59 protein-coding genes, 7 pseudogenes and 1 riboswitch (2 of these 67 only partly in view) are annotated in these 56,661 nt (G+C 47.3%); of the genes and pseudogenes, 21 read left to right on the forward strand and 45 right to left on the reverse strand.

Annotation, left to right across the window (positions count from 1 at the left end):
* The 4 genes in view from AD710_RS03735 to uraH are tightly spaced (at most 12 nt apart) and all read left to right on the forward strand, a layout consistent with a single transcriptional unit that may run on beyond the window.
* On the forward strand, positions 1-914 hold the 3' portion of the coding sequence (locus tag AD710_RS03735) for a nucleobase:cation symporter-2 family protein (protein WP_049627301.1). It extends 436 nt beyond the left edge of the window; 914 of the gene's 1,350 nt are visible here — the last part of the coding sequence; its start codon lies beyond the left edge, outside the window; its stop codon occupies positions 912-914.
* 5 nt (positions 915-919) lie between these two features.
* Positions 920-2,212 (forward strand): nucleobase:cation symporter-2 family protein, encoded by a 1,293-nt coding sequence (locus AD710_RS03740; RefSeq protein WP_049627302.1) that lies wholly within the window; start codon positions 920-922, stop codon positions 2,210-2,212.
* Positions 2,213-2,224: 12 nt separating this feature from the next.
* Positions 2,225-3,709 (forward strand): factor-independent urate hydroxylase, encoded by a 1,485-nt coding sequence (gene pucL, locus AD710_RS03745; protein WP_049627303.1) that lies wholly within the window; start codon positions 2,225-2,227, stop codon positions 3,707-3,709.
* Positions 3,709-4,056 carry a hydroxyisourate hydrolase gene (gene uraH / locus AD710_RS03750; RefSeq protein ID WP_047477698.1) on the forward strand — a complete coding sequence of 116 codons (348 nt, stop codon included), beginning with the start codon at positions 3,709-3,711 and terminating at the stop codon, positions 4,054-4,056. Before pucL ends, uraH begins: the two co-directional genes overlap by 1 nt.
* Before the next feature lie 74 nt (positions 4,057-4,130).
* Here uraH and AD710_RS03755 read toward each other — a convergent pair whose 3' ends face one another.
* From AD710_RS03755 to allC, 8 genes and pseudogenes are all read right to left on the reverse strand, one after another.
* Positions 4,131-4,823 (reverse strand): aspartate/glutamate racemase family protein, encoded by a 693-nt coding sequence (locus AD710_RS03755; RefSeq protein ID WP_016938049.1) that lies wholly within the window; start codon positions 4,821-4,823, stop codon positions 4,131-4,133.
* Between the two features lie 136 nt (positions 4,824-4,959).
* The gene (pucE, locus tag AD710_RS03760; protein WP_049627304.1) at positions 4,960-5,481 is read right to left on the reverse strand and encodes a xanthine dehydrogenase subunit E; all 522 of its coding nucleotides are present in this window, start codon (positions 5,479-5,481) and stop codon (positions 4,960-4,962) included.
* Positions 5,472-7,709 (reverse strand): xanthine dehydrogenase subunit D, encoded by a 2,238-nt coding sequence (gene pucD, locus AD710_RS03765; protein WP_049627305.1) that lies wholly within the window; start codon positions 7,707-7,709, stop codon positions 5,472-5,474. The genes pucE and pucD overlap by 10 nt, the downstream gene beginning before the upstream one ends.
* A gap of 4 nt (positions 7,710-7,713) precedes the next feature.
* Positions 7,714-8,544 (reverse strand): annotated as a pseudogene (gene pucC, locus AD710_RS03770) (xanthine dehydrogenase subunit C); the annotation flags it as partial.
* A complete protein-coding gene (gene pucB, locus AD710_RS03775) occupies positions 8,541-9,158 on the reverse strand; it encodes a xanthine dehydrogenase accessory protein PucB (RefSeq protein ID WP_049627306.1) in 618 nt (205 codons plus the stop codon). The gene pucB and the pseudogene pucC, both read right to left, overlap by 4 nt.
* Positions 9,155-10,147: an XdhC family protein gene (locus AD710_RS03780; protein ID WP_049627307.1), complete on the reverse strand. Its 993-nt coding sequence runs from the start codon at positions 10,145-10,147 to the stop codon at positions 9,155-9,157. The genes pucB and AD710_RS03780 overlap by 4 nt, the downstream gene beginning before the upstream one ends.
* Before the next feature lie 229 nt (positions 10,148-10,376).
* Positions 10,377-11,627: a (S)-ureidoglycine--glyoxylate transaminase gene (gene pucG / locus AD710_RS03785; RefSeq protein WP_156187152.1), complete on the reverse strand. Its 1,251-nt coding sequence runs from the start codon at positions 11,625-11,627 to the stop codon at positions 10,377-10,379.
* Between the two features lie 15 nt (positions 11,628-11,642).
* Positions 11,643-12,881: an allantoate deiminase gene (gene allC, locus AD710_RS03790; protein ID WP_049627309.1), complete on the reverse strand. Its 1,239-nt coding sequence runs from the start codon at positions 12,879-12,881 to the stop codon at positions 11,643-11,645.
* Between the two features lie 415 nt (positions 12,882-13,296).
* Between allC and AD710_RS03795 the strand changes: the two genes are divergently transcribed.
* Positions 13,297-14,163, forward strand: coding sequence for an endonuclease I family protein (locus AD710_RS03795; RefSeq protein WP_049627310.1), 867 nt, complete (start codon positions 13,297-13,299; stop codon positions 14,161-14,163).
* A gap of 41 nt (positions 14,164-14,204) precedes the next feature.
* Positions 14,205-14,348 (forward strand): annotated as a pseudogene (locus AD710_RS19760) (two-component sensor histidine kinase); the annotation flags it as partial.
* A 93-nt stretch (positions 14,349-14,441) separates the two neighbouring features.
* Here AD710_RS19760 and AD710_RS03800 read toward each other — a convergent pair.
* Positions 14,442-14,837, reverse strand: a pseudogene (locus AD710_RS03800) (ATP-binding cassette domain-containing protein); the annotation flags it as partial.
* Positions 14,838-14,984: 147 nt separating this feature from the next.
* Positions 14,985-15,425, reverse strand: a complete 441-nt coding sequence (locus tag AD710_RS03805) for a hypothetical protein (RefSeq protein ID WP_082197857.1) — start codon at positions 15,423-15,425, stop codon at positions 14,985-14,987.
* 668 nt (positions 15,426-16,093) lie between these two features.
* On the opposite strand from AD710_RS03805, the pseudogene AD710_RS18915 reads away from it, so the two are divergent.
* Positions 16,094-16,252: pseudogene (locus AD710_RS18915) on the forward strand (endonuclease); the annotation flags it as partial.
* 46 nt (positions 16,253-16,298) lie between these two features.
* Here the strand turns inward: AD710_RS18915 and AD710_RS03810 are convergent.
* Positions 16,299-17,405: an ABC transporter ATP-binding protein gene (locus tag AD710_RS03810; protein ID WP_049627311.1), complete on the reverse strand. Its 1,107-nt coding sequence runs from the start codon at positions 17,403-17,405 to the stop codon at positions 16,299-16,301.
* Between the two features lie 154 nt (positions 17,406-17,559).
* Here AD710_RS03810 and AD710_RS03815 point away from each other — a divergent pair, with 154 nt between their 5' ends.
* Positions 17,560-18,288: a transcriptional regulator FrlR gene (locus AD710_RS03815; protein ID WP_049627312.1), complete on the forward strand. Its 729-nt coding sequence runs from the start codon at positions 17,560-17,562 to the stop codon at positions 18,286-18,288.
* Positions 18,289-18,312: 24 nt separating this feature from the next.
* Here the strand turns inward: AD710_RS03815 and AD710_RS03820 are convergent, their stop codons facing one another.
* From AD710_RS03820 to frlB, 5 genes are all read right to left on the reverse strand, one after another.
* Positions 18,313-19,167, reverse strand: coding sequence for a PfkB family carbohydrate kinase (locus tag AD710_RS03820; protein WP_049627313.1), 855 nt, complete (start codon positions 19,165-19,167; stop codon positions 18,313-18,315).
* Positions 19,168-19,180: 13 nt separating this feature from the next.
* Positions 19,181-20,065, reverse strand: coding sequence for a carbohydrate ABC transporter permease (locus AD710_RS03825; RefSeq protein WP_049627314.1), 885 nt, complete (start codon positions 20,063-20,065; stop codon positions 19,181-19,183).
* Between the two features lie 3 nt (positions 20,066-20,068).
* Positions 20,069-20,959 (reverse strand): carbohydrate ABC transporter permease, encoded by an 891-nt coding sequence (locus AD710_RS03830; protein ID WP_438263508.1) that lies wholly within the window; start codon positions 20,957-20,959, stop codon positions 20,069-20,071.
* 22 nt (positions 20,960-20,981) lie between these two features.
* Positions 20,982-22,247, reverse strand: coding sequence for an ABC transporter substrate-binding protein (locus AD710_RS03835; protein ID WP_049627316.1), 1,266 nt, complete (start codon positions 22,245-22,247; stop codon positions 20,982-20,984).
* A gap of 73 nt (positions 22,248-22,320) precedes the next feature.
* Positions 22,321-23,307 (reverse strand): fructosamine deglycase FrlB, encoded by a 987-nt coding sequence (gene frlB / locus AD710_RS03840; protein ID WP_016938024.1) that lies wholly within the window; start codon positions 23,305-23,307, stop codon positions 22,321-22,323.
* A 193-nt stretch (positions 23,308-23,500) separates the two neighbouring features.
* Between frlB and AD710_RS03845 the strand changes: the two genes are divergently transcribed.
* Positions 23,501-24,427: a MerR family transcriptional regulator gene (locus AD710_RS03845; RefSeq protein WP_016938023.1), complete on the forward strand. Its 927-nt coding sequence runs from the start codon at positions 23,501-23,503 to the stop codon at positions 24,425-24,427.
* Between the two features lie 32 nt (positions 24,428-24,459).
* On the opposite strand, the gene AD710_RS03850 is transcribed toward AD710_RS03845, so the two are convergent.
* The 3 genes and pseudogenes from AD710_RS03850 to AD710_RS03860 all read right to left on the reverse strand — a co-directional run bounded on the left by AD710_RS03850 (position 24,460) and on the right by AD710_RS03860 (position 26,514).
* Positions 24,460-25,050, reverse strand: a complete 591-nt coding sequence (locus AD710_RS03850; RefSeq protein WP_049627317.1) for a sporulation delaying protein family toxin — start codon at positions 25,048-25,050, stop codon at positions 24,460-24,462.
* A gap of 84 nt (positions 25,051-25,134) precedes the next feature.
* A pseudogene (locus AD710_RS03855) lies at positions 25,135-25,951 on the reverse strand (sporulation-delaying protein SdpB family protein); the annotation flags it as partial.
* Positions 25,952-25,983: 32 nt separating this feature from the next.
* Complete coding sequence (locus tag AD710_RS03860; RefSeq protein ID WP_049627319.1) at positions 25,984-26,514, reverse strand: SdpA family antimicrobial peptide system protein; 531 nt, start codon at positions 26,512-26,514, stop codon at positions 25,984-25,986.
* Positions 26,515-26,638: 124 nt separating this feature from the next.
* Between AD710_RS03860 and AD710_RS03865 the strand changes: the two genes are divergently transcribed.
* Positions 26,639-26,911, forward strand: coding sequence for a DUF1648 domain-containing protein (locus AD710_RS03865; protein ID WP_049627320.1), 273 nt, complete (start codon positions 26,639-26,641; stop codon positions 26,909-26,911).
* A 39-nt stretch (positions 26,912-26,950) separates the two neighbouring features.
* Here the strand turns inward: AD710_RS03865 and AD710_RS03870 are convergent, their stop codons facing one another.
* The 3 genes and pseudogenes from AD710_RS03870 to AD710_RS18920 all read right to left on the reverse strand — a co-directional run.
* Positions 26,951-27,325 carry a nucleotide excision repair endonuclease gene (locus tag AD710_RS03870; RefSeq protein ID WP_016938018.1) on the reverse strand — a complete coding sequence of 125 codons (375 nt, stop codon included), beginning with the start codon at positions 27,323-27,325 and terminating at the stop codon, positions 26,951-26,953.
* A gap of 66 nt (positions 27,326-27,391) precedes the next feature.
* Complete coding sequence (locus AD710_RS03875) at positions 27,392-28,507, reverse strand: NAD(P)/FAD-dependent oxidoreductase (protein WP_049627321.1); 1,116 nt, start codon at positions 28,505-28,507, stop codon at positions 27,392-27,394.
* 37 nt (positions 28,508-28,544) lie between these two features.
* Positions 28,545-28,797, reverse strand: a pseudogene (locus AD710_RS18920) (class I SAM-dependent methyltransferase); the annotation flags it as partial.
* Positions 28,798-28,936: 139 nt separating this feature from the next.
* Here AD710_RS18920 and AD710_RS03880 point away from each other — a divergent pair.
* A complete protein-coding gene (locus AD710_RS03880; RefSeq protein ID WP_049627322.1) occupies positions 28,937-29,398 on the forward strand; it encodes a DUF2691 family protein in 462 nt (153 codons plus the stop codon).
* Between the two features lie 136 nt (positions 29,399-29,534).
* The gene (gene csn / locus AD710_RS03885) at positions 29,535-30,371 is read left to right on the forward strand and encodes a chitosanase (RefSeq protein WP_003151879.1); all 837 of its coding nucleotides are present in this window, start codon (positions 29,535-29,537) and stop codon (positions 30,369-30,371) included.
* A 36-nt stretch (positions 30,372-30,407) separates the two neighbouring features.
* Here csn and sufB read toward each other — a convergent pair whose 3' ends face one another.
* From sufB to AD710_RS03975, 19 genes are all read right to left on the reverse strand, one after another.
* The gene (sufB, locus tag AD710_RS03890) at positions 30,408-31,805 is read right to left on the reverse strand and encodes a Fe-S cluster assembly protein SufB (RefSeq protein ID WP_003151878.1); all 1,398 of its coding nucleotides are present in this window, start codon (positions 31,803-31,805) and stop codon (positions 30,408-30,410) included.
* 19 nt (positions 31,806-31,824) lie between these two features.
* Entirely contained in the window at positions 31,825-32,268 is a 444-nt protein-coding gene (gene sufU / locus AD710_RS03895) for a Fe-S cluster assembly sulfur transfer protein SufU (RefSeq protein WP_003151877.1), read from the reverse strand.
* The gene (gene sufS, locus AD710_RS03900) at positions 32,258-33,478 is read right to left on the reverse strand and encodes a cysteine desulfurase SufS (protein WP_045926011.1); all 1,221 of its coding nucleotides are present in this window, start codon (positions 33,476-33,478) and stop codon (positions 32,258-32,260) included. Before sufS ends, sufU begins: the two co-directional genes overlap by 11 nt.
* Positions 33,478-34,791 (reverse strand): Fe-S cluster assembly protein SufD, encoded by a 1,314-nt coding sequence (gene sufD / locus AD710_RS03905; RefSeq protein ID WP_049627323.1) that lies wholly within the window; start codon positions 34,789-34,791, stop codon positions 33,478-33,480. Before sufD ends, sufS begins: the two co-directional genes overlap by 1 nt.
* Before the next feature lie 17 nt (positions 34,792-34,808).
* Entirely contained in the window at positions 34,809-35,594 is a 786-nt protein-coding gene (gene sufC, locus AD710_RS03910) for a Fe-S cluster assembly ATPase SufC (RefSeq protein ID WP_003151872.1), read from the reverse strand.
* Between the two features lie 177 nt (positions 35,595-35,771).
* A complete protein-coding gene (locus AD710_RS19480; protein ID WP_016938011.1) occupies positions 35,772-35,924 on the reverse strand; it encodes a YuzK family famiily protein in 153 nt (50 codons plus the stop codon).
* A gap of 192 nt (positions 35,925-36,116) precedes the next feature.
* Positions 36,117-36,494 (reverse strand): carboxymuconolactone decarboxylase family protein, encoded by a 378-nt coding sequence (locus AD710_RS03915; protein WP_031306536.1) that lies wholly within the window; start codon positions 36,492-36,494, stop codon positions 36,117-36,119.
* A gap of 92 nt (positions 36,495-36,586) precedes the next feature.
* On the reverse strand, positions 36,587-37,402 hold the full coding sequence (gene metQ, locus AD710_RS03920; RefSeq protein ID WP_016938010.1) for a methionine ABC transporter substrate-binding lipoprotein MetQ: 816 nt from the start codon (positions 37,400-37,402) through the stop codon (positions 36,587-36,589).
* A 13-nt stretch (positions 37,403-37,415) separates the two neighbouring features.
* The gene (locus tag AD710_RS03925) at positions 37,416-38,084 is read right to left on the reverse strand and encodes a methionine ABC transporter permease (protein WP_016938009.1); all 669 of its coding nucleotides are present in this window, start codon (positions 38,082-38,084) and stop codon (positions 37,416-37,418) included.
* Positions 38,077-39,102, reverse strand: a complete 1,026-nt coding sequence (metN, locus tag AD710_RS03930; RefSeq protein WP_016938008.1) for a methionine ABC transporter ATP-binding protein MetN — start codon at positions 39,100-39,102, stop codon at positions 38,077-38,079. Before metN ends, AD710_RS03925 begins: the two co-directional genes overlap by 8 nt.
* 105 nt (positions 39,103-39,207) lie before the next feature.
* Positions 39,208-39,314: riboswitch (SAM riboswitch) on the reverse strand.
* Between the two features lie 111 nt (positions 39,315-39,425).
* Positions 39,426-39,776, reverse strand: coding sequence for an SCP2 sterol-binding domain-containing protein (locus tag AD710_RS03935; protein WP_049627324.1), 351 nt, complete (start codon positions 39,774-39,776; stop codon positions 39,426-39,428).
* Between the two features lie 96 nt (positions 39,777-39,872).
* Positions 39,873-40,193, reverse strand: a complete 321-nt coding sequence (locus AD710_RS03940) for a thioredoxin family protein (protein ID WP_016938005.1) — start codon at positions 40,191-40,193, stop codon at positions 39,873-39,875.
* Positions 40,194-40,200: 7 nt separating this feature from the next.
* A complete protein-coding gene (locus AD710_RS03945) occupies positions 40,201-40,563 on the reverse strand; it encodes a toprim domain-containing protein (RefSeq protein WP_080752458.1) in 363 nt (120 codons plus the stop codon).
* Between the two features lie 69 nt (positions 40,564-40,632).
* Entirely contained in the window at positions 40,633-40,869 is a 237-nt protein-coding gene (locus AD710_RS03950; RefSeq protein WP_016938003.1) for a YusG family protein, read from the reverse strand.
* Between the two features lie 54 nt (positions 40,870-40,923).
* On the reverse strand, positions 40,924-41,307 hold the full coding sequence (gene gcvH / locus AD710_RS03955; protein WP_003151844.1) for a glycine cleavage system protein GcvH: 384 nt from the start codon (positions 41,305-41,307) through the stop codon (positions 40,924-40,926).
* 59 nt (positions 41,308-41,366) lie between these two features.
* A complete protein-coding gene (locus AD710_RS03960; RefSeq protein WP_049627325.1) occupies positions 41,367-41,723 on the reverse strand; it encodes an arsenate reductase family protein in 357 nt (118 codons plus the stop codon).
* Positions 41,724-41,836: 113 nt separating this feature from the next.
* On the reverse strand, positions 41,837-43,621 hold the full coding sequence (locus AD710_RS03965; protein ID WP_049627326.1) for an acyl-CoA dehydrogenase family protein: 1,785 nt from the start codon (positions 43,619-43,621) through the stop codon (positions 41,837-41,839).
* 19 nt (positions 43,622-43,640) lie between these two features.
* Positions 43,641-44,816 (reverse strand): acetyl-CoA C-acetyltransferase, encoded by a 1,176-nt coding sequence (locus AD710_RS03970; protein ID WP_049627327.1) that lies wholly within the window; start codon positions 44,814-44,816, stop codon positions 43,641-43,643.
* A gap of 10 nt (positions 44,817-44,826) precedes the next feature.
* Positions 44,827-47,196 carry a 3-hydroxyacyl-CoA dehydrogenase/enoyl-CoA hydratase family protein gene (locus tag AD710_RS03975; RefSeq protein ID WP_049627328.1) on the reverse strand — a complete coding sequence of 790 codons (2,370 nt, stop codon included), beginning with the start codon at positions 47,194-47,196 and terminating at the stop codon, positions 44,827-44,829.
* Between the two features lie 190 nt (positions 47,197-47,386).
* On the opposite strand from AD710_RS03975, the gene AD710_RS18925 reads away from it, so the two are divergent.
* Positions 47,387-47,527, forward strand: a complete 141-nt coding sequence (locus AD710_RS18925) for a YuzL family protein (RefSeq protein WP_076982541.1) — start codon at positions 47,387-47,389, stop codon at positions 47,525-47,527.
* Positions 47,528-47,557: 30 nt separating this feature from the next.
* Here the strand turns inward: AD710_RS18925 and AD710_RS03985 are convergent, their stop codons facing one another.
* Positions 47,558-48,466, reverse strand: a complete 909-nt coding sequence (locus AD710_RS03985) for a proline dehydrogenase family protein (RefSeq protein ID WP_049627329.1) — start codon at positions 48,464-48,466, stop codon at positions 47,558-47,560.
* An 89-nt stretch (positions 48,467-48,555) separates the two neighbouring features.
* Here AD710_RS03985 and AD710_RS03990 point away from each other — a divergent pair, with 89 nt between their 5' ends.
* From AD710_RS03990 to AD710_RS04005, 4 genes are all read left to right on the forward strand, one after another.
* Positions 48,556-48,813 carry a hypothetical protein gene (locus tag AD710_RS03990; protein ID WP_016937996.1) on the forward strand — a complete coding sequence of 86 codons (258 nt, stop codon included), beginning with the start codon at positions 48,556-48,558 and terminating at the stop codon, positions 48,811-48,813.
* An 11-nt stretch (positions 48,814-48,824) separates the two neighbouring features.
* The gene (locus AD710_RS03995) at positions 48,825-49,157 is read left to right on the forward strand and encodes a spore coat protein (RefSeq protein WP_047477613.1); all 333 of its coding nucleotides are present in this window, start codon (positions 48,825-48,827) and stop codon (positions 49,155-49,157) included.
* A gap of 138 nt (positions 49,158-49,295) precedes the next feature.
* Positions 49,296-49,757, forward strand: a complete 462-nt coding sequence (locus tag AD710_RS04000; RefSeq protein ID WP_045926003.1) for a MarR family winged helix-turn-helix transcriptional regulator — start codon at positions 49,296-49,298, stop codon at positions 49,755-49,757.
* 20 nt (positions 49,758-49,777) lie between these two features.
* Positions 49,778-51,373, forward strand: coding sequence for an MDR family MFS transporter (locus tag AD710_RS04005; protein ID WP_045926002.1), 1,596 nt, complete (start codon positions 49,778-49,780; stop codon positions 51,371-51,373).
* A gap of 33 nt (positions 51,374-51,406) precedes the next feature.
* On the opposite strand, the gene AD710_RS04010 is transcribed toward AD710_RS04005, so the two are convergent.
* Both AD710_RS04010 and AD710_RS04015 read right to left on the reverse strand, forming a co-directional pair.
* Complete coding sequence (locus AD710_RS04010) at positions 51,407-51,787, reverse strand: tautomerase family protein (RefSeq protein ID WP_049627330.1); 381 nt, start codon at positions 51,785-51,787, stop codon at positions 51,407-51,409.
* 18 nt (positions 51,788-51,805) lie between these two features.
* Positions 51,806-52,546, reverse strand: coding sequence for an SDR family NAD(P)-dependent oxidoreductase (locus tag AD710_RS04015; RefSeq protein WP_049627331.1), 741 nt, complete (start codon positions 52,544-52,546; stop codon positions 51,806-51,808).
* 132 nt (positions 52,547-52,678) lie between these two features.
* Between AD710_RS04015 and AD710_RS04020 the strand changes: the two genes are divergently transcribed.
* On the forward strand, positions 52,679-53,554 hold the full coding sequence (locus tag AD710_RS04020; protein ID WP_049627332.1) for a LysR family transcriptional regulator: 876 nt from the start codon (positions 52,679-52,681) through the stop codon (positions 53,552-53,554).
* A 90-nt stretch (positions 53,555-53,644) separates the two neighbouring features.
* Positions 53,645-53,841: pseudogene (locus AD710_RS19945) on the forward strand (hypothetical protein); the annotation flags it as partial.
* A gap of 47 nt (positions 53,842-53,888) precedes the next feature.
* On the opposite strand, the gene AD710_RS04025 reads toward AD710_RS19945, so the two are convergent.
* Positions 53,889-54,776: a LysR family transcriptional regulator gene (locus AD710_RS04025; RefSeq protein ID WP_049627333.1), complete on the reverse strand. Its 888-nt coding sequence runs from the start codon at positions 54,774-54,776 to the stop codon at positions 53,889-53,891.
* 139 nt (positions 54,777-54,915) lie between these two features.
* Here AD710_RS04025 and AD710_RS04030 point away from each other — a divergent pair, with 139 nt between their 5' ends.
* Positions 54,916-55,662: an acetoacetate decarboxylase gene (locus AD710_RS04030; protein WP_049627334.1), complete on the forward strand. Its 747-nt coding sequence runs from the start codon at positions 54,916-54,918 to the stop codon at positions 55,660-55,662.
* A 13-nt stretch (positions 55,663-55,675) separates the two neighbouring features.
* A protein-coding gene (locus AD710_RS04035; protein WP_049627335.1) for a ketopantoate reductase family protein crosses the window boundary here: on the forward strand, positions 55,676-56,661 show its 5' portion. Its footprint extends 55 nt past the window's final position; only the first 986 of its 1,041 coding nucleotides appear in the window; its start codon is at positions 55,676-55,678; its stop codon lies beyond the right edge, outside the window.

A 56,661-nucleotide genomic window follows, 5' to 3' on the forward strand; every position in this document is an offset into this window, starting at 1 on the left:
CTGGCGGCGAAAAAATAAACGGCAGCGCCAACCCCGAATACGGTTCGCTCGAAAATCTTCTTCTCTCTGTCGGCGTTCTTGTTCTGATCTTAGTCCTCAACCGCTTTCTCAAAGGGTTTGCCCGAACGCTGTCTGTTCTGATCGGAATCGCCGCCGGAACAACGGCAGCAGCACTCATGGGCAAAGTCAGCTTTTCTGCTGCTGCTGAAGCCCCGTTCTTCCAAATCCCGAAACCGTTTTATTTCGGAGCCCCTTCATTTGAAATCGGACCAATCTTAACGATGCTGATCGTCGGAATGGTCATTATCGTCGAATCAACCGGCGTTTTCTACGCAATCGGCAAGATATGCGGCAGATCTTTAACCGAAAAAGATCTTGTCAAAGGCTACCGGGCGGAGGGAATCGCCATTCTCCTTGGCGGATTGTTCAACGCCTTTCCTTATAACACCTTCGCGCAAAACGCCGGCTTATTGCAGCTGACGAAAGTCAAAACAAGAAACATCGTCGTTACCGCAGGCTGTATCCTTGTCTGTCTCGGGCTGATACCGAAGATTGCAGCCCTTGCTTCCGCCGTTCCTGCTGCTGTACTTGGCGGCGCAACCGTTGTCATGTTCGGCATGGTGATTGCCTCAGGCGTTAAAATGCTCAGCACAGCGGATCTCAAAAACCAATACCACCTCTTGACCATCGCATGCTCAATCGCACTCGGCATCGGCGCCAGCACGGTCCCCGGGATTTTTGCTGAATTCCCCGCTCCTATCAGAATTCTGGTCAGTGACGGCACCATCACCGGCAGCCTGACCGCCATCTTTTTGAATTTATTTTTCAGCCTGCGCGGCAAAAAAGAAAAAACAACACAGAAAACTGAACTTCCGGCATTAGATCATACACTCGCATTAGAAAAAGAGGTGTGAAAAAGATGAAGAAACATCAAAATGCCTTTCAGCTGGCGATACTCGGACTTCAGCATATGCTTGCCATGTATGCGGGAGCCATTCTCGTTCCGCTCATTGTCGGAGCGGCGATCGGGCTGAATGCGGGGCAGCTGACATATTTAATCGCGATCGATTTGTTCATGTGCGGGGCGGCGACTCTTTTGCAGCTGTGGAAAAACCGGCTTTTCGGCATCGGCCTCCCCGTTGTGCTCGGATGTACGTTTACCGCGGTCGGCCCGATGATTTCCATCGGCAGCACATACGGTGTCTCAGCCATATACGGCGCCATTATCGCCGCAGGGCTGATTGTCGTCATTGCCGCGGGCTTCTTCGGAAAGCTTGTCCGTTTTTTTCCGCCTGTCGTAACCGGCTCAGTCGTCATGATCATCGGTCTCAGCCTGATCCCAACGGCAATGAATAATCTGGCCGGAGGTGAAGGAAGCAAAGACTTCGGCTCACTGGACAATGTGCTCCTCGGGTTTGGCGTCACGGCTTTTATCTTATTGCTGTTTTATTTCTTTACAGGCTTTATCCGCTCCATTTCGGTTTTGCTCGGCCTTATCGCAGGTACAGCGGCCGCATTCTTCATGGGAAAGGCCGATTTTTCTAATGTCATGGAGGCGTCCTGGCTTCATATTCCGTCTCTGTTTTATTTCGGACCGCCTACCTTCGAGCTGCCGGCTGTTGTGACGATGCTGCTCGTTGCGATTGTCAGTCTGGTCGAATCGACAGGTGTATACTTTGCGCTTGCCGATATCACAAACCGCAGGCTGTCCGAGAAGGATCTGGAAAAAGGCTACCGGGCGGAGGGCTTTGCAATTATGCTTGGCGGCTTATTTAACGCGTTTCCCTATACCGCTTTCTCGCAAAATGTCGGTATTGTCCAGCTGTCAAAAATGAAAAGTGTCAACGTCATCGCCGTCGCGGGAATGATGCTGATGGCAATCGGACTGGTTCCAAAAGCAGCTGCACTGACAACAGTGATTCCAACCCCCGTTCTCGGCGGCGCGATGATCGTCATGTTCGGCATGGTCATTTCTTACGGGATCAAAATGCTTTCCAGCGTTGATCTCGACTCCCAAGGCAATCTGCTGATTATTGCCGCTTCCGTCAGCTTAGGGCTTGGCGCAACGACAGTTCCCGCGTTGTTTTCATCACTTCCGGGAGCGGCTTCAGTCTTGGCAGGAAGCGGAATTGTGATCGGCAGTTTGACGGCCATTGCATTGCACGCTTTTTTTCATACCAAACAGCCGGATCACGCTGAAATAAAAACGTAAAGGAAGATGCCAATGTTCACTATCGATGACCTGAATCAAATGGAAAGACACACACTGACAGACACGCTGGGATCTATTTTCGAACACTCTTCATGGATTGCGGAGGAAGCTGCGGAATTACGCCCGTTTTCTTCCCTTTCTGACCTTCACCGCAAAATGGCCGGCATTGTAAAAGCCGCGGACCGCCAGACGCAGCTTGATTTAATCAACAAGCATCCCAGGCTCGGAACAAAGAACATAATGAGTGATGCCTCAGTAAGCGAACAGCGAAACGCAGGGCTCAGCAAACTTGAACAAGAGGAATACGAGGAGTTTCTCAAGCTGAATGAACACTATTATGAACGCTTCGGCTTTCCTTTTATTTTAGCGGTAAAGGGAAAAACGAAACAGGACATTCACCGGGCCCTAGTGAAAAGGTTCGAGAACGAACAGGAAACCGAGTTCCAGCAAGCCCTTATCGAAATTTACCGAATCGCCCGCTTTCGGCTGGCTGACATCATCACTGAAAAAGGAGAGACGCAAATGAAAAGAACCATGTCTTACGGCAAAGGAAATGTATTTGCCTACCGAACGTTTTTAAAGCCGCTCACAGGAATCAAACAAATCCCAGAGTCATCTTTTTCAGGGAGAGACAATACCGTTGTCGGCGTTGATGTGACATGTGAAATTGGCGGTGATGCCTTCCTGCCGTCATTTATAGACGGGGATAACACTCTCGTTGTGGCTACAGACTCAATGAAAAACTTTATTCAGCGCCATTTCGCTTCCTATGAAGGGACAACAATTGAGGGGTTCTTACACGATGTGGCTCACCGATTTTTAAATACGTATTCTCATATGGACACGATTACTCTGACAGGCGAAGAGATTCCATTTGAAGCAATGCCCGCATACGAGGCGCAAGAGCTCCGCACAAGCCGGCTCGTTTTCAGAAGATCGCGCAATGAACGGGCCCGGTCTGTGCTGAAAGCGGAACGAACAGGAGAGACGATAACGATTACAGAGCAGTACAGCGAAATGATGGATCTTCAGCTCGTCAAGGTGAGCGGCAACTCCTTCGTCGGCTTTATTCGCGACGAATATACGACTCTCCCCGAAGACGGCAACCGCCCGCTGTTTGTCCATCTAAACATCGGCTGGCATTATGAAAACACAAATGATGCATACGCTTCTGTTCCCGCCCGCTACGTCGCCGCTGAACAAGTCCGCGACTTGGCGAGCGCCGTATTTCACGAACTTGAAACTCCTTCAATCCAAAATTTAATCTATCATATCGGCTGCAGAATTTTAACGAGATTCCCGCAGCTCACTGAAGTCAGCTTCCAATCTCAAAATCACACATGGGACACAGTCGTGGAAGAAATTCCGGGGTCCAAAGGAAAAGTCTACACTGAACCGCGCCCGCCATTCGGTTTCCAGCGCTTTACCGTGACAAGAGAAGACGCCGAGAAAGAAAAACAGAAAGCCGATGAAGCCTTAGGGAGCCTGAAGGCCTGATGGGAAAGCTGACGACCCATATCTTAGATTTAACCTGCGGCAAACCCGCGGCGAACGTAAAAATTGAATTGAAGCGGCTGGGCGGCGGAGGCTTTAGGAAAGAGGCATACACCAACGCTGACGGCCGAGTCGATGCGCCGCTTCTCGCAGGTGAAGAGCTGGTGTCCGGAGAGTATGTGATGGAGTTTCATGCAGGGGACTATTTCGCGAGTAGAAACGTGAACACAGCCGCTCAGCCGTTTTTAACCATCGTCACCGTCCGGTTTCACATTGCAGATTCAGATGCGCATTATCATATCCCGCTTTTGCTGTCGCCGTTTGGTTATCAGGTGTATAGGGGAAGTTAATTAAAAGGAAGCCCGCCAGTGAGGCGGGCTTCTCCATGTATGTCTTACACTCTTTTCACTTGGCACATTCACAGCTACAAGGAAAGAGATGTATTCACTGCTGTTTGTGCATGAATGAAAGCCGTATCAAATAATGGCACTTCAGAATCCTCGGCTTTTACTAATAATCCAATTTCAGTACATCCGAGAATAATCCCTTCCGCACCTCGATCCACCAAATGATTGATAATCTTCTTATACATGGTTTTAGACGACTGTTTGATTTCGCCTAAACACAGCTCCTGATAAATAATATGATTGATTACTTCTCTTTCCTCATCAGCAGGCACAATGACATTGATATTGTGAGACTCAATACGTGATTTATAAAAATCTTGTTCCATCGTATACTTCGTTCCAAGTAAACCTACTGAACGAATACCTTGTCTTGTGATTTGATCGGCAGTTGCATCTGCAATATGTAAAATAGGGATGGTGATCATTTTCTGGATATAGCCAATCACTTTATGCATGGTATTTGTACATATGACGATAAAATCTGCACCGGCTTTTTCTAATGATCTCGCAGCCTCCCCCAAAGCTGCACCCGCCTTATCCCAAGCCCCTTCAGACTGATAGTGTTCAATCTCTTTAAAATCAACACTGTACAAAACGCATTTTGCAGAATGCAGCCCTCCTAGTTTCTTTTTTATCTCCTCATTGATTATTCGATAATATTCAGCCGAAGATTCCCAGCTCATTCCGCCAATAAGGCCGATCGTTTTCATATCACCACTCCTGAATTTTTTTCAGAATATAATCAATTATTCTAAAGTATTGATTAGTCTTATACAATTATTGATTTTCAGAAAATGGCCTGCGGGGAAAATATCCCGAAGTTTTTTAGATACTAAAAGTCCGCTTTTAACAGCCGAACTCCCTTTTCCCTCTGTTCAGCTCTCTTCTAATCCTCCAAGCCGATCGCATAATCCCGCCATACCCGGTACACCGGCACAAATTCCCTGCCAGCCCTTCTTCTATGTCTTCATCTGTGGGATGCGGGTTTTCTTCGAACAATGCGTTAAGCGCAATGATCATTCCCGGCGTACAGTAGCCGCATTGGAAGCCGCCTTCTTCCAGGAAAGCGGTTTGGCACATGTCCAGCTCTTCTTTTTGAAGCCCCTCGATGGTTGTGATGGAATGGCCGTCTGCTTGATAGGCCATCGTCATGCACGCATTGGCCAGCTTCCCGTCGATCAGGATGGAGCACGCTCCGCAGCGGCCGATTCCGCAGGACACCTTTGTCCCGGTCAGCCGAAATTCCTTTCTAAGCAGATCACTCAGACGTGCCGTGGGAATGGCTGAAACCTCACGCTCCTGCCCATTTACGGTCATTTGGTACTGTCCCTTTTTTACAGGAAGTGATCCAGCTTCTTTTACGTCCATTGCTTCAGCCCCTTTCTGTCTATCGCTTCAAGCAGCTCTTCTCTTGAAATCGGCAGCTTGTTTATCCAGCAGCCGACCGCATCATGTACAGCCTTTACAATAGCGGGAGTGATAGCGATCGTTCCGATTTCGCCAACTCCCCTCGGGCCATATGCGTCTCCCTTCATCAGTTCTTCTATTGCGATCACCTTCATGCAAGGAACATCTTTGACGACAGGGATCAAATAGTGATCGAGATTTTCCGCGGCATAACGGCCGTCCGTCATTTTCGCTTCCTCCATCAGCGTATAGCCGAGCGCCATGGCGGCGCCGCCTTCAATTTGGCCCCGATACCCCTGAGGACTGACAACCGCCCCTGCCGCAATGGCGTGCTCACAATCTATCACTTTGACATCACCCGTTAACAGATCCACTTCCACCTCAACAGCCGCCGCTCCAAATGAGTAAAGGAAATGGCCGCCGTCCACGGGATCAGGCGTTGTCGGAAAGTCAAATGCCGTTTCCTCTGCCAAAGGGCCTTTTTCAGCCAGCTCCTTATACGTCACCATGAGTGCCTCTGTGTGTTTGTCACGCAAGCCTTTAGCGCCGGGAATAAGGTTTTCCGCTGAACAGCCGCTCCATTCTGCCGCCCGTTTTTTCAAGCGGGATAGAAACGGCTTCTTCAAACGCTGAATTGCGTGCCATACCATGCTTGTGCCGCGGGATGCCGTGGAGGAGCCTGACTTCGGCACTTTTGCGGTATCCCCAATGACAATGGTAATATCCTCTGCGGCACAGCCAAGCTCCTCTGTGACGATATGTTCAATCGCTGCCAGAATGCCCTGTCCGCATTCTTCAAATCCGAACGAAGCTGTGATTTTGCCGTCACCTGAAAGGGACAAACGGCCTCCCGCCGCATCCATTCGGCCATAGCCCAGCCCGCCGCCGTGCATCGTTATTGCCGCTCCCGTGCCGCTCCATATATACCCGGAGCACCGGCTTTTTCTTGTGAGAATGGGAGATTCAGAAATGGCATTTAACACCTGTGCCGCTCCGTCAGTCGGTGCAATCCGATGCTCCAGCGGCCCTAAGTCATACGGCTTTCTGATATTTTTTCTTCTCAGCTCCAGCGGGTCGATACCGAGCCTATCACTGAGGCGGTCGAGATGGGTTTCAAGGGCAAATGTGATTTGATTGCCGCCAAAGCCCCGGAATTCTCCCGCCACCCCGTTGTTCGTAAACACAGATATCCCTTCCGTCCGGATATTCGGAATACGGTACGGCCCCGCGGCATGCTCGACAGAAAAATCGAGAACAGCGGGCCCAAGTGTGGCGTAAGCACCTGTGTCCGCCACAATTTTCACGTCATGAGCCAAAAGCTTTCCTGTTTGATCAGCTCCCGTTTTTATTGTCACCTTCATCGGATGGCGCTTAATGCCAGAATGTACAGATTCCTTTCTCGTCTGATGGATTTTGACAGGGCGTCCGCTTTTCAGGGCCAAAAGCGCGGCATACGGCTGGATATTCAGCTCATCCTTTCCTCCGAACGAGCCGCCCATCGGACTCGACACCACCCTGATCTTCTCTTCAGGAATGTCAAAAATACGAGCAAGCTGGAAACGGTCTTTATAGCCGTGCTGTGTTCCTGCATACATCGTAAAGCCCCCATCATCCTCCGGAACGGCTGTGCCTCCTTCCGTTTCCATATACGTATGCATCTGCCGGGGCAGCTCATAGGTTTCTTCAAGGACTGTGTCACACACCCGAAACCCTTCTTCCGCATCTCCGTGTGCAAAACATGCACGGTGCAGAATGTTGCCGTCCTCGTGCAGTCTAAGCGCGTCCGGAAGAAGCGCTTTTTCCGGTGAATCAATGACCTCCAGTTCTTTATATTCAACGTGAATCAGCTCCAGCGCCGCCTCCGCGATTTCCTCCGTTTCCGCAGCCACGGCGGCAATCGCATCCCCGACATACCGTACTCTGTCCTCGCATAAAACCGGCTGATCAGGGATGACTATGCCAAATCGGTTTAATCCGGGAACGTCTTTATGAGTGACGACAGCCCGCACACCTTCCATTTCTTCAGCTTTCATGGTGCAAATCGACACAATCTCCGCATGAGGATAGGCGCTTCTTAACACCTTGCCATACAGCATTCCGCGAAAGCTGAGATCGGTCATATATTTCAGTTCCCCTGTGACCTTTTCTCTTCCATCCGGCCTGACTCTTGACGGTTTGTTGATGGTCATTTAATTCCCCTCCCTCAGCCATCAGCTCTGACATAATGACGTTGGCAGCCGCTTTTTTTCTGTATGCCGCTGACATAAAAGCATCTGCGGAAAATGGCAGCTCATGGATAAGCGTTTCGTACAGCTCGTGCGGATCACACCCTGACGCCATCCGCTTCGCTTCACTTTCCAATAATCTTTCAGGTGTAATATCGGCATGGCCGGCAGCGAGACGAATGCCGCCGTCTTTCAAAAAACGTCCGGCCACAACAGCAGCCGCTCCTGTAAAAGCCTGGCGCCTCCCAAGCTTGCGGTAAAACACACGCTCTCCCTCCGCACGCGGGATGATGACACGCGTGACGATAGCAGCTCCATCGTTTTCATCTGCGAGCCAATCGCCAAGCGGCAGTCTGATCAGCTCGTTTTGATACACGACAAGCTCCGCATCAAGCACGAGCAAGAGCGGAAGCAAATCGCCGATTTTACTCGCGATGTTTCCGCCAATTGTGGCCCGGCTGCGGACACCCGGTGCGGCGACGGCGGAAGCAGCGTCGCTGAAACAGCCAAGCGCACTCTTGATGAATGGATGCTTTCTGCATTCATTCAGTGTTGTGAGCGCTCCGATCGACACGTGGGTGTCACTGACGCTGATCCCCCTCATCTCTTCAATTCCTTCCAGACTGACAAGATGCTGTTTCGGAAGAATTCCCTTATCCCACTGAAGCTGAAGCAGTGTGCTGCCCGATGCGGCACACACATCCGGGGCAAACTGCTCTAGAAGCGAATAGGCTTCATCGAGCGCTGCCGGTTTCCATAATTGAATATTCATCCTCGCTTTTGGCACTTGCCCGTTCATACCATCGCCCTCCTCACCATCTCATATTCCTCCGGTGTATCAATATCGTTCAGCTCCGCGCTTTCCTTTGCCTCCAAAACGGCTCCTCTTCCAAGCTGCCCGTTTTTCAGAAGTCTGCGGGCCCCTTCATCTCCCTTTAGCTTCTTTATATAAGGAAAACACGCTGCTGAGAAATAGATTGGCGGGGCAGGAGCGCCTAAAGATGAAGACACGGCAAACGACTCAGGTGCCATTGCCACAAGGGCATTGAGATGATCAACGGAAAGCTGCGGCTGGTCGGCTAACAAAATGACAACGCCGTCCGCTCCCATGCTTTCCGCTTTTCTCACCCCGCTGCTGACTGAATGCCCTTGACCTTTTTCTGCGTCTCGACAAACGTGCAGACTCCAGCGTTTTCGAAAAGGCGGAGCGTGATAGGGCGCTCCCATCCACTCAAGGGAAGCATGTTTTGTCCGCTCGACGATCAGCACGTGATCAAGGCCGGACAGAAGAGCCGTTTTCAAGGAAAGCGATCCGATGGTTTCTCCTTTTAGCGGCAAAGCCAGCTTGTTTCGGCCCATCCTTTCGCTTTTGCCGGCAGCGAGAAACACACCGATCAGATAGGGGCTTCTCATACAGCCGCCAGCCGTTTTCTTGTTTGAATGATTTCGGCAACAACGCTGACGGCGATTTCCTCGGGGCCTTCCGCACCGATTGAAAGCCCGACCGGACTGTAAAAGTGAGCCGGCGGCTGTTTACCGTTCAGCAGCCGCTTCGTGCGGTTTGCCGAACCCAACAAACCGATATAATGAAGGTGTTGAGAAAATAAAAAGTCGATGATCGCTTGATCGTGCTGAAAATGGTGGGTTGCCACAACGGCTGCATCCTGCGGTAAAAACTGAAATTCATTAAGCATTTGTTCCGGAAAAGCGGTGATCAGCCGATCCGCTTTTGGGAATAGAGAGGATGTGCAATAAGCGGGACGCCAATCTGTCACGATCACAGAAAATCCTGTATCAGCCGCCAAATTGGCAAGCGGCACAATATCCGGTCCCGCTCCGAACAGAATGAGGCGCGGCTTCGGTTCAATCCGCTGCATAAACAGGTTGGCAGATGGATCAAAATGCGGTAAATGAAGCGCAGAAACGGTACGTTGTATGTCTTCCAGAGGCGCGCCCGGCCAATTCCCGAAATGCCCGTTTTCCGTCAGAAATAAAGAACGGGAGGAGTCAATCTGCGTAATGGCTGTTACTGCTTTGCCAGCATGAAGGCAGTCTCTCACTCTTTTATAGTGCCGTCTTTTTTCCTGAGTGATTGCTTCCGCATGAATATGAATCATGCCGTTGCACCCTGCTCCCATGCCCCAGGAAAGATCGTCCTCCGCCCGCATATCATAAGAAATCAGCGCTGACGTCAGCTGATCACCCAGCTCACTGATTCTGTGGAATAAATCTTCTTCCACACATCCGCCGCTCAGCAGGCCGACCCTTTCCCCATTTTTCTTAAAGAGCATAGAGGCGCCTGCTTTTCGATATGCGGAGCCTTCTACTTGAACAATGGTCGCCAGCACAGCCTCTTCCTGATCTTCCAGGAGCGCATCTACCATCATGTGCAAATTTGCCAATGCTGTATCCCCCTCTCTTACATTGCTGTGAGAATCAACAAGTTCAGCGTGATTTTATAGGTAACTTGTATAAAGAATAGATGATGGAAGAAAAAATGACTCATGCTTCGTCAGAAAATACAACACGGAGAAAGAAGATTTGTAAAAAGAGTCAAACGGAGAAAAACGGATTGGAGAAATAGCACATCATATGACTAAAAAAGCTTGCGGAGATTCCGCAAGCTTTTCTTTATACCGCCGCCTGATGGCCGGCGTTTTCATACACGTCAAGCGCCGCTTGGAGTGCCTTTCCCGCTTCGATCGCTGCACCATGCCTGAGCAGCACAGCCTCCAGCCCGGCAAGCACGAACAGCACATTTTCTTTTCTGCAGCTGTAGCCCATCGTGCCGATTCTCCAGATCTTTCCTGCCAGCGGACCGAATGAGCTGGCAATTTCGATGCCGAATTGTGCCAGCAGCATGCGGCGGACAGACTCGCCGTCAATGCCGTCCGGAATTTCTACACAGGTGACAACAGGCATTTTGCAGCTGTCATCTCCAAACGGATTCAGCCCCATGGCCTGAATCCCTGCCGCTAATGCGTTCTCATGGCAGCGATGACGTTCAAAGCGAGCTTCCAGACCTTCTTCAAGCACCAGCCTGACACCCTCTCGCAAGGCATAGAGCATCGTCGTCGCTTCTGTATGATGATTAAGCCGTCTTTCGCTCCAATAATCCTCAAGCTGGCTCAAATCAAAATAATTGCTTGTGATCGGCCGGTTTCCCGAAAGTGCTGCCCTGTCCGCTTGTGTCGCAATCCCACGCTCCACCTTTTTACGAGCCGCAATCACATCCGCCACCCGCTCATTATATGTAATCGGCGCCATCCCCGACGGAACAGACAAGCATTTTTGCGTGCCGCCGATGGCCGCGTCAATCTTCCATTCATCCACCTTTACCTCGCAGCCGCCGATCGTCGCGACTGCATCAACAATAAACAATGCATTGTTTGCGCGGCAGGCTTCGCCGATTGCTTTCAGCGGGTGGATCCTCCCTGTCGATGTTTCGCCGTGCACCATCGCCACGATTTTCGGCTTCACTTTTGTCATTTCCCGTATGATGTCCTCCGGGTCAAAAACCGTTCCCCATCGGCACTCAAGCGTATGGACATTCGCCCCGTACCGCTCGGCGATTTCAGTCAGCAAATAACCAAAGCGCCCGTAAATGGGGATGAGCACATCATCTTCAGGTTCAATGATACTCGCCAGCACCGCTTCGATTCCCGCCCGAGAAGTGCCGTCAATCGGGTATGCCCAGCGGTTTTTTGTTTGAAACAGCTCCCGAAGCATTTCCATCGTTTCATTCATGATATCCGTAAACGCCGGATCAAATTGTCCGACAACAGGGGTGCTCATCACTCTTAATACACGCGGATCAACCTCAACAGGGCCCGGCGTCATAATCGTTCTTAACGGCGTGCATAATTCTTTTCTGCCTGACACAGCCATTCCTCCTTATCAGTAAGCCAGTTTGTATAATAAATCAGTCAGTGCGCGGACGCCGATCTCAAGCTGTCTGGCTGAGGTATATTCCTTCGGTGAGTGGCTGATGCCGCTTCGGCTAGGCACAAACAGCATACAAGCCGGATGGCGCCGTCCGATCATTTGCGCGTCATGCCCTGCTCCGCTCACCATTTCCTCACAGCTGATGCCGTTTTCTGCCGCCGTTTCAAAAGCCGCATCCTTCAGCCTTTTATCCATCGGCACAGGTTCTATCCGCATATATTCATCAATCACGGTGTGAATTCCTTTTTGACGGCAAATTCGGTTGATCAAAACAGCCATGTCTTCATGAAATTGCTTCAGCACCTGCTGATTTTGATGGCGTATATCGATTGAAAACTGCACGCGCCCCGGGATGACATTGGCTACATTGGGTTCGGCCGTTATTTTGCCGCATGTCAGACGGAGCTCGTCCGGCTGCTCTTCTGCGCGCAGAAGCAGTTCATGAATGATGCGGCTGCCGGCTGCGAGCGGGTCCTTGCGCCATTTCATGGAGGTGGTTCCTGCGTGATTGCATTCTCCTTCGAGCGTGACGAGATATCGTCTCTGCCCCGCAATACTTGTCACGATGCCGAGATCCCGGCCTGACATTTCCAACGTCTGCCCCTGTTCAATATGCAGCTCAACAAATGCGCTGATATCTGTCCTATATGCTGACTGAAACACACCTTTGCCAAAACCGCTCTCATGCATCGCTGTTTGGAGGGAGACTCCCGACTCGTCTCTTGGCTCTTTTGCATCTTGTTCTGAAAAAACACCCGTCATATTCCCCGACCCCCAATAGGTCATTGGAAAACGGCTGCCTTCCTCCTCACATAAGGAGACTGCTTCGAGCGTTTTTTTCGGCGCTCCGTATGTTTCCTTGAGCTGCTTGATCGCGAGCATTGCCGCCAGAACGCCATAAGCGCCGTCATACTTTCCCCCATTGATGACAGTATCAATGTGCGAACCGGTTACAATCACTTCATCCGGAGACTGGGTGCCCGAAAGCCTGCCGAAAACATTGCCGACGTCATCGAATCTTGTTTCAAGCCCGAATGAAGACATTTCCGTCTTCACTGCAAGCTGTGCGTCCATCCACTCTTTTGTGTACAAAAGCCTCGTTACACCGCCGTCCGCAGATGCGCCGTATTGGGCGAGCCATTCAATATAATCTGTGATGCTGTTTTTGACTGAAAGCTTCTGCTTCTCCATGTACTCCCCCCTCTGGCCGTTATGGTGACTTCATTATAGAAGGAGGAACACGACAGTTCATTGACAGATTAACCAAAAAAACGTTTATTTTTTGGTCACAGTATCTCATGTAAAGCCCAAAGAAAACACAGTAATCAGCCGCAATGAATGAAAGAACCAGCGAGAGGAAAAAAGGAGGACAAAAAACCTTTCATATGAACATGCCAAGCTTACAGGAGAAGCGCTGCGGAGATCGCGGGACGGATGAAAACAGAAATGCAGGCAGCTTGCCTCCCAACTGAAGCAAAAACCGGGTCTCAGGATATCCCCCAAAGGAACCAATTTACAATTTTAATGAAAAATATACAAAATGACACTTCTATCCTTTATATCAATTTTAGATAATAGATATGAGTTGATAAAAGGAGGGCAAGCGATGACAAAAAAAGCATGGTTTCTGCCGTTCGTCTGTGTATTACTGATTTCCGGATGGTTTGCGCCGGCAGCTTCAGCAAGCGCGCAAACCGCATTAAGCCTGAATGACCGATTGGCGTCTTCCATCTCAGGGACAGGGGGCCTTCTCACATTAGCCGCTCCCGCTGCACCTTATACTGACATTGACACCTATTATGAAGGGGCTGACGGAAAAACAGGGAAATCGCTAAAAAGCGCCCTGCACCGCATCATCAGCGGACACACGATGCTGTCCTACAGCGAAGTGTGGAACGCACTGAAAGAAACCGATGAAGATCCGGCAAATCCGAATAACGTCATCCTGCTCTATACGAATGAATCACGGTCCAAAAACTTGAACGGCGGCAATGTCGGCGATTGGAACCGCGAGCACGTCTGGGCGAAATCCCATGGCAATTTTGGTACGGGCAAGGGACCCGGAACTGATATTCACCATTTGCGACCGGCTGATGTCCAAGTTAACAGCGCCAGAGGAAATATGGATTTTGACAATGGCGGCACTGAATATAAGAAAGCACCCGGAAATTATTATGATGGCGATTCATGGGAACCCCGTGATGATGTAAAAGGCGATATTGCCCGCATGCTGTTTTACATGGCTGTCCGTTACGAAGGTGATGACGGCTATCCTGACCTTGAGCTTAATAATAAGACAGGCAACGGCTCGGCTCCTTATATCGGCAAACAATCTGTCCTGCTCGACTGGAATAAACAGGACCCCGTTGACGACCGTGAGCGAAAAAGAAATGAAATCATTTATGAGAAATACCAGCACAACCGCAATCCATTTATCGACCACCCTGAATGGGCCGGCGACATCTGGCCGTAAGAAAAAGGTGCTCCTGAAAAGGAGCACCTCAGATTGGGTAACTGATCAAGTCGATAAATTTGTTAATTGAAAGAATAACATACCGCAAACTGGAACTCAAACAGCAAAAGGAACTCCTGAATAAAGTAAAGCGTGATATTAATACACCTTTAACTGCTGTCAGACTGCACTTATTTTGCTTAGATGAGTTTGCGAATTCATATATTGTAAAGGCAGAAAAAAGCTGACAAGTGATTCCGTCAGCTTTCTCTTGAATGTCAGGCTGCATCATCCCTTTGTCATGTCCGCTGAAGAATTCGATGCAAGATCTCATGTTCAATCTGAATGAGTGTGCTGTCGGACAAGGAGCGGGGGCGTTTGGCGCGGATCGGGATGTCGAAACTGATTTCTCCGTCTTCGATCATGATGACGCGGTCAGAAAGGCGGACCGCTTCCTGCACATCGTGTGTGACGAGCACAGCTGTAAATCCATTTTGTTTCCATAGCTTTTCTATCAATTGCTGCATGTCGAGACGGGTGAGGGCATCCAATGCGCTGAGCAGTTCATCCAGCAGCAGAAGGGATGGCTTTCTGATGAAAGCACGGGCAAGGGCAACCCTTTGCTGCTGTCCGCTAGACAGCTTATACATCCAAGCGTGGCGGCAATTCCACAATCCGACTGCTTTAAGCACTTCCTCTGCTTTTTCTGTAAGTTAGGGTTTTATACTCAAAGAAAAGGATGCAGGGATCCCCTGCATCCTAAGTACATTCAGAAAATTTTCAGCCTCTAAACATTAATTAATTTAGAAGAATTATTATTACTAATCAGTCGAAAACAAATATTAGCGTGTCCATTTACTTGAATTTACAGTTTGAAGTAGTTCCGAGTGTTTCCAGTTATTATAAAGTTTCACTTTTACACGAGTTGAAGCAGATTTTTTAGCGATATTTGTAAAAGTAACATTCAGTTTTTTGCCGTATGAAGCGTTACCGGAAGCAGTATCAATAGTCTTCCATGAACCGCTTGTATACCGCTGAAGGTACAATTTACAATAGGCTGCTGTCTCCCATGTACCTGATCTTCCTAATTCAATTGTGGCGTTAACATTTTTGTAGTTATCCGATGTATGTATATATGATTTTGCAGAAACAACTCCAGTATTGTAAGTAAAGCTCGTTGTTTTGCTTACTGCTTGCGCTGATTGACTGAATCCTATAATCAGGCCAAAAGTCATAATACCTGCTAACAATACTGCTAAAATATTCTTAGTTTTACTCCTCACATTAAATCCCTCCATTAATAATCATACTTGTAAATAACAAGTCTATTATACATTATAACCTATATTTTCCGATTTTTAAAGACTAAATTCTTTTTGGTTGCATATATATATATCATTATTGAATTTCTAAAAAATCCCTAATTTTATAAGTCAATTTTCCGGTTATTAAACTTTGATATTTTTAATGCCTCATTTTCGGTAATTTTCTATATAAGCACAAGTAACAAGAGTCTATTTCATGACAGAGTTTATAATTAACTCAAAACAACGAATGGTTGTGAGGATTTGCAACAAAAAGTTTATACTGGAAATTCACTAAACATTCAATTATTGCAACTGAAAAATTGTCTGATATGTTTAAAGGATGCCCCTTTGTGCCGTATGCTGCATTGAGAGCAGCATTTCCTTCAGCAGTCTACTATATTTCGACCGCAGCTCCGGAAAGTTTATCCGACTGTTTGAATCAAGATCGCAATTAAAATTGGTCGGCATACGAGCAAATAACCGGCTTCCTAGCCGCAGGATTCAGTGATAGAGCAGACTTATTAAATCCAGTTGCCAGTTGACCTGATTATATCGAGACGTTATTGACATAAACATTCGCTAAATTACTCTGCACGGAACAGAAAACAAGGCAAGGCAACTTCTGATAGGGACACTAGCATCCACCTCACATGGGAAAACAGTCCATTTTGCTCAAATGGAATCAACAGGATCCAGTCGACAGTGAGGAAAAACGGCGGAACGAGATCATTTACGATGACTATCAGCATAACCGCAACCCGTTTATTGAACACCCGGAATGGGCGGGCGAAATCTGGAAATAGCGTCATCAGACATGAAAAGGGAGCCCCGATCATCAGGCTCCCTTTTTTAATATACGGCGTTTTCAGTTTCGCCATCAAAAAAGACGGCCCTGTCCATATTAACCGCAAGCTGAATGGCATCACCGGGTTTCACCTGTGAAGCGCCGTCAAGTCGGATCGTCAGACGTTCATTCCCGCTTGCCGCATGAACATACATCTCTGCGCCTAAGTTTTCACATACTTCCGCTACAGCGCCGCACACCGCCTCATCCAAGTGCTCCGACCGCCCGGCAAGCGTCAAATGCTCCGGGCGCAGCCCCGCTGTCATCTCTTTGCCGCTGTATCCTTTTTGTACAAGAACAGCCGCTTTTTCTTTCGGAATGGGTAAACGAACGGATGAACCGGTAAAATACCACTGCCTGTCACATTCCTCAATGACTCCTTTTAAAAAATTCATACTCGGAGAACCGATAAAACCCGCTACAAACATATTGGCCGGATAATGATAAATCTCATGAGGGCTTGCGGCCTGCTGAATATCCCCTTCATTCATCACGACAATCCGGTCGCCCATTGTCATTGCTTCCGTCTGATCATGCGTCACATAAACAATGGTCGCTTTTAGGCGCTGATGAAGCTTGCAGATTTCGGCGCGCATCGTCACACGCAGCTTCGCGTCCAAGTTGGAAAGCGGCTCGTCCATCAGAAACACCTTCGGCTCCCGCACGATCGACCGGCCAAGCGCAACCCGTTGCCGCTGTCCGCCTGAGAGTGCCTTCGGTTTTCGCTTAAGCAGATGCCCAATTTCCAAAATATCAGCCGCAGCCTGGACACGTTCTGCAATTTCTTTTTTCGGCAGCTTTCTGAGCTTCAAACCGAACGCCATATTCTCAAACACCGTCATATGCGGGTACAGCGCGTAATTCTGAAAAACCATTGCGATATCGCGCTCCTTCGGGGGCAGATCATTCACCGCTTCTCCATCGATATAAAGCTTCCCCTCAGAAATACTCTCAAGTCCGGCAATCATTCGGAGTGTCGTAGATTTGCCGCAGCCCGAGGGACCGACCAGCACCAGTAGTTCCTCATCTTTTACATCCAAATGAAAATCCTTCACCGCCGTCGATTGAGTGCCGTATGTTTTTTTGATATGGTCAAATGTTAATGATGCCATTAGAAACCTCCTCCAATACTGGAAACCGCCCTATCTTTCTGTTATGTTAAAAATGTTCGGGGTTTCTGACAGATTCATAATAAAAAGCAAATTTGTATTATAACGTCATAATACATATAATAATACTAAGACGCGACAAAGGAGGTCTGTCCCATTGTTAAATAACGGGAGCTCAAAACCTTTATATATTCAGCTGAAACAAATTATTGCGGACGATATCAAGAAGGGCGTTTATTCGCCGGCTGTGAAACTGCCGACTGAAAATGAGCTTTGCGAAACGTACAATGTCAGCCGCATAACGGTCAGAAAGGCCATTCTCGATCTTGTGGAAGAAGGCTGGCTCGTCCGGCAGCAGGGAAAGGGAACGTTCGTTAAAAGTCCTAAACTTAAGCGTGAGCTCATCGCGGTCAACGGCTACTCTGAGTTTATGGAATCAACAGGAAAAAAACCGAAACACCAGGTTCTTTCCCATGAAACCATTGGAGCGCCTAAATCCATCGCCGAAAAGCTTCGCATCGCTTCCGAAAGTCCTGTTCTTGAATTAAAACGCATTTTGTTTCACGACGACCAGCCGCTCTCATTCGAAATCGCCCACTATCCGCTCAGTTTATTTCCCGATATCGGAAAGCATATCAAAAACGGCGTTTCAATGCATGACATTTTGAGACAGCACTATCAGGTGGTACCCACCTATAATACGAAGCTGTTAAATGTCGTATACGCCAAGCAGGAAGAAAGCCGCTATCTGGCTTGTGATATCGGGGATGCGCTTTTTGAAATTGATAAAACCGCTTTTATGTCAAAAGACCAGCCGATTTACAGTTCGCTGTTTTTAATGAATACGGATCGCGTCACGTTTACCATTAACAGTCCCTACGCATAACAGGCATAAAAAACGAGACAATGCTTATCGTATTCTCGTTTTTTCACTGCTTTTCCCGCTGTCCGGCCTGTAGGGATGTCCGTAACCAAACGCTCCGAATCCTCCGCATGTTTTGGCAGCCATCCCGGCGGCCGCGGTTAGCGCTCGCCGAATATTCTGGTGCTCGAAAAAATCGGTGAGAAACCCGGCGATAAAAGAATCTCCCGCACCCAACGTATCTATTATATCAGCTCTCACAACCGGCTGATGATAGACGCGCTCCCCATCCGATAACACCGCGCCATATTCTCCCCTTGTCAGACAGATGATTTTCGCTCCGAATCCGCGGGCTTTTTCGGCAAGCTGCACACATTCACTTTCACTCAAATCACTCCCGGAAAAAAATGCATATGTCACATACGGACAGACCGCCTCTAAATAGGCTTCGTCACGTTTTACGGAGAAGTCAAAGGAAATCGGCACATGGCCGCTCAGCATTGGAAGGTCACGTTCTATCCTGCTGTACACGCTCGTATGCAGCAGGTCATGTCCGGTGATAAATGAGATGTCTTTCTCATGAAAAGCGAGCGTTAGACGCGATTGCACGCCGCCCTTATTTGATCCGGCAAATATCCTGTCTCCCTTTTCATCAAGAGTGACGACTGCCATCCCATTTTCTCCGTATGCCCGGCGGATCAAATCGGTATTCACCTTTTCCAGTTTCAGCACGTTTAATACATGGTCCGCTGCTTCATCACTGCCCAGAATCCCGATATAAGAAGTGTCATGTCCTAAGCGCCGCGCAAGCACGGCCACATTTAACGCATTCCCGCCCGGGTAAAACGTCTCCTGATCCTGATAATAATCCACTACATTATCTCCGGCCGCTATCAGTTTCATCTTTTCATCCCCCTTATCCTTTCACGCTTCCCGCTGCAATGCCGCGGATAAAATATCTCTGCATCAATAAAAAAAGCACTATGATCGGAGCAGCCGAAATCGTCAGCCCGGCCAGCAGCACGCCCCAATCAGTCTGCAGCGCATCTCTGAACTGCATCAGCCCGGCCGGAATCGTCCGTAAATTTTCATCATCGATAAAAATAATCGCAAACATAAATTCATTCCACGTATGGTAAGCCGTCAAAATGCCTGACGTCGCCAGAATCGGCACACTCATAGGCAAGAATATTCTGAAAAATATTCCGATGCTTGTGCATCCATCCAGGTAGGCAGCTTCCTCAAGCTCTTTGGAAATCGACAAAAAATAAGAACGAATCAGAATAACGGTAAACGGAATACGATAGGCGGCATACGGAAGAATCAAAGCCCAATACGTATTGTACAATCCCAATGACTGGATAATGGAGTACAGCGGCACAAGACTGACCTGCGGCGTCAGCATCAATCCGCCCAGACAAATGATAAGCACAAATCCTTTTCCTTTAAAATGAAAACGGGCCAGCCCGTATGCAGCCAAAGCGCTCACAAATACGGTTATAAAGCAAGTCAGAACGGTCACAATGACGCTGTTCATAAAATAAGCAGAAATCCCTTGGTTCCATGCGGAGACGAAGTTTTCGGGATGCCAAACAGACGGCAGCGACCAGCTGTGCTCAAAAATCTCATCCGAGCTCTTAAAGGCACTGACCGCCATCCATAACAGCGGATAAGCGATGGCAATGAGGTAGATTAAAAGAAACAGCCATACAGACGTTTCCCCGATATACCATTTTCTCGGCTTTCCGGCTGTTCTGACGGTCTGCCGGGAATGATGCAAATCCGTCCTTTCAGGAAGCATCGGCTACCCCTCCTTTCCGGTCTTAAAGAATTTCATCTGAATAAGCGACAGAGCAAGCGTCAGCAAAAGCACCACCGTCGCGATCGCAGAAGCGTAGCCCATCATATCTTTTGTAAAAGCGCTCTTATATAAAAATGTGCTCAGCACTTCTGACGCATTGCCCGGTCCTCCGCCGGTCAGAATATACGGTTCATTAAATACGGTAAACGCGCCGGTCAGCGTCATCACCACGGCAACAAACGACATTTCTTTCGTCTGCGGCACCGTAATGTGAAAGAACTGCTGGATTTTGCCGGCTCCGTCCAGCTGCGCCGATTCATATAATTCAGCGGGAATACTCTGAATTGAGACAATGTACAGCATGGCGATGTAACCGACTGACTGCCATTGAGACACAAAAATGACAGACAGCATAGCTGTGTTTTCATCGCCCAGCCACGCACGGGTCAGTTCATTAAGCCCGACGGCTTCCAGCAGCTGATTCAAAAGCCCGATTTCCGGGTTATAAATAAAATCAAACAACAGCGCAATGACGGTCATGGAAATGACAACCGGGAGAAAAAATACTGTGCGGAAAAACGGCGACCATCTCCTTACCAGCCTGTCTTCCAGCACGGCCGCCAGAATCAGCCCGCCGCCTACCTGGCAGATTAGCGATACGGCCGCATACAGCACATTATTGCGGAGTGCTGTGAAAAACACGGGATCATGAAACAGATCAATATAATTTTTAAAACCGATAAACGTCTTGCCGGGCTGAAATGAGCTCCATTCAAACAGACTGAAAAACACATTTTCAAAAATCGGAATATAAACGAAAAGCAAGAAAATCAGCGCGGGCGCGAGAAACAGATACGGAATGAAACGTTTTCGGCTGACCAAGGAAATCCTCATCTCCTTTCTCATGAAATCTGTTCTATTCAGATGACGCTTTGACTTGACGCGCAGCTTTCTGCACGGAATTCATCACCTCGCGCGGTGTCATTGTGCCGCCGAGCATCTGCTGAACGCCTGCCGCATACACATCGGCGATTTCAACGTCAACATCCATATCGAACCATGGCACCATGGATTCGGCGCGGACGATATCCTGCACGGCTTCGCGCTGGATCGGCGTGGAATTGTTCTCTGTCGCCGTTCCCTGAACCGCGCTGTATTTACCGACGTCTTTTATCAGCTTCTCTCCCATTTTTTTCGATGTTAAAAACTGAAGAAATTCCATTGCTTCTTTCGGGTGCTTCGTTTTTGAGGAAATCATAAACCCTTCAGGAGATCCTGTCAGCGCCCGGGGAGATCCCTTTTCGCCGACGATTTTCGGGAAGGGAAACAAGCCCAGGTTGACAGGTTCGACGAGCTTAATTTCCGCCGTTTCCGCATAAATCATCGCCGCTTTGCCGCTTGTAAACTGCTGCCGAACGTATTCGTGATCGACGGAGTTCACATGCTTTGTAAAGTACGGCAGAAGCTCCTGAAGCTTTTCAAGTGCTTTGACATAACCTTCATCGGTAAACTCCCCGGTTTTCGGACTGTAATCCTTTGCCCGCGTTTTTTCATCCACCATACGCTGGTTCAGCGTCCCGATATAATGAGAAATCGTCCAAGGCGCCTTTGTGCCGAAACTGATCGGGATGTATCCGTTCTCTTTCAATTTCTCAGAGACCGTGATCAGTTCATTCCATGTCGCCGGGGGCTTCAGATGTAATTTGTTAAAAATATCTTTATTATAAAAGAATGATTTAGCGTCCATTTGCCACGGAACACCGTACTCTTTTCTGTCATGCGTAAAGGGTTTGATTTGTGACTGTACAAGCTGTGAGGACCAATCTTTATTCTTTTGATAGTAAGACGACAGATCGAGGGCTTTATCTCCTTTGATGAATTTGTAGGCAAACCGGTCGCTCCACGAAAAAAAAATATCAGGGGGACTTGTCGTTCCGAGCATGACTTTCACCTTGTCTTTATAGGAATCGTTTAATACCGCTTCCGTTTGGATGTGAATGTCCGGATGAGTGGCTTCGAATTCTTTAACCGCTTCTTCAAAAAAGCTTCTTTCCGGCTCTTTCGGCCACCTGTGAAAAAACTTCAGGTTCACTTTTCCATCATTGGAACTGCTTTGGCTTGAACAGGCAGCGGATGACAGACATACGGCTAACAGAACGAACAGGCAGATGAGCTTTTTCAGATGCTATTCCTCCTTTGTCACCGGACTATAACGTTATATATCATTATAGTCCGGTGAAAAATAATACGCGTTCTTAATACTCAACTTTCCACATGTATCTTCTATGAGATAAAGGATGATTTCTCGCCTCTGCCAGCTCGTCTGCGTAGCTTCTCAGCACACGGTTGAGGACGAGCGGGGCAAGGTAGCCTTTAACTGAATCGTCAATTGCAGTGAAATCGTAAGATGCGGCATCAAGCACAGTGAGCTTTCTGCCATACTTTTTCGAGAAGGAAAGCGCCCGCTCTTCAAGAGGTCTTGTTTCGTCTAAGCCGAGCAGGATAATAAATGGAACGGATTCATCAATGATTTCAAATGGTCCGTGAAAATATTCTCCGGCATGAATGGCGTGGGAATGAATCCATTGCATTTCCATGAGAATGCAGATGCTGTAGGAGTAAGCGACACCGTAGTTTGCACCGCTTGCCATTGTGTAAATGATGCTTTCTTTTTCATGAGCTTTTGCGAATTGCTGTGCGTTGTCAGCTTCCTGCTTAAGGGCTCCTTCATACACAGCCTGTAATTGGTCTAAGCCTTCAATTGCCTGCTCAAATTTCGTGTTTTTTTCTAAAACTTGCAGGGTGCCGAAAACGATTTGATACAAAACGCCATAGTTCGTATTGATCGCAAGCGCCTCATCACCCCAATCGTACTGGGCAACATATTGCGCTTCCTGTGCTAAAGGAGACTCCGGTTTATACGTCATCGCAATCGTAAGTGCGCCTTTGCCCCTTGCAAACGCGGCAGCTTTAACTGTTTCCGGGGTATTTCCCGAATGCGAGCACAAAATAACAAGAGACTTTTCACCAAGCTGAACAGGGTTGCGCTGAATAAATTCGTTTGAGCTGTAAAGGTCTGAGCTGATTGATTTTGACTCCCTGTCAAACACATATTTACTCGGATACATAATGGCCGAAGACCCTCCGCAAGCGACAAAGAAGACATGATCAATGGTTTTCCCTTTCAAATCCTGCAAGAAAGCTTGAACCTCACGATTTACTTTTGCTGTGGCCTGACTCAAATCCTTCACTCCTTATTCTTATTATATAACGTTATATAACATTATATATTGTTATATTAATCGCAATAAAGGTGTGTTGTCAATTATATTTTCTGAAATTTCTAAAATATAAAACAGGATCGCCTTATTTCCCGCACTCTCTTGACCTGACCCTTAGAGACACGTTTAGAATAAAAGCAGGGAGTGATGCAGAATGAATATAAAAGAAGCCGCCCGGCAGACGGGTCTCACGAAAAAAGCCATCAAATATTATGAGCAGGAAGGTTTAATTACCGTCAGCAAAAACCCTGATAACGGATACCGTGAGTATTCCGCAAAGGATGTAAATACACTGAAAATGATTGCCGCCCTCCGAATGCTGGCACTGTCCGTAAGCGATATTAAAGCGTTTCTCTTAGAGGGCAGCAGCCTGCATGAGATACTGCAGCAGCAGCATCAAAAGCTCAGCCGGCAGATTGAAGGGCTTGAGCAGGAACGGAAACTCACCGAACTGCTGCTCAAACGCGTGGAGGGTGCAGAAAATGTCGATTCCATTTTACATGACATCGGCGAAGTCCAAATAGACGAACCGAAGTATATGGGGCTTCAGCTGAAAAAACTGTTCCCGGGAGATTTCGGAAAATTTATCGCCGCGCTGTTTGAACCGTTCCTCGACTTTTCTATTGATACAGATGAGAAAAAAACGACATGGGCGGAGCTTATTAAAGTATTGGATGATATGGAAGAAGTGCCGGCCGCACACCCGATCATGCAGCTGGTCGGCAGTGAGGATCCGGCTCAGCTCCAGCAGCACAAAGCCCAGCATGACCAATTCATCGAGCGGATTTTGGAGAGAGACCCCGCTACTTGGGACACTCATAAAAACACAATCATTCAGCTCGTAAAAAGAGTGCAGACAGATGAAGAATACAGAGAAAACCTGATCAAGGTCGGGGAATCCGCTTCGGATCTGCCGGCGCTTAAGGCGGGTTCGCCTTTCAGCGATCTCCTTCAAAAGCTCAGTCCGACATATGACAAATACGTGCGCCTTCAGCTTGAACTGAAAAAAGAAGCCGACGAGGAGCTCGGCTTTGATTCAGAGGCATATTTAAAAGAAATGCTGCAAATAAAAAAACGCTAAGGCCGTTTTCCTTAGCGTTTCTTTCTTCAGCTTCAGTGCTGCGCATTAATGCGGTCCACGACATTAGCGATGAGCTGCTCTTTGCCTAAGTCGGAATCTTCGTCAACGCTTGCTACTGTCAAAATGATCGCCGCTACCGCAAGAGCGATCGTCTCAATGGCGGCTGCCGCGTTTAAAAACACCCAAACTGCCGTTGCGCATTGGCCGATGGCCGTTGATTTTCCTTTGTCCATGCTTTTTTTGTCAAATTCTTCTTTCAGCACTTTCGCCATAATCTGCGAACCTTGATCAATGACGCTGTTCACTTTCTCATAATCGCCGCTGTAGACAGCCGTTTTTAACTTTTTAAAATAATCCGGCGATGACTTTTTAATATCAGCGATCACCTGATCGGAAACTTGCTTTAATTCGTCCTGATTAATCTTTTTGACAGCTTTGGTATCCCATACCTCGGGAAGAAGCTTTGCGACCTCACCTTGTCCAAAAAAGATGCCGGAAAAAATGTCTTCACCCGAATAAGAGACGGCTGGCTTCGTTTTCGCTGTGGCATGCGGGCCGACTAATGCGACCATTAAAACAAACACCAGCAGCATGGCGGCAGCTGACCTTTTACTTTTAACCATATAATTTCCTCCTTTTCCTTTTATTGAGAAAATTGTATCTGATAAAATAGGAATTGTAATGGTTCAAAGCTACTGTTTTCTCTGCCGGCACCAAAAACAGGACCAAAATACCAGACACTGTAATGGAAAATGAGGTAAGCCCAAGCATGACAGCAAAAATTTCATGCATAAAAATGGATATAAACAAGATCAGGCGCCAATATTTTTTCGGAGCGAACAAAGCGCAGAACATAATGGTTTGCACAATGAGCGTGCCCCAAGTCGGGATGATGACAAGCTTTGACTGCAAGATAAAGTCAAACAGACTGTGAAGCGCATCCGGCAGCCCCAGCATCGGATCGTTCAAATAGTAATAAACGGCGGTGCCATTCTGCCACTCTTCTTCCATCAGTTTGGCAATGACGGAGTTAAAGTACAGCATCGCGACCTGTATTCTGATGATTGTCAGTGTCGCCCAGCATAAGGAACGGTAATAAGGCTCAAGCGGCCTTTTCTCAAAAGACGCTTCGTACGGAGACCAGTGCCACTTCCGCGGATCAGTTAATGTCAAGGGCAGCAGCAGCAGCGTAAAGACGGCAGCCACCTGATCGCCCCCATCAAGGGTAACGGCGGAGTTTTGGAAGCTGTATGAAATCCACCAGTGAAAAAAACCGGTAAGGCGGGGCCGCCAGCCAATGACAACCAGAATTAAAATACAGATACAAACCGCTTTGACGACCTCAATGTAACGGAATTCGGGAAACAGCAAGAACAGGCTGAACGTATCGGAAAAGCTGAGCATTTGATTTTGCGTTTTAAAGAAGACAGACGCCGGATTGAACAGCAATGTCAGAAGCGTGCCGAGCGCGATTAAACTTCTGGCAAGCCCGTACACATTTGTCCAAGGCGGATTCTTCATCATCCATAAGGTGAGCTGCTTTTTTGCATCCTGAATCAATTGACATCCACTCCGATGTATTTTTTGATGGTTCGTTTCGTTTCAGTATGGCTGCTCCATGCCCATGGGGTAATGCGTTCATATGTAATGATCATTTTTCCTTTCAGCCTTGGGGAGGGAGACTCATTTTTCACCTTCAAAAATGTGGTATCCTTAAAGTCCTGGCCGGTCGTGAAGTCGTTCCACTTTTCTTTGGAAGGCAGCTTTTCCAGCATAAGGCCGAGCTCTATCCCTTGCGTCCGTCCGTAGCGGTTTAAGCCGATCACGTTTTTCAGAGAATTATTCGGCCATCTGAGCTCCTCCCCGGCATCAAGAAGATAGATGTTCAGGCTGTCTTCTCTCGGATCTTTACTGAAAAACCCCCAGCTTTGCGGATAAATCATAGAAACGGTTTTGGATTGATGTTTGGTTAATTGGATGGCGGAGCTTGGCAGTGCCGCGATAACGGTTAAAAACAAAACGATGATCCAGGCGGCCATGATAAAAAGAAAGAATGAAAACATGCCGGTTTGCTTCTTGTCAGTCAATCGAAACCCTCCTATTGTTTGGAAATTTCATTGACATGATTATACACCATTCAACAGGTAAAATATTGATAAATTAGATTTTTCGGACTAATATACTATTATATGTAAAAAAGGGAGTGTTCATATGTTTTTGATGAATGATAAGGTGCTGTGGGGAGCGGTGGCTCTCGCCTTTATTCTTTCGATTGTGTTTTATCCGTTGCTTCCTGCTGATATGGCCATTCACTATGACGTGTCGAACCGTCCGAATACAGCTATCAATAAAACGGCCGGCGTTCTGATTTTTCCCGTGCTTATGGTTGTCTGTATGTTATTCAGAAAACGGATCGTCCAGTTATTCCTCATCGTATACTTTCTGCTGATCGTACACATCGCGGTGCTGTGGCTGGCACTGTAACAACAATAAAACCGGAGCCTTGAAGGGCTCCGGTTTTCCTTATTTATAAAATACTTTCTCAATGTTGTATTTTGACTGAAGGGTATTGATCGCGTACGTTTCGTAAATCTCCCTTTCCATCGGATCATTGACGACACATACTTCAATTTTATACACTTCGTCCCTGTGATGTTTAACAGGCGACACATTGTCTTCAAAATGCTTTTTGATTCTTTGTCTTAATTTACGGGCTTTCCCGACAAACAGCAGTTCATCATGAATGTTATAAAACATAAAGATGCCGCCTTTGTCTCTTGGAATTCGGTGAAAATCAATGAAACCGTAAATCGCTTTAATCGCCGGTTCATTTTCCGACTGTGACTGCTGCCGTTCCGTAATCGTTACATCAGGAGCAGGAAGGTTTATTTTTATCAAAATGGGTCACGTCCTCTTATTCATTAAAGCTCCATCCTATCATAAGAATGCGCCAAAAGCTATTTTTTATTCAAGCGCCCCGGCCGGATCATAAAGGCTCAAATCAATTTCTGTCTGCTGACCGAGCGCGAGTTTCGCCAGTTCAGCCCCCAGATACGGCCCGCTCGTCAGCCCTGAGGCGCCCAGCCCGTTGGCAACGAGAAGTCCGCTGATATTCGGCAGTCTGCCGATGACGGGAAGAAAACCGGGAGTAAACGGCCGGAAACCGACTCTTGTCTCCATCAAAGTACTGTCTGAAAGCCCCGGCGCCACGGTTAATGCTTTATCAAAAATCTCGCGGAGACCGCCGGCCGTCACCCGCAAATCCATGCCGGTATCGTTTTCATGAGTCGCGCCCGCTACAATCCGGCCGTTTACAAACGCGAGAATGTATTGATCATTTGGAGGCATGACGACCGGCCAGCCGCCCGTATCCTCATCCTGAAGCTCTAAATGAACGATCTGCGCCTTTTGGTACGATACTGAAAAGCGGATGCCGAGCGGCTCAAGCAGCTCTCTCGCCCAAGCGCCGGCCGTTACGAGAACCTGATCGGCCAAAAGCGTGCGTTCTGCGGTTTTCACACCGATAACGGCACCGTCCTCTGTCAATATTGACGCCTCTTCCTTGTAAACAGCCGCGCCGTGCTTAACGGCAGCGTTTAACAGCGCCTTACGAAGCGCCCTCCCGTTCACCCGGGCCGCACCGCTGATATGAACCGCTCCGTATTCCTCCGACAGCGCAGGAAACAATGCCTTCGTTTCTTCCGGAGTCAGTCTTGTAATGTCACCGATTTCAGGAGCGTCCTCTCTTCTTTTATAAGCTCTTTCCTCCATTTGGCTGAGCTTTTTTTCATCCGTATGGAGACTGACGGCACCGACCTTTTGATAACCGGTGTCCGTTTCTCCGTCGGCTTCAAGCTGCTGTATCAATTGGTTATAATAACGGGCTCCGCCTTTTGCGATCGCATACCATGCCTGATTGCGGCGCTGCGACAGCCACGGGCAGACGATCCCCGCCGCAGCGTCAGTCGCCTGCCCCTTGTGTTTCCGGTCAATGACCGTTACATCCGCACCGGCCTTTGCGAGATGATAAGCCGCTGACGCACCGAGAATGCCGGCTCCGATAATGATATAAGACTTCATGTGTAACACCTTTTCTATCTGTTTTGTCTTATTTATTTTAACAAATGGAGCGCCCGGTTCCTACCGGAGTCCTGACAGCAATGATGAGTTTCGAAATAAGTTCTTGTCTGGAAGCCGTTTTCCTCAAGAAGCTTTCTATATTGAGACGTATTTTTTATATCTGACACAGCCAATGTGCCGCCAGGTTTCAGCACTCGCGCCATTTCCGCGATCGCCCGTTCCCTCTCTTTTCTGCCTGAAATGTTGTGTACGACAAAATGTGAAATGACAAGGTCAAATGTTTTATAAGGATCGCAAGTAAAATAAACCCAAAAGCCCCATAAGGCGCATCAATTCCGTGTCGTGTTGTCATACTGTCAAGCCCTTTCAATAATTACCCAACCAGTGTACCATATTATTTTAGCAAAAGCCGAAAGGAGAGAGGACAATATGAAACGCGGCATTACCTTTGACATCCCAAATCAATTCGGACGGTTTGCGGCAGATATATTAAAACCGTTCCCCATCTCTTCCTATACGTGGTTTATCGGTGATGGAGAGGCGTATACTGAGTTCAAAGAAGACACCGGTACAGACCTGTTTCCGCAAAATCAGCGCATCATTGAGGGTCAAGAACTCCGTCAGCGTCTGGAAGGAAACCCTTATTATATGATTTTTGCTGAATTGAAAGCTTTCCCGAGCGGGAGGGTAACGGAAATCAATACGTACGAGGAGTATATGGAGAGTTCCTGTGAACTTGTGCTTCTCATCGCGGATTGCTCGTATGTAACGTTATATTGCAAAGATCCGGACATGCTCGAAGCTCTTTTTCAGCAGGCTGTACAATGCGGGTTTCACCGCGTTGACTATGTGACAGATGAGAATGATGCGAGAACGGGATTGTCTGTCTGATGAAGATGGGTTCTTTTTATGAAGCGCCGGATAGGGCTTATGATTCAAAATATTGACAAATTCGTGTGTTTTCAACAAAAAAACAACCCCCTCATGTATACTGAGTGCGTAACTTACATATGAAAGGGGTATGACCATGAAAATCAGTTTGAAGAAAAAAGCAGGTTTTTGGAAGAAGACGGCGGTTTCATCTCTTATTTTCACTATGTTTTTTACCCTGATGATGAGCGGTACGGTTTTTGCGGCCGGGCTGAATAAGGATCAGAAGCGACGGGCGGAACAGCTGACCAGCATCTTTGAAAACGGCAAGACGGAAATCCAATACGGCTATGTTGAAGCGTTGGATGACGGAAGAGGTTACACCTGCGGCCGGGCCGGCTTTACGACGGCTACCGGAGATGCGCTGGAAGTAGTCGAAGTATACACGAAAGCAGTGCCGAATAACAAACTGAAAAAGTATTTGCCTGAATTACGGCGTCTTGCGAAGGACGAAAGCGATGACATCAGCAATCTGAAAGGATTCGCTTCTGCCTGGCGCTCACTTGGCAATGATAAGGCCTTCCGCGCCGCCCAGGATAAGGTAAATGACAGCTTGTATTATCAGCCGGCGATGAAACGTTCAGAAAATGCCGGACTGAAAACGGCCTTGGCCAAAGCGGTGATGTACGATACGGTGATTCAGCATGGCGACGGCGATGATCCAGACTCCTTCTATGCCCTGATTAAACGCACGAACAAAAAAATGGGCGGGTCACCGAAAGACGGAACGGACGAGAAGAAATGGTTAAATAAATTTTTGGATGTGCGCTATGACGATCTGATGAATCCGTCAGATGAGGACACCCAGGATGAATGGAGAGAATCAGTTGCCCGTGTCGACGTTTTCCGCGATATTGTCAAAGAGAAGAACTACAATTTAAACGGGCCGATTCATGTCCGGTCAAGCGAATACGGAAATTTCACGATTCAATAAAACAAAAAAACCCCGCCGCATGGCGGGGTTTTACTATTAACCGATGGAGCCTTCCATTTCGAACTTGATCAAACGGTTCATTTCAACTGCGTATTCCATCGGAAGTTCTTTTGTGAACGGCTCGATGAAGCCCATAACGATCATTTCTGTTGCTTCTTCTTCAGAAATACCGCGGCTCATCAAGTAGAAAAGCTGTTCTTCAGAAACTTTTGATACTTTCGCTTCGTGCTCCAATGAAATGTTGTCGTTCAGAATTTCATTGTAAGGGATTGTATCAGAAGTTGATTTGTTATCCATAATGAGCGTATCGCACTCGATGTTAGAACGGGCGCCGTCCGCTTTCCGTCCGAAGTGGACGATTCCGCGGTACGTTACTTTTCCGCCTTGCTTTGAAATCGATTTTGATACGATTGTGGATGACGTATTCGGTGCAAGGTGAATCATTTTCGCACCTGCGTCCTGATGCTGTCCTTTGCCCGCAAGAGCGATAGAAAGCGTCATGCCGCGCGCGCCTTCACCTTTCAGAATGACAGCCGGATATTTCATCGTCAATTTAGAACCGATGTTTCCGTCAACCCATTCCATTGTTGCGTTTTCTTCACAAACCGTACGTTTCGTTACAAGGTTGTAAACGTTGTTCGCCCAGTTTTGGATTGTTGTATAACGGCAGTAGCCGCCTTTTTTGACGATGATTTCAACAACCGCGCTGTGAAGTGAGTTTGTCGTGTACACAGGAGCCGTACAGCCCTCTACGTAATGAACGCTTGCTTCTTCGTCAACGATAATCAGCGTGCGTTCGAATTGGCCCATGTTCTCAGAGTTGATGCGGAAGTACGCTTGAAGCGGTGTTTCAACCTTCACGCCTTTAGGCACGTAGATGAAAGATCCGCCGGACCATACAGCTGAGTTCAGCGCCGCAAACTTGTTATCAGTCGGCGGAATGACTTTCGCCCAGTGCTCGCGGAAAATGTCTTCATTTTCTTTCAGCGCGCTGTCTGTGTCTTTGAAGACGATGCCTTGCGCTTCAAGGTCTTCTTTCATGTTGTGGTACACAACCTCAGATTCGTACTGTGCAGAAACACCGGCAAGGTATTTTTGCTCAGCTTCAGGAATACCGAGTTTGTCGAATGTCTGTTTAATTTCCTCAGGCACTTCATCCCAAGAACGCTCTGAACGCTCAGACGGTTTTACGTAGTACGTAATTTCGTCAAAGTTTAAAGAGTTTAAATCCCCGCCCCACTGCGGCATCGGCATGTTGTAGAAATGCTCAAGAGATTTCAGGCGGAAATCAAGCATCCATTGAGGCTCTTCTTTCATGCGTGAAATTTCTTCTACGATTTCTTTTGTCAATCCGCGCTCTGAACGGAAAATGGAAACGTCCTTATCGTGAAAACCGTACTTGTATTCACCAATTTCAGGCATTTTTTTAGCCATCCATTTTCACTCCAATCTTTTAATTGCCGCCTTTTTCGCCAGCGACTCCTTTTTCAAGTGCTTTCCATGAAAGGGTGGCACATTTAATCCGGGCCGGGAATTTCGAAACGCCTTGAAGGGCTTCAATATCCCCGAGATCTATTGAGTCGTCATACTCTTTCCCTTGCATCATGTCTGAGAAAATCTTAGACATGGAAAGGGCGGTATCAATATCTTTTCCTTTAATCGCCTGCGTCATCATGGAAGCTGAAGCCATGGAGATGGAGCAGCCTTCCCCTTCAAACTTCGCTTCCTGAACGGTATCGCCGTCAAGCTTCATTGTCAGTCTGATCCGGTCGCCGCAAGTCGGGTTGTTCATATCGACGACGATGCTGTCATCCAAAACCCCTTTGTTGCGCGGATTTTTGTAATGATCCATGATCACTTGTCTGTATAATGTATCTAAATTTGCATTAAAAGACATTTGTAAAGTACTCCTTTGTCTTTTGGAGAGCTTCCGCGAGCTTATCGATCTCTTCCTCTGTATTATACAGATAAAAACTCGCTCTCGCAGTAGCAGATACATCCAGCCATTTCATGAGCGGCTGGGCGCAGTGATGGCCGGCTCTGACCGCAATGCCCTCAGCATCAAGGACAGTCGCGACATCATGAGGGTGAACCTCATCAAGGTTAAATGTCACAAGGCCCGCCCGCTCTTTCGGTCCGTATACCGTCACGCCGTCGAGCTGTTCGAAACGGTCAAGCGCATAGGCCGCAAGCTTATGCTCATGCCGGGAAATCTCGTCGAGTCCGACCTCTTCAAGAAAATCAATCGCGGCTCCCAATCCGATCGCGCCTGCAATAATCGGCGTGCCTGCTTCAAACTTCCACGGAAGCTCTTTCCAAGTTGATTCATAAAGCCCTACAAAGTCGATCATCTCGCCGCCAAATTCAGCCGGCTCCATATTCTCAAGCAGTTCTTTCTTGCCGTACAGCACGCCGATTCCCGTCGGGCCGCACATTTTATGGGAAGAAAGCGCGAAGAAGTCGCAATCCAGATCCTGAACGTCGATTTTCATGTGCGGTGTGCTCTGCGCTCCGTCCACCACGATGACCGCGCCATTATCATGAGCGATTTTGGCGATTTCTTTAATCGGGTTGATCGTACCGAGCACGTTTGACACATGAGCGACCGCCACGATCTTCGTATGGCTTGTGACAGTCTGCCGGACGTCTTCCAGCGAAAGCGTGCCGTCTTCCTGCATCGGGATATACTTTAAAGTCGCACCGGTTGCTTTTACAGCCTGCTGCCACGGGATGATATTCGCATGATGCTCCATTTGGGTGATGACCACTTCATCACCGGGTTTTAAGCTGGCGCGGGCATAGCTCAGCGCCACCATATTCAGTGAAGTTGTCGTGCCTTTTGTGAAAATGACCTCAGCCATTGACTTCGCATTGATAAACTTACGGACTTTTTCACGCGCTCCTTCATAGCCGTCTGTCGCTCTTGTTCCAAGAGTATGAACGCCTCTGTGAACATTGGAGTTGTATTTGCTGTAATACTGATCCACTGCTTCAATGACTGACCGCGGCTTCTGAGAAGTCGCCGCGCTGTCAAGGTACACGAGGTCATGTCCGTTCACTTGCTGATGAAGGATCGGGAACTGTTCACGAATATCAGTGATATTCATTATTTTACTTTCCTTTCGATGACGGAGACGAGCTGTTTCTTAACTCCTTCAATCGGAAGTTCTTTTACTACCGGAGCAAGGAATCCGTAAATGACTAAGCGTTCTGCTTCTTCTTTCGGAATTCCGCGGCTCATCAGGTAGTAAAGCTGGATCGGATCCACACGGCCGACAGATGCCGCATGTCCTGCAGTTACATCGTCTTCATCAATTAAAAGAATCGGGTTTGCGTCGCCTCGTGCTTTTTCACTCAGCATCAGGACGCGGGATTCCTGTTCAGCGTTTGCTTTAGACGCGCCGTGCTCAATTTTGCCGATGCCGTTAAAGATGGAAGATGCGGCATCTTTCATGACTCCGTGCTTCAGGATATAGCCTTCGGAAGCTTTACCGAAGTGAATGATCTGCGTCGTAAAGTTTTCCGTCTGTTCTCCTCTTCCGACAACTACGGTTTTCGTATCGCCGTATGTGCCGTCTCCATAGAGGTTTGTCGTGTTTTCAGAAATCGTGTCGCCGTCGTTCATCAGACCGAGCGCCCACTCGATTTTGCTGTCGCGTCCGCGCGCGGCTCCGCGGCGGTTGACGTATGTTGTGACGCCTGCTGACAAGTTGTCAACGGCACCGTACGTCACGCTGGCATTATCACCTGTGATTACTTCACTGATAATATTGAATACAGCTTCTTTCGGATTCACTGTGCTGATATAGTTCTCAACGTAAGTGACGGAGCTGTGGTCTTCAGCGACGATCAGCACGTGGTTGAACAATGCCGTGTCATTGCTTTCATGAACGTAAACGGCCTGAACAGGCGTCTCCACCTGAACGTTTTTAGGAACATAAAGGAATGCCCCGCCGTTCATTAATGCCGCATGAAGCGCAGTCAGTTTATGCTCGTCGACCTTTACGCCGTCTTTCATGAAGTATTTCTCAACGAGGTCGCTGTGCTCACGGGCAGCCGTTAAGATGTCCGTGAAAATAACGCCTTTGTCTTTCAGCTCTTTAGAGAGAGACAGGAATGCTGGCGTTTGGTCACGCTGCACATATAACGTTTTGTCTTCATTTTCAATATCGATCAGCGCTTTTGCTTCATCAGCTAAATCTTCCAAAGAAGCAAGCGGCGCGTTTTCTACTGTATGCTTGTTGAACTTTGTAAAGTTCCAATTTGTGATTTTTGTTTTATCAGGCTTAGGCAGCGGCAGATCTTCAGCTTTTTCAAGAGCCTGTAAGCGCAGGTTTTTCAGCCAGGCAGGTTCTTGATGCTTTTCGGAAAAGCCTTTGACATATTCCTGATCTACGGATAGTTTCGTTTCCAATGTCATGTTAATCCCCCTAACGCTTACGCTTCTTGGCCTACAGTTTCGTCTTCAATGCCGAGTTCTTGTTTAATCCAGTCATAACCTTCCGCTTCAAGGCGCTGTGCAAGCTCCGCACCGCCTGATTTCACAACGCGTCCCTGCATCATAACGTGAACGACATCCGGCGTGATGTAGTTCAGAAGGCGCTGATAGTGAGTGATCATTAAGCAGCCGAAGTTTTCGCTGCGCATTTTGTTGATTCCTTTAGAAACGACTTTAAGCGCATCGATATCAAGACCTGAATCGATCTCGTCAAGAATGGCGATTTTCGGCTCGATCATCATAAGCTGAAGGATTTCGTTGCGTTTTTTCTCTCCGCCTGAGAAACCTTCGTTCAGGTAACGCTGCGCCATTTCAGGATCCATTTCAAGGAACTCCATGTTTTCGTCCATTTTGCGGATGAATTTCATAAGAGAAATTTCATCGCCTTCTTCGCGGCGTGCGTTAATCGCAGAGCGAAGGAAGTCGGCATTCGTCACACCGCTGATTTCACTTGGGTACTGCATCGCAAGGAAAAGACCCGCCTGAGCGCGCTCGTCCACTTCCATTTCCAGTACATCCTTGCCGTCAAGCGTGATGCTGCCTTTAGTGACTTCGTATTTCGGATGTCCCATAATCGCTGCAGAAAGCGTTGATTTACCGGTACCGTTCGGCCCCATGACAGCGTGGAATTCGCCGCCTTTTATTTCAAGGTTTACACCTTTTAAGATCTCTTTTCCTTCGATTTCAACGTGAAGATCCTTGATCGTTAATGTTGAAGCAGCCATATCTATACCTCCAAAAATATATAATCATTATTCTCAATTTATTCTCATTCTAATTTTATAACAAATGAAAAGTAAATACAACTTTTTATATTACCCGGAACATTCCTAAAGTTTATCAAAGAACCGGACGTAGTTAAAGCTGTTTGAAACAGAAAAAGGGCGGAATTCCACCCTTTTTTACTGACCGATTTTCTCATTAAACTGCGCTGCGAGGAACTTGCTTTTTTGGTACTCAAGCTCCCTCTGCCGTTCGACTTCCATCCTTTTTGAAAGACGCCGTCCGTATTCCTCGTAGCCGATGCCGTGTGATTTCTGCATCGCTTTTTCCATTTCAGGCGTATAGTCAAGGTCCAGTCTCTCGTGGCTGGTGCAGATAATGAATCAATCCCTTCATCTATTTGCTTCTATTGTAACAATGATCCTCTGCTCCGGCCAAAGGGAGTGTGCCCCTGAATCCTTTCGAATGTGCCGGTAACCGGCGCTGGCTTTATCTGAAAAACGGTATTCATACGATTGCTCTTTCTAATGCGTTGTATGTCCGAATTCCTGAATACACTGCTGCACGAGGGTTACTCCCTGACTGAGAGCCGCGCCTCCCCCGAATGCCGCCGCAACGCTGATGACCTCAAGGATGTTTTCCTCTGTCGCGCCCTGATCAAGACAGCCTTTCGTGTGATAAATCATGCAAAATTCATCTTGAGCGCTGATGCTGATGCCCAGAGCGATTAATTGTTTCTCTTTTTCAGTTAATGAATCCGCTGAAAAACACTGTTCAGTAAATTCATTAAATTTCCGCCCCATCATCGGCATTTTTTGCTCGAATATGCCTAAACCTTCTTTATATTGTTTCAATGCGTCATGCACGCTTTTTCCGTTATCCTGGTATTGAGCCACTGCCATTCCCTCCAATCGTTAACCTTCCTTTTTATTATGGACAGTTCTCCGATTAATACCCAAAAAAAACCCCGGATGATCCATCCGGGGTTTTTGCTTTATTCAGATACAGGAAGCACGGCTCCGTCGTATTTTTTCTCAATAAAGTCTTTGATTTTCTTAGAGTGAAGCACTTCCATAAGCGCTTTGATTTTCGCTGATTTTTCGTCACCTTTGCGTACGGCGATGATGTTTGCGTACGGGTTGTTTTTCGTTGATTCCACTTGAATCGCATCTTTTAACGGATTCAGTTTGTTTTGAATCGCATAGTTGACGTTAATGAAGACTGCATCGCCTTCTTCTTCATTATATGCTTTCGCCGTTAATTCAGGGGCGATTTTTTTGAATGTCAGGTCTTTCGGGTTTTTCGTAATGTTTTTCGTAGTGGCGTCAATTGTTTTTACCTTCGGATCAAGAGTAATCAATCCGGCTTTTTCAAGCATCGCCAGCATCCGGCCTTGTTCAGCGACGTTGTTTGTCATGATGATGGTCGCGCCTTTAGGCAGGTCTTTCAGTGTTTTATATTTTTTCGTATAAATACCGAACGGCTCAAGGTGAACGGCTCCGGCATTCACGAGTTTGTAATCTTTATTTTCTTTCATTTCCTGTTCAAGGTAAGGAACGTGCTGGAAGTAGTTTGCATCCACTTCTTTATCAGCTAACGCTTTGTTGTACATTTTGTAATCGTTCAGCACTTTTACTGTTAATGTGTAGCCTTTTTCCTTCAGGAGCGGCTCCGCTTCTTTTAAGATTTCAGCGTGCGGCGTCTTTGTCGCAGCGACGACGATTTCCTTTTTATTTGAGCCGTTTGATCCGCAGGCGGCCAAAACTCCCGCGAACACAAGCAGCAGCGCACTTAGTACAATCTTTTTCAATGTAAATCCTCCCTTATCTTTTGTCTATTATATTTGTAATCACATCACCGATGATTTGAATGATAAAGACGATGATGAGTATAAATACAGTTGCTACAAACGTTACATCCGTATTATTGGACTGGTACCCCTCTACATATGCAAGGTTTCCGAGTCCGCCTGAACCGATGGCGCCGGCAATGGCGGTAGATCCGATCAGGGCGATGGCTGTAACGGTGATGCCCGAAATTAACGCAGGCATTGATTCAGGAATCAGCACTTTGAAGATAATCGTCGATGTCTTTGCTCCCATTGATCTGGCAGCTTCGATGACTCCTTTATCGACCTCACGCAGCGCGATTTCAACAAGCCGGGCATAAAACGGCGCGGAGCCGATAATCAGCGCGGGCAATGCCGCGTTCGGCCCTAAAATCGAGCCGACCAAAATCTTAGTAAAGCCGAGAAGCAGAATAATTAAAATAAGAAACGGAATAGACCTGAAAATATTAACGACCGCCGCAATCACAGTGTTAATGATTTTATTTTCCCATAAGCTTCCCTTGCCCGTTAAAAAGAGCAGAAGACCGAGAATCGCTCCGATGACAAATGAAAAGACTAAGGCGATGACCGTCATATAAAGGGTCTCGTATGTGGCCGTCCACAGCTCGGTTAAATCAACGTTCGGGAACCATTTTTCAAACATTTGTGATCACCTCTGCTTCTACCTGTTTGTCTTTGATGAACCGGATCACGTTTTCTACTTCTTTTTCCTGACCGTCAATATGGATGAATAAAGAACCGTAGGCTCCGTCCTTCGTCTGTGAGATTTTCCCCTGCAGAATATTGACGTCCACATCAAAGTTTCGGATCATCTCCGTAATGAGGGGCTGCTCGGCGGCCTGCCCGACAAATGAAAGCTGAATCGTTTTTCCTGTCGCGGTTTCCTGCAGAAAATGCTGGATGGTTTCTTTCGTCTCCTCCGGCTCTGTCACCTGCTGAACGAAACGCTTGGTCATCGGTTCGCGCGGGTTTCTGAAGACTTGGAGCACTTCGCCTTCTTCAACGACTTTCCCGTTTTCCATAACGGCGACTCTGTTGCAGATTTTTCGGATGACGTGCATTTCATGAGTAATGAGCACGATCGTCAGACCGAGTCTGTCATTTATATCGGATAAAAGATCCAAAATTGAATCGGTCGTCTGCGGGTCGAGCGCTGATGTTGCTTCATCGCACAGAAGGACTTTCGGATTATTGGCGAGCGCCCGGGCGATGCCGACACGCTGCTTTTGACCGCCGCTCAGCTGTGACGGATAAGACTTTTCTTTCCCCTCTAATCCGACCAGTTTAATCAGCTCATCGGCGCGGCGGACCCGTTCGCTTTTTTTCACGCCGGCGATTTCCAGCGGAAACATAATGTTCTCCCGGACGGTGCGCGACCACAAAAGGTTAAAATGCTGGAAAATCATGCTGATTTCCTGGCGCGCTTTTCTCAGCCCGCGGCTGCTTACTTTATTTAATTCCGTCCCCGCAACTTCCACGATGCCTGACGTCGGCTTTTCAAGGCCGTTCAAAAGACGGATTAAGGAACTTTTACCAGCTCCGCTATATCCTATAATTCCAAATATTTCGCCCTTTTTGATATCAAGAGTGACATCTTGGACAGCATTGACATCCCCATGCTTCGCTTTGTAAATTTTTGAAACATTTTGAAGATGGATCAAAGCAATCACCTGCCTTACACTATTCTAAGAAATCTTCCGGTTTTCTACGCAAAAGAAAAGCCTTTCTGCAAAAATGAGCAGAAAGGCTTATTGAAAAAGGCCTTTCTCTCATCTTTCAAAGCAGACCGCTTTGAGTGAATTGGCACCATTTCAACATCGTTGATGGTTGCCGGGCTTCATAGGGCACTTCCCTCCACCTCTCTTGATAAGAGAAAACATATCGTATTTTCGTCCGGAAATTCTTACTGTAGAATAGCACGGCGAATGATAAAAAGTCAATAAAATAAATAATGGAAGCTATTGTCACATAGTAGATTGGCAGTTTACGGCCGTTTGCTGATCGTCTGAAAAAATCCGTTTGTCAGCCAGAGGATGGCCTCCAGCTTCAGCAGGGCTCGGAATGATCCTTTCACTTTGAGTTTTCCGCTTTGGATGAGCTTCTGCAAAGAGACATCACCGTGCAGGAGATGGATGATTTCCGCCTGGTTTCCGTAAAAGGTCAAATTAGATTTTTCCTTTGAAACCGCCGTTTTTCTCATTTCTCCCTGTCCGTTAATTGAGACCGTTAAGGCTTCTTTTTCTCCCTGGAATGTAATCAGCAGCGTTGAGGCGTTTAATAGCGGTTTCAAAAACAGATGCTGTCCGTCATTCTCCAAAACTTCTATTTTCTCCACTCGTATAACCTCCCGTTTTAATGGCCATACATACACTTTCTCTTTTTAACGGACAGAACCCTTTATAAACCGCACGACATTTTCCTGTAAAAATTGTCACATCGGGAACGTTTGCGATGTTTTTTGTTTAATCAGCTCATATAAATAGGAAACGGAGCGGAAGGCGTATCCTTTCTCAACAAGCTCTCCGCCTTTAAACAGCAAAAAGCACGGAACGCTCTCAATCTGATAGGCTTTGGCGAATGCGGGGGAATAATTCACGTTGTTTTTATAGAAGGCGGTGCCGGGCAGCATTTCTTCGACGACAGAAAGCATCTTGGACGCCAGCTGGCATGTGCCGCAAAACGGGGTGTACAAATACAGGAGATAGACGTCATCCTGAATCAATTCGAGTTCATTTTCTTGGAGTTCTTTCATTTTGATTTCACCTCAGGTCGTTCTTTTTCAAAAATACAGGGTCTGCATCAAGGCCGGCTCTGATCAGCACGGATGCGAGATGATGGCCCGGGCACGACTCGACTTGCCTGTATGTTCTGTCTATATAGATATGGCGCGCTTCGGGAAGCTCTCGTTTCAGCTGTTTTCTTAATTTTTCTCCGGAGTCATCTGCGTCCGTTAATATAAACACGTCTCTGTCAAACAGGCGGTCCGCCAAATCTTCCAGTTCGGTTTGGCCGATCGTCCCGTTTGTGCAGACGATTTCCGCGGGTTCGATGAGCACTTCTCTGACTTTGATTTTATCCGATTTTCCTTCTACGATGATCACCTTTTCATCTCCGTTGAACATAAGCGCATCACCTGCCGATTGTTTTAGCATCAGATTAAAAAAGAAGGCAGTGAAATTCACCGCCAACTGTTAACACCAGCCGTTCTCATAATCGCAATCCACATATTTCGGATCACTGCCGTTTATGACATCGGCTGTTTTATAAAATTTTTGATTCTCAAATGAAAAGCCCTGTTTGAGCTCGTACTGGTTCATGCCTGTCATCTCGCCGATGGCTTCATTTTCATGAAACAAGGAAAACCGGCCGTTTTGAAAGCGGCCCGTGACGTTTTCCGTCACATCGACCTTTTGTTTATCAAAAGCCATATTAGACACCTCCCGTTACAGATAGAATGTCCAAATGGCCCTTTGGCTATCCGATCAGTCTTCCTGTGTCATTTCGTCATATTGCTCGGAAGTCATGAGGTTTTCGATTTCTTCAGCATCAGCCGGTTCCACGACGATCATCCACGCTTTTTCATACGGAGACTCGTTTACGAATTCAGGGCTGTCATCAAGGTCTTCGTTCACTTCCGTCACCGTTCCGTTAATCGGTGCGTACAATTCGGATACGGTTTTGACGGATTCTACGCTGCCGAATGGCTCGTCCGCTTTAATTTCAGCGCCGACTTCCGGAAGCTCGACAAATACGATATCGCCAAGTTCGGCTTGCGCGAAATGTGTAATCCCGATACGGGCTTTTCCGTCCTCAACTTTGACCCATTCGTGCTCTTTGGAATAACGCATATCTTTCGGTGTGCTCATCTAAATCCCTCCAATTTTTTCTTATAATAAGAAGATACCATAATTCTTAGAACGCGGCATTACATCCAATATTTTTCGAATTGGTCTTCTTTGAAGCCGACAGTGACTTTTTCGCCGTCTGTCGTAATCGGGCGTTTCAGGAGCATACCGTCAGATGCCAGAAGGTCAAGCTGTTCATCCTCTGACATGTGATACAGTTTTTCCTTTAGGTTCAGCTCGCGGTATTTCATGCCGCTCGTGTTGAAAAACTTTCTCAGCTCAAGGCCGCTCTTCTCATAGAGGTCTTTAATTTCTTCTTTCGACGGAGTTTCCTCCACAATATGTATTTCGTTTATTTCCTTACCGCGGTCTTCCAGCCATTTTTTCGCATTACGGCACGTTCCGCATTTAGGGTACCAGTAAAAATTCAACGACATCTTCTTCACCCCTTGTAAATGATCGTCGTTATTTTAACACAATCACTTGTAAAAACCTATAACGTTGCTTCATGAAAAAGCGCTCCGGATGAAGGAGCGCTTACAGCATGTGATCAGACGATATATTTTTCTTCACGGAAGACAGCGGCAGCCGCTTCACGTTTTTTCTGAATGAGGTTTTTCGGTGTCAGGCGCGTCAGTTTGCGCAGCACGGAAAGCATCATGCGGAGGGAATCTCCTTCCTCCATGGCGATCAGTGATTCTTTCGCATGCGCTTCAATATTCTGAAGGGCTTCCTGGGCAAAGATTTCCGTATATAACAGCTTTTGCGCGGCTTTTTCGGCACCGTCCGCCGCAATCGCTTTTTCCGTTCTGAGGACGGCAGATTCCAAAGCGTACACCGCGCTGACGATATCAGCGATGTTCACCATGATTTCCTGCTCGCCTTCGATCTCTTTTCCGTATTTCTGCGCCGCGAGCCCCGCTGTCAAGAGGGCGATCTTTTTCGCCTGTCTGACAATGTATTTTTCCTGTTCAAGAGGCTCTGAGCCAGGCTCTTCAGGCATCAGCATCATGAGCTCTTCCTGGAGCGCCTTCGCTTTTTCAAAGAGCGGAAGCTGCCTTTTTACAGCTTTTTTCAGGAACGTGCTCGTTACGATCAGGCGGTTGATTTCATTTGTGCCTTCAAAAATTCTGTTGATTCGCGAGTCACGGTAGGCGCGCTCCACTTCATATTCCTGCATAAACCCGTAACCGCCGTGAATTTGAACGCCTTCGTCGGCAATGTAATCAAGCGTTTCAGATCCGCACATTTTGTTGAGCGAGCATTCAATGGCGTACTCGGCGATCGACTTTGCGACTTCGCGTCCGTCTTTTTGCGCTTCTTCCGTCAGCCTGCTCATATTATCTTCGAATAAGCCCACTGTCCTGTATACAGAGCTCTCCATGGCGTAAAGCCGTGCCGACATTGTCGCAAGCTTTTCCTGAGTGAGCGTGAAGCTTGAAATCGGTGTTTTAAATTGCCGGCGCTGGTTTGCGTAAGCGGCAGACAGCTCAATCACCCGTTTAGAAGCGCCGATTGTGCCGACAGCAAGCTTGTAGCGTCCGATATTCAGGATATTAAAGGCGATGACATGGCCTTTTCCGATTTCGCCGAGAAGGTTCTCTTTCGGCACTTCCGCCTGATCTAAAATCAGCGTTCTCGTCGATGAACCTTTAATCCCCATTTTTTTCTCTTCAGGGCCCGTTGACACGCCCGGATAATTTTTCTCTACGATAAATGCGGAAAACTTATCTCCGTCCACTTTTGCGTAGACGACAAAGACATCTGCAAAGGCGGAGTTCGTAATCCATTGCTTTTCTCCGTTGAGAATATAATGTGTGCCCGCTTCATTCAAAACAGCCGTCGTTTTCGCGCCGAGGGCATCTGAACCTGAACCGGGCTCAGTTAAGGCGTATGCCGCGATTCTTTGTCCTGAAGCCAAGTCCGGCAAATATGTTTTTTTCTGTTCTTCCGTTCCGAAGAACACGATCGGCAATGAGCCGATACCGACGTGAGCGCCGTAAGATAGCGAAAAGCTGCCGGCACGCGAAAATTTTTCCGTAATGAAGGCTGAACTGATTTTATCCAAGCCGATGCCGCCGTACTCTTCTGGCACGTCTGCTCCGAGGAGGCCCAAGTCTCCGGCTTTTCTGAGCAGTCTGACTGAATGCTCAAACTGATGGTTTTCAATTTCATCAATATAAGGAAGCACATCGTTTACGACATAGTCTTCTGTCGTTTTGCCGATCATTTTATGTTCGTCTGTAAAGTCCTCCGGAGTGAATATTTGATCATATCCCGTCTCCTCAATCAGAAAGCTGCCGCCTTTTTTGACGTTGACCGTTTCCTGTTTCATGTTCGTTTTCCCCCTTTGTTTAAATGAGCTCAAATACGCCGGCAGCGCCCATGCCGCCTCCGATGCACATCGTCACCACGCCGAATTGCTCGTTTCTCCGTTTCATTTCATGAATGAGTGACAAGGTCAGCTTCGTTCCCGTGCAGCCGAGCGGATGTCCGAGCGCGATGGCGCCCCCATTGACGTTCACCTTTTCTTCATCTATTCCCAGCGATCTGATGACTTGAATGGCCTGTGAAGCAAAGGCCTCATTCAATTCAAAAAGCCCGATATCCTGTAATTCGAGTCCGGCAAGCTTGAGCGCCCGCGGAATGGCTTCAATCGGACCGATCCCCATGACCTCAGGGGGAACGCCGCCTACGGCAAAGGAACGGAATTTGACTAGCGGCGCCAATCCGAGCGACGAAGCTTTTTCGCGATCCATCAGCATGACAGCCGCGGCGCCGTCACTCGTTTGTGAAGAGTTCCCGGCCGTCACGGTTCCCGTTTTAGAAAAAGCCGGACGGAGCTTTGCCAATACGTCAGCCGATGTGCCGGGGCGCACGCCTTCATCTTGAGAAAAGGTAAATTGTTTTTTCCGCGGCTTATGATCATCCCCGACTTCTGTCAGCGTTACTTCAACCGGCACGATTTCATCATTAAATTTCCCTTCTTTAAGGGCTTTCGCGGCATTCTGATGGCTGCGGACGGCAAACGCATCCTGGTCTTCTCTGGATACGCCGTACGTTTCGGCGACCTGCTCCGCCGTGTGCCCCATGCTCATGTAATACTCAGGCGCATGCTCCGCCAAAGCGATATTCGGGCGGGTCACATGTCCCATCATCGGAACTTGCGACATGGATTCCGCACCGCCGGCGATGACTGTGTCGCCCGCGCCGAGCATAATTTTTTCCGCACCGTAAGCGATGGATTGGAGTCCGGAAGAGCAGTAGCGGTTCACCGTAATGGCCGGCACCGTATGAGGAAGCCCCGCCAGCGCACCGATATTCCGCGCCATATTTAATCCTTGTTCGGCTTCTGGTGTTGCACATCCGATAATTAAGTCATCGATGTTTCCTTCATATCCGCCTGCCCGTTTCAGCGTTTCTTTCACACAAAGCGCGCCTAAATCATCAGGACGAACGGCTGCAAGCGACCCTTTTTTCGCTTTACCGACCGGAGTTCTCGCACCGGCCACAATGACTGCTTCTCTCATAAACACCCTCCTAGTTCCGTAAAGGTTTGCCTTTGACCAGCATATGCTGCATTCTTGCTTGAGATTTCGCCTCGCCAGCGAGGCTTAAAAAGGCTTCTCTTTCAATCTCGAGTAAATATTCTTCTGAAACCTCCGTGCCGAACGGGACTCTTCCTCCGGCAATGACATGGGCCAGCTTCTTCGCAATCTTCATATCATGATCTGATAAATAGCCGGATCTTCTCATTTGGTCTGCTCCGAGCAGTAACGCGGCACAGCCGGTTTCCCCGGTCACTTTTACTTTTTTGCGGGCAGGCGGGCGGTATCCGCTGTCATATAAATAAGCAGCCAGCTGTTTCGCATCATGCAGCAGGTGATCCTGATTCATGCTGACACGGTCTGCCGCAGACAAAATCTTCATATCACGGGCTTCGTGCGCCGAGCCGGACACCTTGGCAAGCGCAATTGTTTCGAAGGTTTTAATGGCCGCGTCCATCAGTTCACTTCCGCCGTTCAAGTAATTCATGTACAACTCTTTATTTCCTCCGCCGCCCGGAATAAGGCCGACGCCGGTTTCGACAAGACCCATATACGATTCGCTCGCCGCCTGAACGCGTGCCGCCGGAAGACAGACTTCCGTTCCTCCGCCGAGTGTCATTCCGAACGGCGCCGCCACAACAGGTTTGGCGCTGTATTTGATGTTCAGCATCGTCTGCTGAAAACGGCGGATGACAAAATCGACTTCCATGAAGTTATCATCCTGAGCTTCCATTAAAATCATCGCAAGGTTTGCTCCCGCGCAGAAATGTCTGCCTTGGTTTCCGATGACAAGACCTTTATAATTCCGCTCCGTTTCCTCAAGTGCATTGTCAATCATCTGAATAATGTCTAAGCCGATCGCGTTGCTTTTCGTATGAAATTCCAGCAAAGCGATATCATCGCCGAGATCAATCAGACTGGCGCCGCTGTTTTTGCTGATCACGCCCTTTGTTTCCTTTACCGTTTGCAGGCTGATCCGTTTCGGATTTTCTTTCACAGCCCTGTATTGGCCGTCTGAATAGTAAAACGGTCTTCCGTTTTCCTTCATATAAAATGTTTCATGGCCCTCGTCAAGCATTTCTTTCACCCAGCCGGGAAGTTCTGCGCCTTCTTGTTCAAGCCGCTCTGCTGATGCTCTGACACCGATGGCATCCCATATCTCAAACGGGCCGAGCTCCCACCCGAAGCCCCATTTCATGGCGTCGTCAATCGCTTTGATATCATCAGCGATTTCACCTAAAAGCCGGGCTGAGTATAAGAGGGTTTGCGACGTGATATTCCAAAGCAGGCGGCCGGCGCGGTCATCAGAGTATATAAGCGCTTTCATTTTCCCTTTGGCACCCTTTGCCTGTTTGGCGGCTTCTAAAGCGGGTGTCTTCATTTTCGAGCGCTCGCCGTATGTCATGGTAAGCGGATCGAGCTCATATATTGTTTTACCTTCTTTTTTGTAAAAACCTTGGCCTGATTTGCTGCCCAGCCAATTGTTTTTCAGCATGTCATTCATAAATTCCGGCAGCTTAAACATGTCTTTTTCAGCGCCGTCGGCTTTGTCATAAACATTTTTTGCCACATGGGCGAATGTATCAAGCCCTACGACGTCAAGGGTTCTGAAGGTCGCGCTTTTCGGTCTGCCGATCAAAGGCCCGGTCACCGTGTCCACCTCGCCGATGCGGCAGCCGGAGGAAAGCATTTCCCTTACCGTGACCAACAGGCCGTACGTACCGATGCGGTTGGCGATAAAGTTAGGCGTGTCTTTTGCGATGACGACACCTTTTCCGAGTGTATTTTCGGCAAATGAAGTCATAAATTGCAATACGTCAGGATCTGTTTCCTGAATCGGAATGATTTCCAGAAGCTTCAAGTAGCGGGCCGGATTAAAGAAATGGGTTCCTAAGAAATGAGCTTTAAAATCTGCAGATCTGCCTTCCGCCATTTTTGTGACGGAGATACCGGACGTATTGCTGGACACGATGCTTCCCGGTTTCCGGTATTCATCAACAAGTGAGAAAATCTGTTTTTTCACGTCAAGATTTTCGACGACGACTTCTATAATCCAATCAGCATCTTTCAACCCAGCCGCGTCATCTTCCAAATTCCCCGCCGTTATATAATCGAGATTGGCAGCTGAAGTCAGCGGCGCCGGTTTTTGCTTCAGCAGCTTTTGCATGGCCGATCGGCTCAGTCTGCTGCGGACCTCCGGGCTTTCTAATGTCAGCCCTTTTTTCACCTCATCCTTTGTCAGCTCGTTTGGCACAATATCAAGCAGCAGGACGGGAATTCCGATGTTAGCCAAGTGCGCGGCAATTCCGGACCCCATGACGCCTGACCCGAGAACGGCTGCTTTCTTTATAAACTTGTGCATGAGTCATCCCCCTTGAACTTTGAATGAATAGTCATTCATTTTTTCGGCAAAAAAAATGAAACCCTTTTCTTCTTTCATCTTAAAAGATTTTCAGGATGACTTCAATAGCAAATATGGAATTTTTTTAAATTTTTTGGCTTCCGCATGTTCCGCGCCGCAGGCGGGAAACTTAAACCCGGAGGTGAAGGGAATGGTGCGAGGGAGAAAAGATCCGTCTTCCGGCGCAGTGAGCGCGGCAAGCATGAAAGGAAATGCGGGACCGAAGCAAAAATACGGCGGCGGCAAGCGGACAAGCCAAAATCAGCAATATAAAAAAGACAACATGGAGTAACAGACTGCGGCTGCTTTTTTAAGGCAGCCGTTATTTTTTGAAGATTCCTTTCAGCACAAACGCCGCATTTGCCGGGCGCTCGGCAATTCTTCTCATCAGGTAGCCGTACCAATCGGTTCCGTACGGGACGTACACCCTCATCCTGTATCCTTCTTCGGCAAGCTTTTTCTGCCGCTCCGTTCTGATGCCGTACAGCATTTGGAATTCAAACTGCTCCCGGGGAATCTGATATTCGCTGATGAGTGTTTTCGTATACGAAATCATGTCGTCATCATGTGTCGCCACCGCTGTTTCATGCCCGCTCAAAAGCTGCAGCTTGATCAGCTGCTGGAAATGAAGATCGGTCCCTTTTTTATCAGGAAACGCAACGGACGCTGATTCTTTGTATGCGCCTTTTACAAGCCTGAGCCGCGGTTTGTATGGCATCAGGCTGCTGATGTCTTCAGCCGCGCGGTACAAATAAGCCTGAATGACGGTGCCGAGCATCGGAAAATCCGGTTTGCACCGCTTATACAGATCAAGCGTGCGGGCGCATCTGGAATAGTCCTCCATGTCAATCGTGACAGGGACGCGGTGTTCTTTTGCCTCCGTCAATATGTCTCTGATGTGCTGTTCGGCGAGATTCTCAGATATATCCAGACCGATGGATGTTAATTTCAGCGACAGCTCACAGTCCAATTGATTCTCGGCGATCGCCCTGATTGCTTTTTTACATTCTTCGGCCGTCCTTTTGGCATCCTTCAGGGACCCTGCATATTCACCTAGATAATCTATCGAAGCCGACAGCCCGTTTTGGTTCAGCCGCTTCACCGTTTTTACAGCTTCTCGAAGTGTTTCCCCCGCAACGAATCTTCCCGCGCCGAAGCGGAGGCCGTGAGCCTGGGCGAATTTCGTAAGCATTTTATTTTTCGACAAAAATAAACATATGCTCCGCAGCAAGGGCGGACTCCCTCCTTTTTCTTTTATTCGTGTATGAAATCCCGGTCGCAGAGAAAGCTAAGAAGAACAGAATTGAAGGAGGCGTTTATATGAATAACCAGGAGCAGCACGGACATTTGCCGCCTGCCGTCATCTCAACGAAAGACCATTTGTATCTTGAGGACATGCTGAACTGGAATCTGCTTGCCATGAAAAAAGCGCATTTCATGGCGGAACACTGCCAGAATCAGACGTTAAAACAAGAGCTTGAACAAATAGGCCGGATGCACCACAAACATTATCAAAACATTTTGGGTCACCTGAATCCCGCTCAAGGCGGACAGACAACAACAGGCTATATGCAATAGGAGGACAATACATGGAACAGCAAAATCAAAAAATCACTAACCCGCAAACGCCCGTGCCCAATACGGCGCAAATGAATGACCGAGACTTGGTGAATGAACTGCTGACGACGGAAAAGTATATCACGTCTTCATATTGCACAGCCCTGCACGAGTTCAGCCACGAGTCTCTTTATCAAGATATTCAGGCGATTTTCGATGAGTCACAAAAAGCGCAGAGAAGATTATACGATGTAATGTTTCAAAATGGCTGGTATTCCATTGAAGCGGCCGACACCCAAAAGCTTCAGCAATCGTATCAGAAGTTCCGGCAGACCATTCAGCAGCAGTCTCCCTACCAGCAGTAACATAAGAAAGGATTTGATGTTTTCACTAAGCATCAATCCTTTTTTTATTTTTGCACAAAAGGATTGACTTATCTTTAATCCTTATTTATATTTAACTAATGTTAATTATTTTCCCGAAGAACCAGATGAGGAGGAGTTATGAAAAACGCGGATCAATATGTGTCTGACATCCAAAAATCCCTTCAGACGCTGCTGCAAAACATACAGCCGGAAATGATGGAAAGCATGGCAAAACATGAGGTGACTCCTGCCCAATTATTTGTTTTAGCCAGCTTAAAAAAACAAGGGAGCTGCAAAGTTTCCGAAATTGCGGAGCGCATGGAAGTAAAGCCGAGCGCAGTGACGCTGATGGCCGACCGCCTTGAGCAAAAAGGACTGATCGTCCGCAAACATAATCAGCAGGACAGACGTGTCATCGACATCAGCCTTACCGAAAAAGGCGAGAAGAAATTCGAAGATGTCGTGGAAGGAAGAAAAGCGATATTAGCGCGAAACCTGTCCGTTCTGACTGACGATGAACTGATTCAGTCCGTGAACATCATCCGCAAAGTAGCGGAAGCCGCCGAGAAATACGCGGCTGACCAAAAAGAAAACGAATAGAAAAGAGGAGCTGCCGAAGCATGAGCATTGAACAGAAGGATCCAAAACGCACACTATTAATAACTGGCTTAATTATCGCTATGTTTTTCTCAGCCCTTGACGGCACGATCGTAGGAACGGCGATTCCTAAAATCGTGGGTGACCTCGGGGGATTAAGCATGATGACGTGGCTGACCACGGCATATCTTTTAACTTCGACAACGATCGTCCCGATTGCGGGGAAACTTGCAGATTTATTAGGGCGGCGCGTCGTATATGTATCAGGTTTATTGATTTTCATGGGCGCTTCCGCACTGTGCGGAATGGCCAGCAACATGACGGAACTGATTATTTTCCGCGGACTTCAGGGAATCGGCGGCGGTGTCATGATGCCGATGGCCATGATCGTCATCGGAGATTTGTTCACAGGGAAACAGCGTGCCAAGTTCCAAGGGCTTTTCGGGGCGATTTACGGGCTGGCTTCTGTTATCGGCCCGCAAATCGGGGGCTGGATTGTTGACTCTTTAAATTGGAAATGGGTTTTCTATATCAACCTGCCTGTCGGAATCTTAGCCGTCATCTTTATCGCAAGAGGACTTCAAGGCAGAAAACAGACCGGGCCGATTAACTTTGACATCGCCGGCATTTTCACAATGATCGTCGGAATCGTCAGCCTCCTGCTCGCACTCAGCTTCGGAGGAAAGGATTATGCATGGGGGTCTTGGCAGATTCTCGGTCTCTTTGCGCTTGCGCTTGCCGGGATTGTCGGATTCATTTTCGCTGAAATCAAAGCAAAAGAGCCGATTCTGCCGATGTACCTGTTTAAAAACAGAACGTTTACCGTACTGAATCTGATCGGGTTTTTCATGAGTATCGGCATGTTCGGCGCCGTTACGTTCGTTCCTTTCTTTATGCAGGGAATTATCGGAGTCAGCGCTACCGCGTCCGGAACGATTATGACGCCGATGATGGTATCTATGATCATCACAAGTATTATCGGAGGCCAGCTGGTTTATAAGATCGGCATTAAACCGCAAATCATGATCGGCATGCTGATTATGGCCGTCGGCTTCTTCTTATTAACGACTTTGCAGCTGGATACCAGCAAGCTCGCGGCTACATGCTATATGGCCGTGATCGGTCTGGGAATGGGGCTCGTTATGCCGCTTCTCACACTCGCTCTGCAAGAAACGTTTTCAAAAGAAGAGCTGGGTGTGGTGACTTCATCAAGCCAATTTTTCCGGATGATCGGGGGAACGTTCGGCATTACGGTGCTCGGCGCTGTCATGAATGCCAGATCAGGAACCCTTCTAACCGACAGACTGGTGCCTTACTTAGATTCACTGCCGAAACAGGCAAGTGCCTTTGCCGACCAGTTTAAAGGCATGATTGACAAGAATCCTGAAGGGCTGCTTCAATCCTTGTTCAGCCAGGAATCGATTAAGCAGATTCCGGCGGCATTTTCTTCCCATATCGTGCCGGTTTTAAAAACGTCACTGATGGATTCGCTTCACAGCGTGTTTTTCACAGGTCTGGCCTTTATCGCTGCCGGATTAATCCTCACGCTGTTTGTTAAATCAATTAAACTGACTAACAAAAAAACAGGCAAACAAGAAGAAAAGGCGAAAGCCGTTTAATAGAGAAAATCCCGCGGATGCCGCGGGATTTTTTTATATCATCTGGGCCACTCCGTTTCCGAATGACCAGTCTTCCGCCGCATTGCCGGAGAGGACGATAAACACATCTTCTTTTCTGACGCCCAGCTTTTCGTGCAGCCGGTCAGCCAAATGCTGATAGAATGCTTGCTTCTGATGAGTTGTTCTGGAGTTTTTCAAAGTAAAGCGGATAAACATCAGTTCATCGCTCCGCTCAACTTGAAGATATGACGGATCATAGAAAAACTCCCCTTTTTCGTGCTGATGCACCACTTGAAAATAGTCATCATGCGGAACATCAATCATCTCCGTCATCGCGGTGTGAATAACGGCGCTCATTTTTTTGAGCCAAAGTCCGCTTTTTCCTTTCTGTAAATGGATCTGTACAAACGGCATCGTTTCTCTCTCCTTTCGTCACATCGTCTGGCCGCAATCGGCTGTTATGATTTGTCCCGTCAGTGATTCCTGCTCCAGCACAGAGCAAATCAGTTCTCCGATATCCTCCGGAGCGGCGATCCGTTCCAGCGGAAGGCTTCCGGCAAGCCGATACATCGTCTCTTCCCGCCCCTTCCACCATCTTGTTGCAACGGCTCCTGGCGCGACACAGCATACACGGATGTCCGGCGCCAGCGCATGGGCCAATGATTTTGTCAGGCCATGCACCGCCGCTTTGGAAACGGCATACGGAAGGGAAGAACCCGCTCCCGTCAGGCCGGCGATGCTCCCGACATTCACAATAGCGCCTGACTTTTGCTTTTTCATATGAGACGCTGCCGCTCTTGCGCAATGAAACATCCCGTTTACATTGACAGCAAATAATTCATCCCATACTTCTTTCGTTGCAGATTCCAAATCATGAAGCGGAATATGTCTGGTGATGCTCGCATTATTTACGAGTAAATCAAGGCTTCCGAATCGGCTGGCCGCTTCGTTTACCATGTCTCTCGCCTGTTTGTCTATAGAAACATCCGCTTGAATGGTCATCGCGTGTCCGCCTGCTTTTATTATGAATTCTGCCGTTTGTTCCGCTTCCTTTTTTGAATGTGAATAGTTAATGACAACAGCCGCTCCCCGTTTTGCCAAGGCAAGGCACGCCTCTCTTCCGATTCCAGTACCGCCGCCTGTGACCAGTGCCGTTTTATGTTGTAAATTCATGGCTTCTTCTCCTCTTACGTTCGATGTTCATCAGCTGATATGTTTATTGTAATGGTGATCTGCATTTTCGTATAATGATTGTTAAAGATGTTTCATATCACAAAAAATGATAGCAAAGAGGGAGAGATGACAATGGAAAGCGGAGATTTGCGGATTTTTCAGATGGTGGCCCGTGAAGGTTCCATTACAAAGGCGGCGGTGCGTCTCGGCTATGTGCAGTCAAACGTGACGGCCAGAATCCGCCAGCTGGAAGAAGATTTGAAAACCGAGCTGTTTTTCCGCCATAATCGCGGGATGACGCTGTCTTCAAGCGGCACGGTGCTCCTCCATTATGCGGATCAGGTCGTCGGTCTGATAGAAGAAGCCAAAATGGCGCTCGCTTCAACAGACAAGCCGAGCGGATCGCTTATGATCGGCTCTACCCAGACAACAGCCGCAGTCAGGCTGCCAAAACTTTTAGCCTCTTATTATGAGCAGTATCCTGATGTGGAGCTGTCCCTTACGACAGGACATACACAATATGTAACCGATAAAGTTCTTCGCTATGAATTGGACGGCGCATTTATCGGCTGTCACTTTCATCATCCGGATTTGCACTCCATCCCGGCCTTTGAAGAAGAAGCCGTTGTCGTGACTCCCGCTGCCGTCACCGCTATAGAAGAAGCGGTAAAAAAACCGCTTCTTGTGTACAGCACAGGCTGCACGTATCGTGACACATTAGAGCGGTGGCTTCATTCCATTGGAACGGGGCATCCGGCCATTATGGAATTCGGCACCCTTGAAGCGATTATCGGGGGAGTGACGGCGGGGCTCGGCATTACGCTGCTTCCGAGAAGCGTAATCACACAGCACGCCGCACTGGGCGCGGTTCGGTTATGGACCATTCCCGAATCTTTCAGCCTGATGAAAACGGAATTCGTCACGCGGAAGGATTCATATATGAGCAGTGCATTACAGGCCTTTATTGATTCCTTTTCAGCAAAAAAAGCTTCCGGCACCTCTCTTTGATGCCGGAAGCTTTTTATTGTTTTTTCTGTGCTCTTCATTGAGCTGTTTAATGTACTGTACCGCGGCTTTGATGCCCTCTTTGGCTTCAAGGAAGCCGGCATTGCAAAAGCAACGTTGTATAACAACAAGGGGTTCCGTTCGAAATTTTAAGAAACCAACAATCGCAAGTACCCACCCCGCAACAAGTGAAACGGGAAATGAATGTAAGCAACAAGGAACCCCTCATTACATCCCTAAAAAGAAAACATCAAAAGCTGGAGAAAGGGTGTCCTTTTTCTTGCCGCTAACGGTGCAGTTGAGTAAGGGGTAAAAATAAAAATAATGATGAAACCCTTTAATAAACCTTAAACATTTCATCGTTATCTTTATAGTATGACATAATAAAGTCACGAAAATTTCTTACCGAAGAAGATAACAGCTTATGTCTCATCCAAGATAAGCCGACTGGATATGAAGCAGAGTGATCAGTCACTTTTATAAAATTCAGCCCCAATGTTCTGCAAACTGAAATAGGAAGCAACGCAACACCTCGATCCAGCTTTATAATCTCGACCAGTAAATGAGAATCCGCCTCAAATGCAATATTTGGAGTGAAACCAGCTTTCTCACAAAGCGAGGTTGTAAAACCTCTATACTCCTCATTATTAGCAAGGGTAATAAATGGTTCATCGGCGACAAGACGTAAAGAAATTTCTGTTTTACCCGTAAATCGGTGGTTTGAGGGTAAAGCCAGAACAATATCTTCATTTACCAGCACATAACTCTCTATCTCTTCATCTTGAATCGGATGACCTGTTATTCCTAAATCAATGTCCCCTTTTTTTAAACTTGTGATGATCTCGCTTTTAACTCCGATTGCTTGGAGAATTTTTGATTGAGGAGAGCGGTTGATATATTCACTCATCAGTCCTGCAAGGAATCTTGGATTGGAAATAGATATTCTTATGGTGTCAGAAATTTGATGTTCCTTCAATTGAATTTCCGTTTGTGCATTTTCAATTTCAGTAAAAATCCTGTTTACATGTTTTAAAAGAATTTCCCCTGATGAACTCAGCTTAATATTTCTGCCTTTTCTATCAAACAAGGCTGTTCCCAGTTCATTCTCCAGTCTTTTTATAGTAAGACTTAAAGAAGGCTGGGCAATCTTTAATTGTTCTGCTGCTTTAGAAATATGCTCAGTATAGGCAACTGTCTGAAAGTATTTTAGCTGCAGCAATTCCATCTGTCTGCATCCCCCTTATTTATTTCAATAAATATACATATACCTTATTATGTATTAGATTAAATGTAAATGCGGATGTAAGATAATAGCATAGTTAAATTAAAAAAACATAAAAAAGAAAAGGAAAGGGTGTCATTCAATGAAAATTGATGTGAAAGATATAGCAAAAAATTTAAATACGCCGCTAACGGCTCCTGCTTATCCTATCCCAAATTATAAATTTGTTAACCGTGAATATTTAAATATTATTTACCGAACGGATGAAAAAGCGTTACGTGCGGCAGTGCCAGAACCTCTTGAAATTACTGAACCTTTAGTGAAATTCGAAGTGATGTGGATGCCCGATGTTTCCGGGCTTGGTGCCTATACAGAGGCAGGACAAGTCATCCCTGTCAGCTTTAATGGTGAAGAAGGGGATTATGTACATTCTATGTACGTAGACAATTTTCCAGCTATCGCAAGCGGACGGGAACTTACTGCATATCCAAAGAAATTGGGTGCCCCTAAGCTGTATATAGACTCTGATACTCTTGTCGGCACACTGGATTATGGCAGTCTTCGCGTGGCAACTGCGACTATGGGATATAAACATTTCGAAATGGACAAGGAAAAAGCGAAAAGGGAAATTTGCCGACCTAATTTTATGGTTAAGATGGCTACTGATTACAATGGTGATTTAAGGGTTTGTGATTTGGTGCGAACGCAAATAACGAATATAGAAGTTAAAGGTGCCTGGACTGGACCCGCACGGCTTCAATTATTTGAACATGCTTTAGCACCTCTTGCAGACTTGCCTGTATTAGAAGTCGTTTCAGCATCTCATATCCTTACAGATTTAACCTTAAATGCTGCTCAGCCGGTTTATAACTACTTAGACGAAAAATAAGGAGACGTTTACAATGAGAATTGCAATTTTAGGAGCAGGTTCTTTAGGAACCATAGTGGGAGCATATCTGTCTGCTGGCGGAATGGATGTCGAATTGATTGATTCATACAAAGAACATGTAGATACTCTAAATCAAATAGGTGCTAAAGTAGTTGGTACAACGGAATTCCAAGCAAAGGTGAAAGCCATTACCCCTGAAAACAAGTCAGGCAAGTATGATTTAATATTACTTCTGACGAAACAATTATATAATGATTCGATTCTTAAAGAGTTACTGCCTTTTTTAAAGGATGACAGTGTTGTATGTTCCTTGCAAAACGGTATACCTGAACAGAAAGTTGCTTCGATCGTTGGTGATGAACGTGTTGTTGCGGGTTCTGTTGAATTTGGTGCTACGTTTATTGAACCAGGCGTATCCAGACTTACAACTGAGTATACTCAATTTAAAGAGTACGCTTTTCAAATTGGAGAATTAAATGGTGAAACAACAGAAAGAATCCAGCGTATTAAATCGGTTTTAGACCTTATCGGCGGAACACATATTTCCGATAATTTAGTTGGGACGAAGTGGTCAAAATTACTTATCAATAATGCATTCAGTGGTTTATCGGCAGGATTAGACGGAGAATACGGAGACATTCTTGACCATGAAATCGGTATTGTTAGTGCAGTTCATATCGCAGATGAGACGATTAAGGTTGGACACGCCAATGGTGTCAAATTTGCGAAAATGGGCGGCCTTGATTTAGAATCTTTGGAATTAAGAAGCGAAAATGATATTCCTGAACGTATCCAAACATTTAGGGAAGCCATGGCACCATCTAGGCTGCTGAGAGCAAGTATGCTGCAGGATCTTGAGAAGAAACGTAAAACTGAAATTGATTATATTAATGGAGTTATTCCCAAAATGGCAGAAGGTACTGGAATTTCAACACCTTTTAATGATTTGGTTGTAGCACAAGTCAAATGTGCCGAGGAATCTCAAACAATGCCCAATTT

Source organism: Bacillus sp. JFL15 (genome assembly GCF_001184225.1).
GTDB classification, from domain to species: Bacteria; Bacillota; Bacilli; order Bacillales; family Bacillaceae; genus Bacillus; species Bacillus siamensis.

Bases quoted from the DNA above. Each gene is read 5' to 3' on its own strand.
- AD710_RS03740 (WP_049627302.1), top strand. From the start codon at position 920: ATGAAGAAACATCAAAATGCCTTTCAGCTGGCGATACTCGGACTTCAG.
- pucL (WP_049627303.1), top strand. From the start codon at position 2,225: ATGTTCACTATCGATGACCTGAATCAAATGGAAAGACACACACTGACA.
- uraH (WP_047477698.1), top strand. From the start codon at position 3,709: ATGGGAAAGCTGACGACCCATATCTTAGATTTAACCTGCGGCAAACCC.
- AD710_RS03755 (WP_016938049.1), bottom strand. From the start codon at position 4,823: ATGAAAACGATCGGCCTTATTGGCGGAATGAGCTGGGAATCTTCGGCT.
- pucE (WP_049627304.1), bottom strand. From the start codon at position 5,481: ATGGACGTAAAAGAAGCTGGATCACTTCCTGTAAAAAAGGGACAGTAC.
- pucD (WP_049627305.1), bottom strand. From the start codon at position 7,709: ATGACCATCAACAAACCGTCAAGAGTCAGGCCGGATGGAAGAGAAAAG.
- pucB (WP_049627306.1), bottom strand. From the start codon at position 9,158: ATGAGAAGCCCCTATCTGATCGGTGTGTTTCTCGCTGCCGGCAAAAGC.
- allC (WP_049627309.1), bottom strand. From the start codon at position 12,881: ATGGAGAAGCAGAAGCTTTCAGTCAAAAACAGCATCACAGATTATATT.
- AD710_RS03795 (WP_049627310.1), top strand. From the start codon at position 13,297: ATGACAAAAAAAGCATGGTTTCTGCCGTTCGTCTGTGTATTACTGATT.
- AD710_RS03810 (WP_049627311.1), bottom strand. From the start codon at position 17,405: ATGGCATCATTAACATTTGACCATATCAAAAAAACATACGGCACTCAA.
- AD710_RS03820 (WP_049627313.1), bottom strand. From the start codon at position 19,167: ATGAAACTGATAGCGGCCGGAGATAATGTAGTGGATTATTATCAGGAT.
- AD710_RS03825 (WP_049627314.1), bottom strand. From the start codon at position 20,065: ATGCTTCCTGAAAGGACGGATTTGCATCATTCCCGGCAGACCGTCAGA.
- AD710_RS03830 (WP_438263508.1), bottom strand. From the start codon at position 20,959: ATGAGGATTTCCTTGGTCAGCCGAAAACGTTTCATTCCGTATCTGTTT.
- AD710_RS03845 (WP_016938023.1), top strand. From the start codon at position 23,501: ATGAATATAAAAGAAGCCGCCCGGCAGACGGGTCTCACGAAAAAAGCC.
- AD710_RS03850 (WP_049627317.1), bottom strand. From the start codon at position 25,050: ATGGTTAAAAGTAAAAGGTCAGCTGCCGCCATGCTGCTGGTGTTTGTT.
- AD710_RS03865 (WP_049627320.1), top strand. From the start codon at position 26,639: ATGTTTTTGATGAATGATAAGGTGCTGTGGGGAGCGGTGGCTCTCGCC.
- AD710_RS03875 (WP_049627321.1), bottom strand. From the start codon at position 28,507: ATGAAGTCTTATATCATTATCGGAGCCGGCATTCTCGGTGCGTCAGCG.
- AD710_RS03880 (WP_049627322.1), top strand. From the start codon at position 28,937: ATGAAACGCGGCATTACCTTTGACATCCCAAATCAATTCGGACGGTTT.
- csn (WP_003151879.1), top strand. From the start codon at position 29,535: ATGAAAATCAGTTTGAAGAAAAAAGCAGGTTTTTGGAAGAAGACGGCG.
- sufB (WP_003151878.1), bottom strand. From the start codon at position 31,805: ATGGCTAAAAAAATGCCTGAAATTGGTGAATACAAGTACGGTTTTCAC.
- sufU (WP_003151877.1), bottom strand. From the start codon at position 32,268: ATGTCTTTTAATGCAAATTTAGATACATTATACAGACAAGTGATCATG.
- sufS (WP_045926011.1), bottom strand. From the start codon at position 33,478: ATGAATATCACTGATATTCGTGAACAGTTCCCGATCCTTCATCAGCAA.
- sufD (WP_049627323.1), bottom strand. From the start codon at position 34,791: ATGACATTGGAAACGAAACTATCCGTAGATCAGGAATATGTCAAAGGC.
- sufC (WP_003151872.1), bottom strand. From the start codon at position 35,594: ATGGCTGCTTCAACATTAACGATCAAGGATCTTCACGTTGAAATCGAA.
- AD710_RS19480 (WP_016938011.1), bottom strand. From the start codon at position 35,924: ATGGAAAAAGCGATGCAGAAATCACACGGCATCGGCTACGAGGAATAC.
- AD710_RS03915 (WP_031306536.1), bottom strand. From the start codon at position 36,494: ATGGCAGTGGCTCAATACCAGGATAACGGAAAAAGCGTGCATGACGCA.
- AD710_RS03925 (WP_016938009.1), bottom strand. From the start codon at position 38,084: ATGTTTGAAAAATGGTTCCCGAACGTTGATTTAACCGAGCTGTGGACG.
- AD710_RS03940 (WP_016938005.1), bottom strand. From the start codon at position 40,193: ATGAAAGAACTCCAAGAAAATGAACTCGAATTGATTCAGGATGACGTC.
- AD710_RS03945 (WP_080752458.1), bottom strand. From the start codon at position 40,563: ATGTTCAACGGAGATGAAAAGGTGATCATCGTAGAAGGAAAATCGGAT.
- AD710_RS03950 (WP_016938003.1), bottom strand. From the start codon at position 40,869: ATGGCTTTTGATAAACAAAAGGTCGATGTGACGGAAAACGTCACGGGC.
- gcvH (WP_003151844.1), bottom strand. From the start codon at position 41,307: ATGAGCACACCGAAAGATATGCGTTATTCCAAAGAGCACGAATGGGTC.
- AD710_RS03960 (WP_049627325.1), bottom strand. From the start codon at position 41,723: ATGTCGTTGAATTTTTACTGGTACCCTAAATGCGGAACGTGCCGTAAT.
- AD710_RS03965 (WP_049627326.1), bottom strand. From the start codon at position 43,621: ATGAAACAGGAAACGGTCAACGTCAAAAAAGGCGGCAGCTTTCTGATT.
- AD710_RS03970 (WP_049627327.1), bottom strand. From the start codon at position 44,816: ATGAGAGAAGCAGTCATTGTGGCCGGTGCGAGAACTCCGGTCGGTAAA.
- AD710_RS03975 (WP_049627328.1), bottom strand. From the start codon at position 47,196: ATGCACAAGTTTATAAAGAAAGCAGCCGTTCTCGGGTCAGGCGTCATG.
- AD710_RS18925 (WP_076982541.1), top strand. From the start codon at position 47,387: ATGGTGCGAGGGAGAAAAGATCCGTCTTCCGGCGCAGTGAGCGCGGCA.
- AD710_RS03990 (WP_016937996.1), top strand. From the start codon at position 48,556: ATGAATAACCAGGAGCAGCACGGACATTTGCCGCCTGCCGTCATCTCA.
- AD710_RS03995 (WP_047477613.1), top strand. From the start codon at position 48,825: ATGGAACAGCAAAATCAAAAAATCACTAACCCGCAAACGCCCGTGCCC.
- AD710_RS04000 (WP_045926003.1), top strand. From the start codon at position 49,296: ATGAAAAACGCGGATCAATATGTGTCTGACATCCAAAAATCCCTTCAG.
- AD710_RS04005 (WP_045926002.1), top strand. From the start codon at position 49,778: ATGAGCATTGAACAGAAGGATCCAAAACGCACACTATTAATAACTGGC.
- AD710_RS04010 (WP_049627330.1), bottom strand. From the start codon at position 51,787: ATGCCGTTTGTACAGATCCATTTACAGAAAGGAAAAAGCGGACTTTGG.
- AD710_RS04015 (WP_049627331.1), bottom strand. From the start codon at position 52,546: ATGAATTTACAACATAAAACGGCACTGGTCACAGGCGGCGGTACTGGA.
- AD710_RS04020 (WP_049627332.1), top strand. From the start codon at position 52,679: ATGGAAAGCGGAGATTTGCGGATTTTTCAGATGGTGGCCCGTGAAGGT.
- AD710_RS04025 (WP_049627333.1), bottom strand. From the start codon at position 54,776: ATGGAATTGCTGCAGCTAAAATACTTTCAGACAGTTGCCTATACTGAG.
- AD710_RS04030 (WP_049627334.1), top strand. From the start codon at position 54,916: ATGAAAATTGATGTGAAAGATATAGCAAAAAATTTAAATACGCCGCTA.